This window comes from Streptomyces sp. NPDC057287, from assembly GCF_042667905.1.
GTDB lineage: Bacteria > Actinomycetota > Actinomycetes > Streptomycetales > Streptomycetaceae > Streptomyces.
This window is the reverse complement of record NZ_JBHUYV010000012.1, coordinates 176,784-233,725: the sequence shown is the minus strand read 5'-3', so window position 1 is coordinate 233,725 and position 56,942 is coordinate 176,784. Positions and strand designations below refer to the sequence as shown.

Here is a 56,942-nt window from a genome sequence, read left to right as displayed (position 1 = left end):
CACCTTCGACCGTTCGAAGCTCCCCGAGATCATGCTCGGTTGTCAGATTGCCGACTGGTGCGAAGTTGGCCGGATCAGTCAGCATCATGTAGAGACTCTCTTCCGCCTCTTCGAGGCGCACCGTAGCTCACGCCGCGCGACGGCGGTTGAGCTGGCCACTCCGAGAGAGGCCGCCATCCCGAGGGGCTGGCAGGGGAAGCCGAGGGCACCCAGAGCGTGAACGGACACGCGATCAACCATCACCGCGCCGAGGCGTAGCTACGTGCTGCCTCGGCCTCTTGAAGGAGGTCGCACACCCGTGCCCAAGACCAACCCCGCCGCCCCTTCCTGGGTCGGCCATACGTCCCGCTACCTCACGCTCCCCGCGAGCGATCCGTTCCGGCTCTCCCCTCGGAAGCTGGCCCGGAAGTGCTCCATCCCCGCAGCCGAGTTCGAGTCCGGGCTTCGCTCCCTTCAGGAAGAGGGGTTCCTCCGGCGCCTCGGATACGACACCTGGCAGCTCGCCCGGCCGGTGCGGTGACCCGTGCTGGAAGACCTGTTCCCCAAGACCGAGGAGAACCGAGCCAGGCTGCGGAAGCGCGGGTACGCCCTGGCGGCCGAGCACTACCCGCCGACCGGGCAGGCGTCCCGGTGGTACGCCGACGTGATCCAGTGCGTACCTCGCAGCGGCCAACTGGTGGCGAAGCAGCTCGCCCGGCTCTGCGGCGAGGACTCCCGCGTAACCGTGCCGTGGCGCTCCCTGGCCGACGCAGTGGGCGTCCGGGACAGCGCCGCTCGAGAGCGCGCCTACACCGAGCGAGGCGTTCAGGCGCTCGTCGAGTCCGGGTGGCTGACGGTCGAGACGATCGGCGCCAAGCGTGGAGCGAAGACGACGTTCAGTCTGGAGCCCGGAGACCGGGCCACGGAGTGGCTGGGCTGGGTCGACGTTGGCGGCTGGCTCGACGAAGCGGCCTGAGAACTTTTGGCCAGAGTAGGAAGCCCCTGCTCGTCGAGAACTTTTGGCCAGAGTAGAGAGCCCGGCGCTCAGCCGATCCACTCCGAGTTTTGGCCAGAGTAGGAGTCCCTCGCCTGCTGAGAAGTTTTGGCCAGAGTAGGAAGTCACAGAGTCAGAGCACGGTCGTGCTCGGCTCCTGGCGGAGCCTCCGCGCGGACCGACACAGTCCGTCTTCGGCAACGGCGAGGCGAAGCCTCGAAGCGTCTCCACCTGAGCCCGGCCGGTAGGCCGGGACTTCCCGAAGCTGCCTTGCCCGCTTGTTCTCTGGGGCCGTAGGCCCCACTTCCCGAAGCCGCCTTGCGCTCTTCGAGGACTGCCTCCTGTCGGCTCCTGGCGGAGCCTCGGGCTCGCAGTGCATCACCTACATCCCTTCGCCGTCGCGTACATCCCGTACGCCGCTGGCTCTCTACTCAGTGCCGCAGACAGGCGGCCCTACCCAAGGAGGTAATCCACCCCATGAACGACTACTCCCCGATCGTCGCCGCCGATGGACGCAAGCTGTGCGGCATCGAGTCGTGCGGCCGTCCGCATCGCGTGCGCGGCCTCTGCTTGGCGCACGGTCAGCGTGTCCGCGTGCACGGCGATCCGCAGGCCGACAAGCCGTTGCGCTCCCATTCCTCGCGTCCCTGGAAGGGCGACGACGTCTCGTATGTCGGTGCCCACAACCGCGTGACTCGCGCTCACGGCAAGGCTGCCGAGTGGAAGTGCGCTTGCGGCTGCGGCCGACAGGCAACCGATTGGGCGTACCTCGGGACCGATCCGGCGGCGAAGGTCGACGAGACCGGCTGCCTGTACTCCGTCAGCCCTGACCACTACGCACCATTGGCGAAGTCGTGCCATCGCAGGTTCGATGCATGGCAGGCGCAGCGCCGTACCGGCGTGCCTCTGGGCGCAGCCATCATCGAGGCGATGGCCGCTTGAGTCGACCGGGCCCTGGCATTTTTCGGGGCGATGCGTCGATGCCTGGCTTCAGTCCGAGGTCAGGCACCCGGCCCCCCGCAGATCGGCCGGCTGGCGCAGGCCGGTAACCAAGCCGCACAAAACCAGTACGAGTTGGCCCGCCTTGTCGCCACACTGAAGGGATGGATGAACTGTATGTGGTCAGGCACCTGCCGACCTGGCATGAGGAGCCGGAGCCGGACGACGAGTACGACAACGGCACGGACCACAAGACTCTGTACGCCCTCTTCGGGCTGGCCATCTACAAGGCCAACGTTCTTGAACACTCGCTCGTGAACTTGCTCGCGCTCACCAAGATTGTCACGGCAAGGGAGCAGGGAGAGCAGCTCATGCGTGACCCCTGGGCTCAGGGCTTCAAGGACATGATGGGCAAGCTCATCAAGCGCGTCGAGGCGCACACCAGCGCCTACCCGGAAGTCGGCAACGACCTCACAAACAGCCTGAAGCGGCGAAACTTCCTGGTTCACAACTTCTGGCGCGAGCGCATCCAAGAGATGGTCGCCGAGGCGAGCCGGGCCAAGCTGTGCGCAGACCTGAAGGCGGACTGCCGACTGTTCACTCAGACGGATGAGCGCTTCAGCGAGAGGGTCCTTCACCCCGTGATGGAGAGCGTCGGGGTCACGGCCGAGGACATTCAAGCCGAGTACTTGAAGGAGCGCCGCGAGGCGATGGCGCGCTACGGGACCGGGGCGTTCACGGCCGAGGAAGAGTCGGCATGACCAACCTGCGATCTTTGGGGTGCTGGCGCCGGGCTGGCCGCTGAACCGTCGGCCCGGACGCTGCGTTCCCTGCATCCTGAACCACGCCGCCGAGTACGGGTACAACAACCTGGCAGGTGAGCGCTTCGGCTTGGCCAAGCTCGGTCTGCTGTAGTCTGCCCGCCGCCACCCACCGTTGATGTTGAATCAGTGACATGGAGATTCTTGCGGCGAGTTGGTGGGAAGAAGGAAGCGTCTTTCAGTTCCTCATCCCTCTCATTGTTGGCGTTCTTGTGGGCGTGCTCGGAGTCTGGGCGACGCTCAGAGCGTCCCACCCCAAGCGGGTGTTCAACTGGTGGACCCACTCGAACAAGCCGCTCGTCGGCCGCGAGCTGGGTGGTGGCCCGGACGACGGCCTGACCCTCCACTTCAGGCACATTCCGCTTGAAGCGCCGCGCATCATCGAGCTCGCGCTTGCGAACCAAGGTCGACGTGACATCACTGCGGCCATGTTTCACAACGACGACCCGATCGAGTTTGAACTGGGAGCGCGCGTAATCGGCATCGTGGAGCTTGCGAGCACGCCGGAGGGAACGTCCGTTCCGAGGGTCACCCACGAGGATGTGGCCATCGTGGGCCGGCAGGTCTACGCGGACACATGGTTGCGGGTGGCACCATCCCTCCTTCGGCGTGGGCAGACGGTACTGGTCACTCTGCTGGTTGACGGCCCGGCCGAGGATGTGAAGTGCGTCGCCTCTCCTCTGGTAGACGTCAAGACCGCTTCTCGGCCGCCCGGCGCCAACATTTCGTTTACAGGCATTGCGCTTCAAGTCGCTTCATCAGTCATTCGGGTGCCCTGAGCGACCTTGAAACCGTGGCAAGATCCTGGCCGGTAAGACTTGGCGGTGAAGAAGAACGCTCCCAGGGGGTCACTCCCCACCCCCCTTGGCCGTGCCCTACCACCCCGCGCCGCGCACATGACCGAGGGCGCGAGCAGACGGCGCCGAGCGACGACGAGAGCGCGAGCGGGCGGGAGAAGCCCGGCGGCTCGCTCAGCGGCTGGCAGGCAGGCGCTCAGCAGCTCGGGCAGTCGGACGTCAGACAGACCTGAGCCCCGGCTCTCTCGCACATCACGCGAGGGGCCGGGACTCTTTCTGTCGTTGTGGGCTGCGTCACATTCCACTCCCTGGGACTTGACAGGCGCTCAGCACCCATGGCGTAGTCATCTCGTCAGCACGTACCCCCAAGGCGAACCACTCGAAACAGTGGTAGAAGGGCACGGGCAGGCAGACCCGGTCCTGCTCGGTGTAGGCGACCATCTCCCCCACGAAGTAGCCGTTGTTGAGGATGTTGTGGTGCGAGAGCGTGGCCCCCTTGGGGAAGCCGGTGGTTCCTGAGGTGTACTGGATGTTGATCGCGTCGTCGCACGACAACTCGGCTTCGCGCGAGGCCAGTTGCTCCGGGGTCACGGCTTCCGCGGCGGTGGTCAGCTCGTCCCAGGACGGATCACCGATGTAGTGCACGGACCGCAGCCCGGGGCAGTCGGGGCGGACCTGCGCCACGAGGGCGCGGTAGTCGCTCGTGCGGTGGGCGAGCGAGGCGACCAGGACGGAGATCCCCGCCTGCTTGAGCACGTACTCCAGCTCGTGCGCGCGGTAGGCAGGATTGATGTTGACCATGACGGCGCCGATACGCGCCGTCGCGTACTGGACGAGGACCCATTCGGGGCAGTTGACCGCCCAGATGCCGACCCGGTCGCCCTTGGCCACCCCGGACGCCATCAGCCCGCGGGCCAGCTCGTCGACGGCGGCACCGAACTCCGCGTACGTCCACCGGCGCCCCGACACGACGTCGACCAGGGCCTCCCGCTCCCCGAACGCCTCGACCGCACGGTCCAGGTTGCGCCCGATGGTGTCGCCGAGCAGGGCCGTGGTGCTCGTGCCGTGCGCGTAGGAGAGGCCGCTCATCGCAGGTCCCCCTCGTCGAACTCGGTGCCGGTCCCCTGCGCCGTCCGTTCGCGCAGCTCGATCCTGCGGATCTTCCCCGAGACGGTCTTGGGCAGGTCGGCGAACTCCAGCCTGCGGATGCGCTTGTACGGGGCCAGCACCGACCTGGAGTGCTCGAAGAGCACCTTGGCCGTGCCGGGACCCGGCTCCCAGCCCTCGGCGAGCACGACGTACGCCTTCGGCACGGAGAGCCGCACGGGGTCCGGAGCGGGCACGACCGCCGCCTCCGCGACCGCCTCGTGCTCCAGCAGGGCGCTCTCCAGCTCGAACGGCGAGATCTTGTAGTCGGAGGCCTTGAACACGTCGTCGGCCCGTCCCACGTAGGTGATGTAGCCGTCCTCGTCCCGTGCGCCGATGTCACCCGTGCGGTAGTAACCGCCCGCCATCGCCTCCGCCGTGCGCTCGGGGTCGCCGTGGTAGCCCGTCATCAGGCCGACCGGGGCCGCGGACAGATCGAGGGAGATCTCTCCCTCCGCCGCGCCGGCCTCACCGGAGACCGGGTCCAGCAGCTCGACCCTGAATCCGGGGCTGGGCCGCCCCATGGAACCCGCCTTGAGCAGCTGCCCCGGTGTGTTGGCCACCTGTACGGCGGTCTCCGTCTGGCCGAAGCCGTCGCGGATGGTGACACCCCAGGCGCGCCGCACACTCTCGATGACCTCGGGGTTGAGCGGCTCGCCCGCCGCGACGGCCTCGCGCGGCGGCGTACTCAGCTGCGTGAGGTCGGCCTGGATGAGCATCCGCCAGACCGTCGGCGGGGCGCAGAAGCTGGTGATCGCCGAGCGGTCCATCTCCGCCATCAGCCGGGCGGCGTCGAACCGGGTGTAGTTGAAGATGAAGACGGTGGCCTCGGCGCTCCACGGCGCGAAGAGGTTCGACCAGGCGTGCTTCGCCCAGCCGGGTGAGGAGATGTTGAGATGGACGTCTCCGGGCTTCAGGCCGATCCAGTACATCGTGGACAAGTGACCCACGGGGTAGGAGACATGGGTGTGTTCGACGAGCTTGGGACTGGCCGTGGTGCCCGAGGTGAAGTAGAGCATCAGGGGCTCACCGGAGTCCGTCTCGCGGTCCGCCGTGAAGCTCTCCGCAGCCTCGTCGGCCCCTCCGTAGGAGAGCCAGCCCCCGACCTCGGGGCCCACGGCGATCCGGGTGTAGTCGCCGGGCACCTCGTCGAACTTCGCCGCGTCCGCCGACCGTACGAGGACGTGGCGGACCCCGCCGCGCTCGACCCGGTCACGCAGGTCCACCGGTCCCAGCAACGGGGTGGCGGGGATGACGACGGCGCGCAGCTTCATCGCCGCCAGCGCCGTCTCCCACAGCTCCACCTGGTTGCCGAGCATGACGAGGATCCGGTCGCCCGCGGCCACGCCCTGTTCCCGCAGCCAGTTCGCCGCCCGGTCGGAGCGGGCCGCCATCCGGGCGAAGGAGACCTCGGTGCGCCCGCCGTCCTCCTCGACGATGTGCAGGGCGGTGCGGTCGTTGCCCTCGGCGATGACGTCGAACCAGTCGAGTGCCCAGTTGAAGTGGTCGGGCCGGGGCCAGCTGAAGCCCTCGTACGCCGTGGTGTAGTCCTCACGGTGCTCGATCAGAAAGTCCCGGGCCGCCCGGAACGCCTCCGTCGCACTCGTTGCCGGCATGTGCCCTCCTCGTCGCGAACCCGTCCTTTAACATCATGCGAACAGTGACCCAGATCTCACCACCCCCGAACAGGGGTGGGGCCGACGGAGCGGGGAGTCAGCGGCGTGCCGGAACCGGGCGAGGCGACCGAACTGCGGGCCGCTCTGCTGAGCCTGCGCCGGACCAGCGGGCTGCCGGTCGTCTTCGGCGGGCTGCTCTCCGACGCCCGCCACGCGCGGATCGCCGAGCTGAGCGGGGCGCAGACCCCCGCGCTGCGCGGGCTCGTCATCTCGGCGGGGAGCGGGCTCGGCGGGAAGGCGATCGCCCTGTCGCGGCCGTGCGCGGTCACGGACTACCCCTCGTCGCGCCACATCAGCCACGAGTACGACACGGCCGTCGCGGCGGAGGGCCTGCGCTCGGTCGTCGCGGTCCCCGTCGTCGTACGCCGGACCGTGCGCGGCGTGCTGTACGGAGCGCTGCGCGAGCCCCTCACGCTCGGGGACCGCACGTTCGACGCGGTGGCATCGGCGGCCAGGGACGTGGAGCAGGCCCTGGCCGTCCGCGACGAGGTGCAGCGGCTCCTGGCGTCCACCCGGGAACGGATCACCGATCCGGGCACCGGAGCCGGCACCTGGGAGGACGTCCGCGAGGCGCACCGCGAGCTGCGCGCCCTGGCCCCGAAGATCGTGGACCCCATGTTGCGCGACGAGCTGCTCGCGGTGTGCGGGCGGCTGGCCTCCGCCGCGGGACCGGATCGCGGACCGTCCGCCGGGCGGGTACGGCTGGCGCCGCGCGAGGTGGATGTGATCGCCTGCGTCGCGTCGGGAGCGACCAACGCCACGGCGGCGGAACGTCTGGGGCTGCGACCGGAGACCGTGAAGAGCTATCTGCGGTCCGCGATGCGGAAACTCGGGGCGCACACCCGGCTGGAGGCCGTGGTGGCGGCCCGCCGCGCCGGGCTGCTGCCGTAGCCGCCGAGGGGCGTGACGCCGTGACCCGGTCGGGCGGTCCGAGGTGACTCACTCCCCGTGACGCCCCCGAGTGGACCGAGGCGGCTCACTCCCCGAAGTCGACGAACGTGGCGAACCGCACGTCGTGGGCGGGGGGCCGGGTCATCACGCCCAGCATGTCCACTGCCTCCTGGGTGATCGCCTCACGCGTCGCCGGGCCGAGGTCTCCCAGGGCCTGGACCGTGACGATCGCGTCGTCCGCGGTCTCGTCGAGGCGCCAGAGCGCCGCCAGGAAGCCGTCGGCCAGGACGGTCCCGTAGGACTGGTTGCCCACGCCGTTGCGCCCCTTGTACGCGGTCGGGATCACCCGGGTGCGGTCGGCGTGGCCGAGCAGGACGTTGTCGAACTCCGGGAGGAAGCGCGGCGGGGCCGGGGTCTCCGGGTCGGGGCGGGGGGCGTCGGGCAGGTCGAAGAGCTCGACGCCGTGCTCGTCGCGGAAGGTGACGAGACCGGGCCGCAGGCGCTCGAAGACCTCCCGCATCCGGGTGAGCCCGGCCCACATCTGCAGATCCTTCACCGACGCCGGTCCGAAGGCACCCAGGTAGCGGAGCACGATCGCGTCGGGCGAGGCCGCCGGCCGCGGCGGGCTGCCCAGCCAGTGCTCGGCGGTCGTGAGCGCGACCTGCCCGCTGCGGCCCCACAGCCCCCGGGGCGTGACCTGGACCAGCGGCAGCCGGCACCGGGCGGCGACCCCGAGGGACTGCGGGTCGGCGTCCGGCCAGCGGAGGCGCAGCTCCTCCCGCAACTCCTTCATGGTGCGCGGACGTTCCTCGACGAGCTCCCTCGCGAGCGAGGCGAGCCGGTCCAGGTCCACCCCGGCGAGCCCGCTCCGGAACATGTTCAGCTCCCGATCGCGTGCCGGCTGGACCAGGGGGCGCAGGGTGAGGGCGTCCTCGGCGGTGTGGGTGTGGATGGTGGAGCGAAGGGTGACGATCCTGACCACCTCGCGGGACTCCATCAGCGCCGAGAGCGCGGCCGGGTCGAAGCCTTCCAGCCGGGAGAACAGCTGGAAGTAGGGCGGCCTGGTGTTCTGGGCCTGCAGGCCGACCAGTCGGCCGACGGCCTCCTTCACCGGCACGGCCGTGCGGCTGAGCAGCAACTGGCGCTCCATCGTCGCCCTGTTGAGCGCGCGGGTGGAGAGCACGGGAGCGTTCATGGCGGCCATGGTCCGCAGACTACGCGGAGCCCTCGCGGCACCGGCCCGGAACGGGCGACACCCCCACGGTCCGCTCCACCACGGACAGCGGGGCGTCCGCCCGCATGATGGGGCGGTGATCAGTGTCCTGTTCGCCGTCCTGACCGCTCTCAGCAACGGCACCGCCTCGGTTCTGCAGCGTCGCGCCGCCCTGGAGGTGCCCGACAGCGAGGCGATGCGCCTGTCGCTGATCGGGCATCTGCTGCGGCAGAAGGTGTGGCTCGGCGGGATCGGGCTCGTGATCGTCGCTGCCGTGTGCCAGGCGGTGGCGCTGGCCACGGGGCCGATCGCCGTGGTGCAGCCGATCTTCGTGATCGAGCTGCCCGCGACCCTGGTCGTCGCCGGGTTCGTCATGCGGGTGGGGGTGCCCCGCCCGGTCTGGGCCGGGGTGGCCGCCGTGACGGCCGGCCTGGCGCTCGGCATGGCGGCGGCGGCGCCGGTCGGCGGCAGCGACGACGTCCAGGGGGCGGCCTGGATCCCGGCACTGGTGGGGACCGGGCTCTTCGAGGCCGCGCTGATCGCCGCGGCGCTCGGCACCTCCGGCAACGCCCGGGCCGCGCTGCTGGGACTGGCCGCCGCCTGCGGGTACGCGCTGACCGCGGCCCTGATGAAGGACGCCATGTCGCGGCTGGACAGCGACGGCGCCGTCGGCCTGCTGACGGCGTGGCAGCTGTACGCCACGGCGGCGGCCGGCGTGGGCGCGCTGTTCCTCCTTCAGAACGCGCTCCAGGCGGGCTCGCTGGTGGCGGTCCAGCCGATGCTGACACTGGGGGACGCGCTGATCAGCATCACCTACGGGGTGACGCTGTTCGGTGAGGAGCTGCGGACGGGGTGGTGGCTGCTGCCCCAGCTGGCCGGGCTCGCCCTGATCGCCGTCGGCTGCGTCGTCCTCGCCCGCTCCCCCCTGGCGACCGCGAACGCCGCGCCGGCGCCGCGCGTGGAGTGAACCCGGTCAGGGGCGCCCGCGCGCCGGGACCTGCTCGCCCGGCGGCACCGGGCCGGGCGGGGTGCCGTCACCGAACGGGCGGCCGCCCAGCTGTTCCCGGTGGTGCGGGGTCAGCCAGCCGGACAGGTCGGGGCCGAGCGGCACGATGCCGGTCGGGTTGATGCCCGTGTGCACCTGGTAGTAGTGCCGCTTGATGTGGTCGAAGTCGACGGTGTCGCCGAAACCCGGGGTCTGGTAGAGGTCGCGGACGTACGCCCACAGGACGGGGTCCTCGGCGATCTTGGAGCGGTTGCACTTGAAGTGCCCGTGGTAGACGGCGTCGAAGCGCACCAGGGTGGTGAACAGCCGGATGTCCGCCTCGGTGATCGTGTCCCCGACCAGGTAGCGCTGCCCTGCGAGGCGTTCGGAGACGAGGTCCAGGCGGCGGAAGACATCCACGTACGCCGCCTCGTACTCGCCCTGTCCGGCGGCGAAGCCCGCCCGGTAGACGCCGTTGTTGACGTCCCGGTAGACGCCCTCCATCACCGTGTCGATCTCGTCGCGCAGCGGCTCCGGGTAGAGGTCGGGGGCGCCGGGGCGGTGCAGCGCGGTCCATTCCGTGGCCAGGTCGAGTGTGATCCGCTGGTAGTCGTTGGTGACCAGGGCCCGGGTCGGTACGTCGACGACCGCGGGCACGCTGACCCCTCCCGGGTAGCCGCGCTCACGTGCGTCGTACGCCTCGCTCAGGTACCCGATGCCCAGTACCGGGTCCTTGCCGCCCTCGTCGAGGGTGAAGCGCCAGCTGCGGTCGTCCTGGACGGGGTCGGTGACGGCCAGGGAGAGGGCGCTCTCCAGGCCCAGCAGGCGCCGCGAGACGAGGGCGCGGCTCGCCCAGGGGCAGGCCCGGCTGACGACCAGCCGGTAGCGGCCGGCCTCGACGGGCCAGCCGTCACGGCCGTCTGCCGTGATGCGGTCGGCGAAGTGGCTGCGGGAGCGCTTGAAGGGCTTGTGGCCGTAGGAGGTGTTCCCGTCCTGCTCCCGGTCCTCGGTGTCACTCATGGTGTTCCCTTCGGGCATCGGTGGCATCGGCCCCCGTGGCGTCGGACGTCTCGGAACGTCTCCTTCCCCGTCTGCCCGCCACGACGTCGGCGAGCGCCACGATCAGGCCCGCGAGGACGAACGCGACCGAGACGAGGAGCCCGTGGTCGTAGGCCGCGGCCCAGTCGCCGGGGCCGAGCTGCGCGAAGAAGACCGAGCCCACCGCGGCGATGCCGATGGACGAGCCCACGCGCTGGCTGGTCTGCAGGGTGCCGCCGGCGCTGCCCGCGTTGTTCACCGGCACCTCGGAGAGGGTGAGGGTCTGGTTGGGCGCGATGACGAGTCCGCTGCCCAGCCCGGCCAGCAGCAGCGGGGCCGCCATCGCGAGCCCGGCGCCCCTCCCCGGCACCAGGTGCGCGGCCAGGGCGGTGAGCCCGAGCCCGACGGCCACCATCGTCAGTCCTACGACGATGAGGGGCCGGCCGAAGCGGCCGACCAGCCGGCCGCCGATGCTCGCCGACGCGCCCGCGCCCAGGGCGAACGGGGTGATCGCGAGGCCGGCCTCCAGGGCGCTGTAGTGCAGCCCGGACTGGAGGTAGAGGGTGCTGATGAAGAAGATCGAGGTGAATCCGGCGAAGTACAGCAGGATCATCAGGCAGCCGAGCCAGAACGACCGGAGGCGGAAGAGCGAGAGGTTCAGCACCGGCTGGATGTTCCGTCGCGCGCAGCGGGCCTCCCAGGCGACGAACACCGCCAGCAGGACCGCGGCGACCGGGACGAGCAGCCACTTGCCGTCGCCGGGCCACTGCTGGGCCTGGACGAAGGGCAGCAGCAGGGCGAGGACCCCCGCCCCGAGCAGCAGGACGCCGACGGGGTCGAGGTCGCGTGGGCGCACCCGGCCCGCCGAGGGGGTGTCGGGGAGGAGCCGTCTGGCCAGCAGGAGGCAGACGATCCCGATCGGCAGGTTGACGTAGAACACCCAGCGCCATCCCTCCTGAGCCCCGGCCCCCTGGATCAGGAGCCCGCCCAGGAGCGGGCCGACGGCGGTGGAGATGCCGACCACGGTGCCGAACATGCCGAAGGCGCGGCCCCGCTCCCGTCCGGAGAACATCTGCTGGATGAGCGCGGAGATCTGGGGTGAGAGCAGCCCGCCGGCCGCCCCCTGGAGGAGCCGGGCGACGACGAGCCAGAGACTGGACTGGGCGGCCCCGCAGGCCGCGGAGGCCAGCGTGAAGAGGGCCAGACCCCACATGAACACCGCGCGGCGCCCCCGGGCGTCGCCGAGGCGTCCGCCCGGGACGAGGACCAGACCGAAGGCGAGTGCGTAGCCGGACAGCACCCACTGGAGGTCGGACTCCGGGGTGTCGAGCCCCTCCTTGATCGACGGCAGCGCCACATTGACGATGGAGACGTCCAGGAGCGTCATGAAGCCCGCCACCAGGCACACGGCGAGGGCACGCCAGCGACGGGGGTCGGAGGGACCCGGATCGGAAGAGCCTGTGTCCCGGTCCCCCGCGCTTGCTGCCATGATCCGCACCCTAGGCCGAGGTCGGCCGATCGTCGTCCCGGGCGCGCCGGGCGCCCGGATGTCGCGCGCCTGCGGGCCGCCCGGCCCGGGTGCCGGCCCCCGGGAAGCCGTGGCGGGCCCGTCCGCCATCAGCCTTCCCACGGAGACGTTGCCCTGCGGATCCCGGCGTGTGACGCCCCATCGGGGGTAGCGATGGAGCATGACTGTCGGGAAAACGAGCGTTCTGGTCCTGGACTGTGCCGAACCCATGGAGCTCGCGCACTTCTACGCGGCTCTCCTCGACGCGGAGACGCGGATCGGGAGCGATCCCGACTTCGTCGAGATCGTCGGCAACACCGGTGTGCACCTCGCCGTCCGGCGCGACCACGGCTACGCGCCGCCGAGCTGGCCGCGCCCGGAGGACTCCCAGCAGGCGCATCTGCGCATACTGGTGGACCCGGGAGACATGGACGAGGCCGAGCGCGAGGCGATAGGCCTCGGCGCCCGGCCCGTGGACACGGGCGACAGCAACAGCGGCCCGCGTGACGTCCGCGTCTACACGGATCCGGCCGGGCACTCGTTCTCCCTGTCCGTGTATCCGGCGCGGCAGCCGGAGAGCTAGGGTCGCCGCCGCAGCGCTGATTCGGTGAGCGACGGCGGGACGTAACCGGAGTCGCGTGCCGACAGGTTGGTGCCGGGCGGGACGATCTCGTCGATCCGGTCGAGGACGTCCTGGCTCAGCTTCACCTTGTCCGCGCCCAGCTGGCTGTCCAGCTGTTCGAACGTGCGCGGACCGATGATCGCCGACGTGACGGCCGGGTGTTCGAGCACGAAGGCCAGGGCGAGCTGCACGAGGGTGAGTCCCGCCTCGTCGGCGAGGTGCGCCAGGGCCTCCGCGGCGGCCAGCTTGGCCGCGTTCTCCGGTGCGGAGATGTCGAAACGGGCGGCCTGGCCCGCGGTGCGGCTCGACGTGGGCTGTTCGGCGCCGGTGCGGTAGCGGCCGGAGAGCCAGCCGCCGGCCAGCGGGCTCCAGGACAGCACCCCCAGACCGTAGCGCTGGACGACCGGCAGGACCTCCCGCTCGATGCCCCGCGCGAGCAGGGAGTACGGGGGCTGTTCGGCGACCACGCGTTCCCGTCCCCTGCGCTCGGCGAGCCACTGTCCCTCGACGATCGCGGACGGCTCGAAGGTCGAGGTGCCGATGTAGCGGATCTTGCCCTGGTGGACGAGGTCGGAGAGCGCGCCGAGGGTCTCGTCGAAGTCGGTGTCCGGCTCGGGGCGGTGCACCTGGTAGAGGTCGATCCAGTCGGTGCCCAGCCTGCGGAGGCTGTTCTCGACCTCCTGGATGATCCAGCGGCGGCTGTTGCCCCGTTCGTTGGGGCCGTCACCGAGACTGCCGTGGAATTTGGTGGCCAGCACCACGTCGTCGCGCCGGCCTCCTGCGAGGGCCTTGCCGACGATGGTCTCCGACTCGCCCGCGGAGTAGACGTCGGCGGTGTCGACGAAGTTGATGCCCGAGTCCAGCGCGTGGTGGATGATCCGGACGCTGTCGTCGTGGTCGGGGTTGCCGCGGGGGCCGAACATCATGGTGCCGAGGGCCAGCGGGCTGACCTTCACGCCGGTGCGCCCGAGGGTGCGGTACTCAGTCATCGTGCGTTCTCCTTGACGAGTTCGTCGGTGGTGGGGTGGCCGGTGGGTCCGTCCGCCGGTGAGGGGTTCCCGGTCTGCCGGAACGCTTCCCACAGGCGGTGGTAGGTCCCGCGCGCGGCCAGCAGCGCGGTGTGGGTGCCGCTCTCGACGACGGTTCCGGCGTCCAGGACGACGATCCGGTCGGCGCGGGCGGCGGTCGTCAGCCGGTGGGCGACGACCACGGTCGTACGGCGCCGGGACAGCAGCTCCGTGGCCGCGGCGACCCGGCGTTCGGTGGCGAGGTCGAGGGAGGACGTCGCCTCGTCGAGCAGCAGGACGTCGGGGTCGACGAGCTCGGCCCGGGCGAGGGCGAGGAGCTGACGCTGCCCGGCGGACAGCCCCCTGCCGCGCTCCCCCACCGGCTGGAGGTAGCCGAGCCGCAGACCGGCGATCATCTCGTGCGCGCCGACGGCGCGTGCCGCCGCCTCGACCTCGGCGTCGGCGGCGTCCGGTCGCCCGTAGGCGATGGCGTCCCGGACGGTGCCGCTGAAGAGGTGTGCCTCCTGCGGGACGAGACCGAGTCGCCGCCGGAAGGCGGCCAGGTCGAGGTCGCGCAGGTCCTGGCCGTCGACCCTGACGGTCCCCGCGGTCGGATCGTAGAAGCGCGCGAGGAGCTTGACGACGGTGGACTTGCCCGCTCCGGTGGCGCCGACCAGCGCGACGGTCTCGCCGGGGGCGATGCGCAGCGAGAGCCCGTGCAGGACCTCCTGGCCGCCGCCGCCCGCGTAGCCGAAGGACACCCGGTCGAACTCGACCTCCCCGCGCAGTCCGCGGACGGCCCGGGGGTGTGCGGCGGGCGGGGTGCCGGCCGGGGTCCGCATCAGCGTGCGGAGCCGGCCGAGGCCGATGACCGCCTGCTGGTAGCCGTCGAAGACCTGGGAGAGCTGCTGGATCGGCGAGAAGAACAGCTCGACGTAGAGGAGGAACGCGATGAGGGTGCCCGCGCTCAGCTCGCCCGTGCCGACCCGGCCCGCGCCGATGACGAGCACGGCGGCCGTGGACAGGGTGCCGAGGAACTCGACGAAGGGGAAGAAGGTGCCCATGTAGCGCTGGGCGCGCAGGCGTGAGGTGCGGAAGGACCAGGCGAGCCGGGCGAAGTCGCGGGCGTTGCGCTCCTCGCGGCGGAAGGCCTGGGTGACGCGGATGGCGTTGACATTCTCCTGAAGGCAGGCGTTGACGGCGCTGACGCGCTCGCGTGCCTCGCGGTAGGCGGGCACGGAGTGGTGGCGGAACACGGCGGTCGCGCCGAGCAGCACCGGTAGGGCGACGAGCAGGACGAGGGCCAGCCCCGCGTCGATGGTGAGGAGCGTGATCAGGACGCCGAGGATGGTCAGCAGGCTCACCACCGCGGTGATCAGGCCCGTCTGGAGGAAGTTCGACAGGGCGTCCACATCGGTGGTCATCCTGGTCATGATCCGGCCGGCGGGCTCCCGCTCGTAGTAGTCGAGCCCGAGACGCTGGAGCTGCGCGAAGGTCTTCACCCGCAGGGTGTAGAGGAGGCGTTCGCCGGTCCGTCCCGTCGTGCGGACCTGGGCGACGCCGATCAGCCAGTTCACGGTGACGACGACGGCGGCCGTCACGGCGGCCGCGAGGAGCACGCCGCCGGCGTGGAGGGCGACACCGTGGTCCACTCCGTGCCGCACGAGGACGGGCACGGCGATCTGGGCCGCGGCGTCCAGCGCGACCAGGAACAGGCCCAGCAGCAGGGGGACCCGCAACGGCCGCAGCAGGGTGCCGAGGTGGAAGTCGGGGTCGGCGGCCACCGCCTGTGCGGTGGGGACCTCCGGGTCGGCGGCGGGAAGCGGCATCCGGGCGAGGCCCGCCATCAGTTCGGCGCTCGGCGGAGCGGAGCCGAGCACTCCGCCGCCGGGCCCGCCCCGCCCCGGCCCCGATGTGGCGGCGGCTTCGGCGAGGGCGTGGGCGGCGCGTACGGCGGTGCCCTCCTCGGCCTCGGCGTCCGCGCCCTCGGCGCGCTGCCACAGGTGCGCGGTGACCCCGTCGGCCGGGGGCGCGGCTTGCGGCTCGGCTTCTTCCTGCGCCGTGTCGGCGGTCGAGAGCAGGGTGCGGAAGAGCGCGGAGCGCGAGCGGAGTTCGTCCAGGGTCCCGGTGTCCGCGATGCGTCCGCCGTCGAGTACGGCGATGCGGTCGGCGAGCTCCAGCGTCGATCTGCGGTGCGCGACGAGCAGGGTCGTCCGGCGGCGGGTTCCCTCGTGCAGGCCGGCGTGGATCTCGGCCTCGACCCGCGCGTCGATGGCCGAGGTGGCGTCGTCCAGGACCAGGACGGCCGGATCCCCCACGAGGGCACGGGCCAGGGCGAGACGCTGACGCTGGCCTCCGGAGAGCGTCAGCCCCTGCTCGCCCACCACGGTGTCGTAGCCGAGCGGCAGCCGCTCGATGAACTCGTCGGCGCGGGCGGTGCGGGCCGCCCGGCGGATCTGCTCGTCCGTGGCGTCCGGCAGGCCGTACGCGATGTTGGCGCGCACGGTGTCGGAGAGCAGCAGGCTCTCCTCGAAGACGAACCCGATGCGGGAGCGCAGCGAGGCCGCCCTGAGCGCGCGTACGTCGACACCGCCCAACCGCACGGAGCCTGACGGGACGTCGTAGAAGCGGGGCAGCAGGGAGGCCGCGGTGGACTTCCCGCATCCGGCCGGGCCGATGAGGGCCACGGTCTCGCCGGGGCCCACGTCGAGGCTGAAGCCGTCCAGCAGCGGTTCGGAGTCCCCGTAGGCGAAGGTGACGTCCTGCCAGGAGAGGGACGGCGGCTCGTCGGGCAGGTCGAGGGCGTGGGGTGCGTCGGTGATCACCGGTGCCTCGTCGACGACTTCGAGGACGCGCTCGGCGCCGGCACGCGCCTGCTGCCAGACGGTGAGGAGGGTCGCCACCTGGCGTACGGGGGTGACGAAGGAGCCCAGATACGTGGTGAACGCGAGGAAGGTGCCCAGCGAGATCCGGCCGTGCAGGGCCATCCAGCCGCCGAGGGCGAGGACGGCGACCTGGCCGAGGGCGGGCACGGCCTGGAGCGCCGGGTTGTAGCGGCTCGTGAAGCGGACCACGCGCAGCCGGGAGGCGAACAGTCCGCGGGCCCGGTCCTCCAGCCCGGCGAGCTCCCGGGCCTCCTGGCCGAAGCCCTTGACCACCCGGACCCCGGTGACGGTCGCCTCGACGGCGGAGGCGACCTCGGCGGCCTCCTGCTGGGCGTGCCAGTTGGCGGGGAACAGGTCGCGGCGGCTGCGCAGCGCGATGAGGTACAGCAGCGGGCCGACGACCACGGCGACCACGGTCAGCAGCGGTGAGAGCACCGCCATGAAGACCAGGGAGACGAGGAACATCAGGACGTTGCCGGTGAGGTTGGGCAGGAACTGCAGCAGGGTCTGGATCAGTGTGATGTCGGAGATCGACCGGCTGACCACCTGTCCGGTGCGCAGATCGTCCTGCTGGGCACCGCCGAGCCTCAGCAGCGCTGCGAAGGCGTCCGTGCGGAGGTCGTACTGCACACCGAGGGAGAGCCGGCCGGAGCGGTAGCGGCGGGTGAAGCTCGCCCCGAAGCGGGCTGCTCCGAGGCCGGCGAGGAGGGCGATCCACGGCAGGAGGGGTCCCGCGCCGCTCCCCGCCACTCCGTCGACGACATGACGGAGGACGAGGGGCAGGGTGGCGGTCGCGACGGCGGCCACCAGGGCCGCTCCGAACGCGAGGAGCAGGTCGGTGCGGTGGCGCAGGCAGTACGCCAGCATCCGCCTGGCCCATCCGGGCGGCGGGGGCGGCAGCTCGCCGGACCGCGCCGTCCGCACCCGTCGGTCGGGGTCGGGACAGTCGGTCACCGGGCCCCCGCCGTGGCCAGACCGATGCCGGTGTGGCCCTCGGCGGTGTCGACGGTGTCGAACAGCCGGTTGGCGGGCCTGGGCAGTCCGTAGTGCTCGCGCAGGGTGGTCCCGGTGTACCCGGTGCGGAACAGGCCCCGCTCCTGGAGGATCGGGACGACACGGTCCACGAAGACCTCGAGACCGGAGGGGAGCACGGCGGGCATGATGTTGAAGCCGTCGGCCGCGCCGCTGTCGTACCAGTGCTCGATGGTGTCGGCGACCTGCTCGGCGGTCCCGGCGAAGGTGCGGTGGCCGCGCCCGCCCCCGAGCCGCCCGATGAGCTGACGCACCGTCAGCCGCTCGCGCCGGGCCAGCTCCACGACCAGGGTGTAACGGCTCTTGGCCCCCTCGATCTCGTCCTCGTCGGGGAGGTTCGCGGGGAGCTCCCTGTCGAGGTGGAGCTCGGACGGGTCGAGCTTCAGTGTCCGGGCCAGCTGGCGCTTGGCGTACTCCGGGACGATGAGCCGGTCGAGCTCGGCGTCCAGCTCCAGCGCCTCGGCCTCGGTGTCACCGATGACCGGGACGATGCCGGGCAGGATCTTGATGCCGTCGGGGTTGCGGCCCAGCGCCTCGGCGCGCCGCTTGACGTCCTTGTAGAAGGCGACCCCCTCCTCCAGCGTCTGCTGCGCGGTGAACACCGCCTCCGCGTAGCGGGCGGCGAAGTCCTTGCCGCTCTCGCTGGATCCGGCCTGCACGAGCAACGGGTAGCCCTGGGGCGTGCGTTGCACGTTGAGCGGGCCGTCGACCCGGAAGAACTCGCCGGTGTGGCCGATGCTGCGGACCCGGTCGGCCAGCGCGTGGACCCCGGCCTCCTTGTCGGCGACGACCGCGTCGTCCGCCCAGCTGTCCCAGAGTTTCGTGGACACCTCGACGAACTCGGCGGCGCGCCTGTAGCGGTCGCGGTGCAGGGGCGTGTCGTCGAGGCCGAAGTTTCGGGCCGCGTCGGCGCCGGCGGTGGTGACGATGTTCCAGCCGGCCCGTCCGCCGGATATGTGGTCCAGCGAGGCGAAGCGGCGGGCCAGGTTGTACGGCTCGTTGTAGCTGGTGGAGGCGGTGGCGATCAGGCCGATGCGCTCGGTGACCCCGGCGAGCGCGGTGAGCAGCACGGTGGGTTCCAGCTTGGCGGCGGGACGCCGCCCGGGGTCGCCCATGAGGACGGGGCCGTCGGCGAGGAACAGGGAGTCCAGGAGGCCGCGTTCGGCGATGCGGGCCAGGTTCTTGTAGTGCTCAAGGTCGGAGTTGGCCTCGGCGTGGCTCCCGGGGAGCCGCCAGGACGCCTCGTGGTGACCGGTGGACATCAGGAAGGCGTTGAGATGGAGCTGCTTGCGCGGCATGGGTGTCTTCTCCTCGGAGGATCTCGGAAGATCAGTGCGTGAGCTGCGGCTGTGCCACGCCGAGGGCGGCGAGCAGGGTGTCGCGGTACTCCTGGAAACGGGGTTCGCGTCGGGAGCGCGGGGACGGCAGGTCGATCCTGAGGTCGACGGAGATGAGGCCGTCGTCCAGGACGAGCACCCGGTCGGCGAGCTCCACGGCCTCGTCGACGTCATGGGTGACCAGCAGCACGGCGGGCCTGTGGCGCTCGTACAGCTCCCTGAGCAGATCGTGCATCTTGATACGGGTCAGCGCGTCCAGGGCGCCGAACGGTTCGTCCGCCAGCAGGAGTTCGGGGTCGCGTACGAGGGCGCGTGCCAGGGCGGCGCGCTGCTGCTCGCCGCCGGAGAGCTCATGGGGCCATGAGCGGTCGCGGCCCTCCAGACCGACCTCGGCGAGCGCGGTCAGACCCCGCTCACGGGCGCCGGGGCCGCGCAGCCCGAGGGTCACGTTGTCGAGCACCCTCAGCCAGGGCAGCAGCCGGGAGTCCTGGAACGAGAGCGAGACCCGGTCCGGTACGGAGAGTTCGCCGGATCCCTCGACGGTGTGGTCGAGGCGGGCGACCGCACGCAGCAGCGTGGACTTGCCGGAGCCGCTGCGGCCCAGGAGCGCGGTGAACTCCCCCTGCGCCACCGTCAGGTCGAGCTCCTTGAGGACCTTCCGGTCACCGAACCGCCGCACCAGCCCGGAGGTGCGGATCGCGGGCCGGGCTTCCGTCAGCCCGCCAGTGTGCGTCGCCATGACAGGACCTTCCTCTCGACTGCGCGTACCGCCGCGTCCGAGGCGAAGCCGAAGATCCCGTAGGCCACCAGCCCCACGATGATCACGTCGGACTGGGCGTACTGCTGGGCCTGGAACATCATGTAGCCGATGCCGCTGGTGGCGTTGATCTGCTCGACCACGATGAGGCCGAGCCAGGAAGAGGTGACTCCGAGCCGCAGGCCGACGAAGAAGCCGGGCAGCGAGCCGGGTACGACGACCTTGCGGACGAACGTCGCACGGCTCAGGTCGAGCCCTTCGGCGAGTTCGACGTACCTGCTGTCGATGCCGGTCAGCGACGCGTACGTGTTGATGTACATGTTCACCGCGACACCGAGCGCGATCACGGTGACCTTCATCTGCTCGCCGATGCCGAGCCAGAGGATCAGCAGCGGGAGCATCGCCAGGGAGGGGATGGCCCGCTTGATCTGGAGGGGACCGTCCAGCAGGTACTCACCGCTGCGGCTCAGCCCCGCCGCGACGGCCAGGACCACCCCGGCCGACACCCCGAAGAACAGGCCGAGCCCGGCGCGCTGGAGCGAGATCAGGACGTTGTCCTGGAGACGGCCGGTGGCGACCAGGTCGACCGCGGTGGAGAACACCGTGCCGGGCGAGGAGAGGATCCGCGGGTCGAGGTAGCCGGACGCGGAGGCCGCCCACCACACGGTCACGAGGATCGCCGGGCCGATCAGCCGCCCGAAAGGCAGTGCCCGGCCGGGTCCGAGCCGCCGGCGTGTGCCCTTGGAGACGTGCGCCGTCCCCCCGGCGGCGCGCGGCCCCGCGGGCTGCGCCGCTGCCTCCGTACGGTCCGTCCGCGCCTTGGCCAACAGGTCGGTCATGACCCCTCCCGGTACTCGGCGGCCACGGCCTTCGCCGCCAGCCCTTCGAATCGGCGGTCGAACAGTTCGGCGACCTTCTGCTCGGGCACGAACCCGCCCTCGGCCAGCAGGTCGGCGGTCTCCTGCTCCCAGTCGAGGGCCTCGTCCCAGCTGACGGGGAACTGCGGCTTCTGCTGGGAGTCGACGATGCGCCTGCCGTCCTCCTTCGACACGCCCTGATCCTTCACGTAGTACGTGTCGATCCACTCGTCCTGGTTCTCCCAGGCCCACACCTGGCCGCGCGCCCACAGCGGGATGAAGCTGCGGACCGCCTTGGCCTTCTCGGGGTCGTTGAGGACCTCGTTGGGGGCCCAGAGCACGGTCAGCAGGTCGACGACCTTCGTGCTGACGCCGCGCGCGCCGTCCTTGCCGTACTGGTCGAGGTACTTGGTGAGGGTCGGCTCCCCCAGCGGTGCCACGTCGACCTGGGCGGACTGCAGCGCGGTGAGGAACTGCGTGCTGGGCAGGGCGACCAGCTCGACGTCGGAGTTCTTCAGTCCCGCTTCCTTGAGCGCGCGCAGGACGACGACGCCCTGTGCCTGCCCCTGGGAGAACCCGATCTTCTTCCCCCGGAAGTCCTCGGCTTTCCTGATCGACGAACCGGGCGCCGTCGCGAAGGTGTAGAGCGGGTGCCGCCGTGTCTGGACCGCGACTATTTTCGCCTGGACGCCGATGGCGTGTGCCTGGATCGGAGGAATTCCGGCGTTGGTCGCCAGGTCGATGGATTTCGCACGGAAACCCTGAATGACATCGGGGCCCGCGGACAGGTTCGGCCACTCGGAAACGGTGAAAGGGAGTTCCTTCGCCAGCCCGGCCGGCTTCAGCTGGAGCTGCGCCGAACGGGCGGCGATCTTCAGCTTGGTCCCGGATGCGGGATTCCCGGAGGGAAGCGCGCCCCCGGGTTCCGCGGTGGCCACGGATTCGGTCTGGGGAGAGCATGCGGCGAGGCTGAGCACGGCGCCTCCCGCGAGGGCGAGGAAGGACCTCCGGGCCAGGGCCCGCCTGTTGTCATGGCGTGTCATGGTGAATTCCTGATCACTGGTCGGGCGCGGGGCGGATGGAGTGGTAGGAGCCGTCGTGGAAGAGCAGCGGGTCGCGCCCCTCGTCCAGCCAGGACTCCTCGACCCTGGCGACGACGATGCGGTGGTCACCGGCCGGGACGATGCTCTGGACGGTGAGCCTCAGCCAGCCGGTCACCCCGTCGAGCACGGGCTCGCCGCCGGGCAGCCGGCTCCACCGGGTCGGCGTGGCGAACCGGTCGATGCCGCTGGTGGCGAACGTGGTCGCCAGCTGCGTCTGTTCGGCGCCGAGGAAGTTCACGACGGCCGTCGTGGCCCGCTCGATGTGCGGCCAGGACGAGGTGGACGTCCCGATGCCGAAGGAGACCAGCGGCGGGGCGAGGGACAGGGAGCTGAGCGAGGTGGCGGTGAATCCCACCGGTCCGTGACCGGCGTCGGCGGTGACGACGACGACACCCGCCGGATACCTGCGGAAGGCCTGCTTGAAGCGCTCGGGTGCGATACCGGGGACGGCTGCGGCGGCGGTTTCGGACGATGGGACGGCGGCGTACGAGGACACGGTGACGGTCAATGTCTCTCCCCGGTCGAAAGGCGGAAATCGGGCGTGCGGAATCGCGCGACGGCCCGCAGGGGCGCGCGAGGGTGCACAGGAATGAGGGCGGATGGGGAATCACGCACGCATGCGGACCGCCCGCTCATCAAGCTGACGGGTTATCGGTTACCCGGACAGGGGCGACAACAGGAACGCCGGGCGAATTCGCTCGTCGGCGCGGCCGCGCGGCAGGAGTGTGCCGGCGTGGGCACGTTTCCTGAATTCCGCTGTCGGCTGGTCATGAATCCATCTTCCCGTTCTGGCTGCGGCCGGTCAACAATGCAACGATCTGAATTAATGCGGGAATCGGCGGAGGTCAGGAGACCGCGGGCAGCGCGGGCCACGGCCCCAGCGGGTCGGTGTACAGGGCGCCCAGCGCGACGGCGCCGCCGGCGGTGGCCAGCACCGATCCGGTGAAGCTGCTGGGCACCACGGCCCGCTCCGGGTCGTCGCAGACCCAGGAGCGCATCCCCACCTCCTCCCGGAGGTCGGCGAGGCACTCCGGGAGCCGGCCGGCTCCCGGCTCGACCACCACCAGGCACTCCGGATCGAACATGTCCAGAAGCAGCGCCGCGGCCCTGCCCACCAGCCGGGCACGGCGCCGGAACAGCGCCACGGCCCTGGGCTCACCCGCCATGGCGTGGTCCAGCAGCTCCTGGAACGTCGCGACGTACAGGCTCTGTTCAGCGGCTCGGCGGATCATGGCCCGCTCGGACACCTCGGACTGCAGGCATCCGGTGCGTCCGCACGTACAGGGCTCCGCATCGCCCGATCCGCCTGATCCCAGGGGGAGATGGGCCACGCTGCCCGCGCCGGAGCGCGGCCCCCTGTGCAGTTCACCGGAGGTCGCGAAGGCTCCGTCGACGACCGCGCCGATGAAGAGCAGGACCGTGCTGGCCCGGGTCGACACCTCGCCGAACATCTGCTCCGCACGGGCCAGCGCCCGGGAGTGGCTGTCCACATGGACGGGCAGCCCGGTGGCGGCGGCCAGGATCTCGCGGACGGGAACGGCTCGCCAGCCGAGGTGCGGGTGCTCGACGACGACCCCTGCGGCCGGGTCCACCCGGTGTCCGGTGGCGACACCCAGCGCCAGCACCTGCCGGCCGTCCGCGTGGGCGGCTGTCAGCAGGGGCAGCCGGGCGGCCAGGTCGTCGAGGATCCTGCGCGGGTGCGTACTGGTGTGAGGCCTTCGGTCCTCGGCGACGACCCGTCCGCGCAGATCCATCAGGGCCACCGTCGAGTGCGCCACCGCGATGTGGGCGCCGGCCACCAGGAAGCGGGCGGTGTCGATCTCGACGGGCACGTGAGGGCGTCCGAGCCCGCGCGGTCCGGCCGTCTCCGGGCTCTCCCGGACCAGCCCGCGGGACAGGAGCTGCCCCACGTGCCCGGTCACCGAGGCGGGCGAGAGGCCGGTGAGCCTCGCGACGGTGGAGCGGGCCACCGGGCCGTGATCGAGGATCGCGCCCAGCACGGACCCCGTACCGGAGACACGGCGTGCCTGTCCGGCGGAGGGGATCTCGGATCGGCGCGGGGGCCGGGAGCGGCGGATGGGCGCAGGCAGACTCGTCACAGGTGTCTTCCAGGTCCTCGATGGCAGCGTGCGTGGAGGTGAGTACCCCTGTGCGGGGGCCTCCTGACGGATCCCGGCGGCGTCGTGCCGGCCTGGGTCCCGCTGGGCCATGACGGGGCGTCCTGCGCGGGGCCGGGGAGGAGGAGACCTCCGGGGAGGGGGCGCGCGGACTCCGGGTGTTCAGTCCCGGTGACACGCCGCGGAGCACACGCGCTTCAGGTCGACATGACCTCGCGTCGTCAGGTGTGCGGATCGCTGCATGTCACGCAACGTATCCGGAACGCCGTAAGCCGGTCAAACGTCTGACCGCATGGTGGACTCGGTGCCACCGGCCGTCCTCCGGGCACCCGGACCGATCCCGCGGGACGCCGCAGGTCACCGCCCCGCGCGGCCGCACGGCGGAGCCGCCGGGACGGCGCGGGTGCACGCGCCGGACCGCGGACCCCGCCCTGCGGCGGCGAACTCCCGTTCGGGAGTGAGGTAATGACGCCCGGAATTAACCTCCGGTCTCTTGCCACGACCGTTCTACGCGCATAGCTTTTGGCCCTCACCACACATTTGGGGGCAGTTCCCGTGTACATAGCCAGACCCGGCTCCGCACTGCTGGCCGCCGCCGTCGCCGTGACCCTGTCGGTGACCGCCCTGCCCGCCGCCTTCGCGGCACCGTCGTCGTCGGCCGTCATCTCCGAGGTGTACGGCGGCGGCGGCAACTCCGGTGCGACGCTGACCCGCGACTACATCGAGCTGGCCAACGCAGGCCAGAGCTCCTTCGGCCTGTCCGGCTTCAGCGTCCAGTACCTGCCGGGCACCCCCTCCGCCGGATCACTGTGGCAGGTCTCGGAGCTGTCCGGCGCCGTCGCGCCGGGTGGCCGGTACCTCGTCGCCCAGGCCGCGGGCACCGGCGGCACGGTGGCCCTGCCGGCCGCCGACGCCACCGGCACGGTCGCGATGTCCGCGGCGAGCGGCACCGTCGCACTCGTCTCCGGCACCACCCCGCTGACCTGCAGGACCGCCGCGGACTGCGCCGCCGACACCCGGATCGTGGATCTCGTCGGATACGGCTCCGCCGTCGTACGGGAGGGCAGCGGTCCCGCCGCGGGCGCCTCCGCCACCGCCTCCGTGGCACGGGCCGCAGCCCTGACGGACACCGACGACAACGCCGCCGACCTGACCGCGGGCCTCCCGACACCCGTCAACTCCGCCGGTGAGACCTCCGGCGGAAGCGGCCCCGGCGAGCCCGGCGGGCCGACGGAGCCCGGCACGGTGCGGGTGCACGACATCCAGGGCACGACCCGTCTCTCCCCGCTCGCCGGGCAGCCGGTCACCGGGGTCCCGGGCGTCGTCACCGGCGTGCGGACCTCGGGCTCGCGCGGATTCTGGATCCAGGACACGGCGCCGGACGGCGACGCCCGCACGAGCGAGGGCCTGTTCGTCTACACCGGCTCCTCCGCCCCCGCCGTCGCCGTCGGCGACTCGGTGCTGGTCAGCGGCAAGGTCGCCGAGTACTACCCGGCCACCGGAACCCAGTCGCTCACCCAGATCACCGCCCCGCTGACCACGGTCCTCTCCTCGGGCAACGCCCTGCCCGAGGCGGTCGTCCTCGACGCCTCCTCGGTGCCGGACGCGTATGTGCCCTCCGCCGGGGGCGGTTCGGTCGAGGCCCTGGCCCTCGACCCGGCGGCGTACGCCCTGGATCTGTACGAGTCGCTGGAGGGCACGCGCGTCACCATGGCCGACACCCGGGTGACGGGTGCGACCACCGCGTACGACGAGGTCTGGGTGACGGTCAAGCCCCGGGAGAACCCCACCCGGCGCGGCGGCACGCTGTACGCCTCCTACGAGGACCAGAACACCGGCCGCCTCAAGGTGATGTCCCTGGACGCGGCGCACCCCGTGCCGGTCGCGGACGTGGGCGACGTGCTGTCCGGCACCACCACGGGCGTCGTCGACTACGCGTCGTTCGGCGGCTACAACGTCCAGGCCACCCAGCTGGGTTCGCTGAAGGACAACGGCCTGAAGCGCGAGGTGACGCGGAAGCAGAAGCGCAAGGAGCTCGCCGTCGCCACCTACAACGTGGAGAACCTCGACGCGGCGGACGAGCAGACCAAGTTCGACACGCTCGCCCAGGGGGTGGCGGTCAGCCTCTCGTCCCCGGACATCGTGTCGCTGGAGGAGATCCAGGACGACAACGGTGCGGTCAACGACGGCACCGTCGGCTCCGAGGCGACGCTGAAGCGCTTCACCGACGCGATCGTCGCAGCGGGCGGCCCCCGCTACTCCTGGCGCTACGTGGCCCCCGAGGACGGCAAGGACGGCGGCGAGCCCGGCGGCAACATCCGTAACGTCTTCCTCTTCAACCCCGGCCGTGTCGACTTCGTCGACCGCCCGGGCGGCGACGCGACCACCGCCGTGAAGGCGGTGAAGACGAAGAAGGGCGCCGCCCTCTCCGTCTCGCCGGGCCGGATCAACCCCACGAGCACGGCCTGGGACAGCAGCCGCAAGCCGCTGGTGGGCGAGTTCCGCTTCCGTGGCGAGCCGGTCTTCGTCGTCGCCAACCACTTCGCGTCCAAGGGCGGCGACCAGCCGCTGCACGGCCGCTACCAGGAGCCGGTGCGCAGCTCGGAGACGCAGCGGGTGCGGCAGGCGACAGAGGTCAACACCTTCGTCACCTCGCTGCTGAAGGCGGACAGGTCGGCCCGGGTCGTCACGCTCGGCGACCTGAACGACTTCGCCTTCTCCCCCACGATGAAGGCCCTGACCAGTGGCAAGGTGCTCAAGCCGCTGATCACGACGCTGCCCGCCGGCGAGCAGTACAGCTATGTGTACGACGGCAACTCCCAGACGCTGGACCACATCCTGACCAGCCCCGCCGTCCGCCGCTTCGACTACGACGTGGTGCACATCAACGCGGAGTTCGCCGACCAGGCGAGCGACCACGACCCGCAGATCGTGCGGATCGACGTGAAGGGGCAGGGCCACCGGCACTGACCCTTCCCGGGTGGCGGCCCCTGCCGGGGCCGCCACCCGGACCACCCTCTGTTCGACGGGCCGTATCGCTACCGTGCCCCGCATGAACGCCGAGGCCGCACCGCTCGCCGAGACCCTTGTGCCCGCCGGACCGGTACGCCTGTCCGCCACCGCCCCGGACCGCCGGGTGGGATCACGGTGGTGACGGCCGCACAGCTCACCGCGGTGCCGTACGCGGTGCGGGCGAACCGGGGGCCGGGGGCGATGCGGGTGTGGATTCCGCTGGAGTGACCTCCCCGGCCCTCGCCTGCTGCGGCAGCAGGGCCGCGACCGGGTCGACCGGCTGGTCGGTGAAGAAGCGGGTCACGAGCGCCGCGACCTCGTCGGAGCGCTCCAGCACGACCCAGTGGTCGGACTCGGGAAGCGTGAGGAAGCGGCTTCCCTCGATGGTCCCGGCGAACTCCCGCTGCAGTTCGGGCGAGGTCACGGTGTCGTGCTCACCGGCGAAGACCAGGGCGGGCACGCCCGACAGCCCTCCGGAGAAGTCGGGCATGTCCCCCAGTGCCCGGCGCAGCGAGTCGGCGGCGTGCTCCGAGTGGGCGAGCGCGTGCAGGAAGGAGCGCCGGACGTAGCGCCGGGCGAGCTCCCTGCGGTGCACCGGCCGGGCCGGGTCCAGGCACATGAGCCCGTCTGCGGCCAGTGTCGCGAAGCCCTCGGTGTCCCCCTCGGCCAGCGCCTGCGTCGCCCGCCGCCAGTAGGTGCGCCGGTCCGCACCGATGTGGGTGGGGACGCCTCCGAGGACGAGCCTCGCGGCGCGCCCCGGGTGGTGCTGCGCCCAGCCGAACGCGATGGCGGCCCCGTAGGAGAAGCCGAACAGATTGACCCTGGGGGCGCCCAGGTCGTCGAGGATGCCGGTGACCGCCGCGCGCAGGACCGGCGCGCTGGGGCCGGGCGGCAGGGGGTCCGCCGTGCCCATGCCGGGCAGGTCGGCGGTCACCACGTCGGCCACGGGGCCCAGGTGGTCGTCCATCTGCGGCCAGCCGAACATGCCCTGCAGCGCGCCGCCGATGACGAGGACCGGCTCGGTCGCGGGTGCGCCGCCGGCGGCCGGGTCGCGGGGCAGGACGCGGTAGCCGTAGCGCAGTCCGTCCACGGTCAGGGAACGGATGATCTCTTCGGGCACGGTGCTCCTCGCTTCCCGTCAGGCTCTGGTGAGCACGAGCGCGGCATTGTGGCCGCCGAACCCGAGCGATGTCTTGACGGCGCAGTCGAACGCGGCGTGCCGGGCCTCCTTGCTCACCACCTCGACGGGGATCGCGGGGTCGGGGGCGTCGAGGTTGGCGGTCGGCGGGACGAGCTGGTGCTGGAGCGCGAGGACGGTCAGGGCCGTCTCGATGCCGCCCGCGGCACCCAGGGTGTGCCCGGTCATGGCCTTCGTCGAGGTGACGAGGGGGTGTTCGCCCAGGACGCGGCGGAGCATGGCCGACTCGATGAGGTCGTTGGCGACGGTCGAGGTCCCGTGGGCGTTGACGTGGCCGATGTCGGTGGCGCCGACGCCCGCGTCGGCCAGAGCGGTGCGCAGCGCCCGCTCGATGCCGAGGCCGTCGGGGTCGGGGGCGACGGCGGAGTGGGCATCGCTGGAGGCCCCGTAACCGGCGACGTGGGCGCGGACGGTGGCGCCGCGGGCGCGGGCGTGCTCGGGGCGTTCCATGACGAGGAGGCCCGCGCCCTCACCCACGACGAAGCCGTCCCGGTGCGTGTCGAAGGGGCGGCAGGCCGCCGTCGGGTCGTCACGGCGGGTGGAGACGGCCCGCATCTGGCAGGCGCTGGCGATCAGCAGCCGGGAGCGGACCGATTCGGCGCCGCCCGCGACGACGATGTCGCAGGCCCCGGTGCGGAGCATCTGGTGGGCCGTGCCGATGGCCACGGTCCCCGACGAGCATGCCGTGGACACGGCCTGGCTCGGGCCGTGCACCCCCAGGTCCATGGCGACGCTGCTGGCGGCGCCGTTGACGACGCTCAGCGGTGCGAGCTTCGGGGAGACACGGCGCGCGCCGCGCTCGGTCAGGATGGTGTGCTGCTCGTCGTAGAACGGCAGCCCGCCGTGGGCGGAGCCGATCACCACGGCGACCCGGCCGCTGTCCCAGACCGAGGGGTCGAGCCCGGCGTCCGCGACCGCCTCGCGGGCCGCGATCACGGCGAGCTGCGAGAAGCGGTCCATCAGCCGCTGCGCCGCGACACCCAGGAGCGCCTTCGTGTCCAGGCCGTCGACGGTGTACATGAAGTCGCAGGGCAGCCCCTCCAGTTCCGGCAGGTGCGGGACCGAGGGGACGGCCGCGGTGTCGCACACCCCGTGCCAGGCGGCGCCCGTCCCCACACCGGCGGCGGTGACCAGGCCGATGCCGGTGACCGCCGCGCTGAACGGTTCGACGCCCGGCCGCGAGACCCGGCGCGCGGACGGCTCCCGGCCGGTCACGCGCCGGCCTTGCTGCGCACGGCCGCGACCAGGTGGCCGACGGTGTCGCGCGACGACAGGACGACGTCCTCCAGATCGATGTCGAGCCGGTCCTCGATGAGGAGCCGGAGCTCCTCCAGGGCGAGCGAGTCCAGCCGCAGCTGACGGAGCGGCACCTCGGGACGGATGGATCCCGGATCGGTTCCGAACCTGGTGACGAGCAAGGCGCTGATCTCTTCCGAGGTGCTCATGGGGACGCTCCTGCGCTCTCGGTACGCGGTGACGCCGGCCGCGTGGGGGTTGAGGTGGCCATCGGGGGACGCCGGCTGCTCGGGAGGGACCCTTTATACGCCTTCGAGGCCGGTTCCCCGGACCCCGTTCCCCCGTGAGGAGGGGGGACGGCCAGGTGTGCGAATCCGCCACGCCGCGCCGGGGGGAACTATGGGCACGGACGTGCGGACGCGGGACCTGACGCGGGGGCGGGACACCGCGCCGGCGGAGCGGCACGACGGAGCCGGCCGGGGCGGCGGACAGGACAACTTCGGTGCGTCACAAGCCGAGTTGCACAAGCCGCCGGGTGGGTGGAAGTGGATCACGGGGACCGGTGCGAACCGCTCGGCGGAGAACGGTGCCGTCCGGCGCACCGGCACGGCACGGCGGCGGCACCCACCTGTACCGCGCCGGGCGGGAACGAGGCCTCCAACGGGACTCCCCGCGCCGGGTCTTGAGCCGTAAACTCCGCGATCATGACCTTCGAAACGGTGTACTCCGACGCGCCCGCCCCCGACGGGCCCGCTCTCTTCCCGACCATGTCGACCATGCGCGCCATGCGCCGCCTCAAGCCGGACGCCGTACCGGACGAGACGCTCGAAAAGCTCATACAGGCCGCCGTCTGGGGGCCCAGCGGCGGCAACATGCAGTGCTACGAGTACGTGGTCGTCACCGACCGCGCCGTCATGGCCGACCTGGCCCCGCTGTGGAAGCGGTGCGTGGACGCCTACCTCGCGACGACCGGCAAGCACGCACCCGCGGGCATGCCCGACGCCGCGTACGGTCGGATGGTCGCGGCGATCGAGCACCAGCGCGACCACTTCGCGGAGACCCCGGCGCTGATCATCCCCTGTTACAAGTTCCCGGAGCCCCGGTTCGACGAGGAGGGGCTGGGCGTCTACGCCGAGTCGCTCGGCCCGGCGGGTCTCGAGCACATGACGAACACGCAGACGCGCTTCCAGGCACTCGCCGAGGGTTCCTGCGTCTATCCGGGCGTCCAGAACATCCTGCTGGCGGCGCGGGCCCTGGGGCTCGCGGCCAACGTCACCATCTGGCACCTGATGCTGGAGCAGGAGTGGAAGAAGGCCCTCGGGATCCCCTCGGACACGCACACCTTCGCCGCCATTCCGGTGGGGTGGCCGCAGGGCAACTTCGGACCGGTCCGGCGCCGCCCGGTCGCCGACGTCATCCACCGGGACCGCTGGTAGCACCACCGACGGGCCGCCGCCTCCGGTCGGGGCGGGCGGCCCGGCCGGAGGCGACTCAACTCCATCGGAGTGACGGGAGTTCGGCCACGCCCCGGAGTTCGCCGTCATGTGTTAATCACATGCATAGCCTGTGCGGGCTCGACGGCCCTCGGCCCACCCCACCGGGTTCCGGCGGCCTTCCTCTCCCCCACAGAACCTGGAGCAGGCATGCCCCGACGCCCCGCCGGCCACATCCGAGGCCGCGCAGCCGTTCTGGCCTCACTCACCGCCACCGCCCTGGTCACCGCGGGCCAGCCCGCCGGCGCCGCCCCGGCCGACCCCATGAACCGCGCCTTCCTGAAGGCCGCCGAGACGTACGGCGTACCGCGCGACCTGCTCGCCGCAGTCGGCTACGGCGAGACGCACCTGGACGGTCACGCCGGGCTCCCCAGCCAGGACAACGGCTACGGCGTGATGCACCTCGTCAGCAACCCCGTCAACCACTCCCTGGAGAAGGCGGCCGCGCTGACGGGCAAGTCCGCGGCCGATCTGCGCACGGACACCGCGGCCAACATCCTGGGCGGTGCGGCCGTACTGCGGAACCACGCCGACGCGCTGGGCCTGGACGGGGCCGAGCGGGCCGACATCGATGCCTGGTACCCGGCCGTGGCCCGCTACAGCGAGGCCGAGGGCGCCGTCGCCGCCCTCTACGCCGACACCGTCTACACCTTCCTCGCGCAGGGCCTGCGGGCCACCGTCGCCGGGGGTGAACGGGTCTCGGTCACCTCCCGCCCGGTCTCTCCCGAGAAGGGCCCCCTCGCGAAGGCCGACGTCACCGCCCAGAGCCCGGACTACCCGCCGGCCCTCTGGGTGGCCGCCGACTCCGCCAACTTCGCCACGGGACGCACCGCGACGGTGGACAAGGTGGTCATCCACGTCACGCAGGGTTCGTACGCCGGGACCATCAGCTGGTTCCAGGACGCCGTCTCCAAGGTCAGCTCCCATTACGTGGTCCGCTCCTCGGACGGCCAGATCACCCAGATGGTCCGCGACAAGGACACCGCCTACCACGCCAAGAGCGCCAACGCCTCGTCGCTCGGCATCGAGCACGAGGGCTTCATCGACAACCCGTCGTGGTTCACCGATCCGATGTACCGGTCCTCGGCGGCACTGACGAAGTACCTCTGCGACCGGTACGGCATCGCCAAGGACCGGTCGCACATCATCGGGCACAGCGAGGCCCCCGGGAACGACCACACCGACCCGGGCGTCCACTGGAACTGGTCGTACTACATGCAGCTGGTCGGCGGCTCGGGCAGCAGCGGGGCGGACGGGCTGAGCTTCGCGGCGTACACGACCCAGAAGCCGGGCTCGACGGGCACGCAGGTGAAGGCGGTCCAGACACTGCTCAACCAGCAGGGCTACGAGGCGGGTGCCGAGGACAGCGTCTTCGGCACGGCCACCAAGGGGGCCGTGCAGGCCTTCCAGACGGCGCGCGGCCTCACGGCGGACGGCACGGTCGGCCGCAGGACCTGGACCGCGCTGCTCTCCGCCGGAACCGCACCTGCCCTCACCCAGGGCTCCTCGGGCGAGGCGGTGAAGCGGCTCCAGCGGGCGCTGACCGCGGCACTGGGCCGGACGGTGACCGCCGACGGGGCCTTCGGGACGCTCACGGACAAGGCGGTCCGTGACTACAGGAGCATCCGGGCCCTGGGGGCCGACGGGAGCGTCGGCCCCGAGACCTGGGAGGCCCTGCAGTCCGGACGCTGACCTCCGGAACACCGCATTCCCGCGCCCCGCGCCCGCCCGCCCGTCGAGCACCACGCGCCCCGCCCCACCGGGACGCCGACGGACCGGCGGGCGCGGGGGCGTGGTGCGCGGGGGCGTGGTGCCGATGCCGACGGGCGGGGCGGGGCGACGGCCTGACCACCCGTGCGCTCCGGAGCGCGTCCGCGGGGCCCGGTTGCGCCTTCCCCCGCGCCGCGCCCACGGGCGAACCTGGGCTCTGCCGGCACAAGGCCGGCAGGACGGCGGAGCTCAGGGGGCGGTCGGACATGGCTCGTACGCAGTCGGCATGCGGAGCACTCACGCAGAAGGGCACACGCTGCCAACGGCTCGCGATGAAGGGTGCGTCACGGTGCGACCGGCACCGGGGCGACTGGTCGAAGTACACCGTGGCGAGGCGCGAGGCGCGCGAGAGAGCGGCCCGGCGCCGCTGAATTCGCGTGCCCCGCGGTCGGCGCTCCGGCAGACTGGACCGATGAGCGCCGACATCCCGCGGGCCCGGACGCGCGCCCTGGCGCACGTGACCTCGCTGTCCGCGGGGCCGCCGCTGGACCCGTCCCTGCGCGTGACGATGAACTTCCACCCGGACCGTGTCAGCGGGGGGCGTACGGTCCTGGAGCGGCTGGCCGAGGACGGCGTGTACGTCTCCCAGTTCGTCACCGGCACCAGCAACGGCGGTCTCACCGCCCACCCGGGCGGTGACCGGTGGCGCTGGGAGAGCCGGATCTTCGGCGGCGCCTACGACGGCGCGAGCGCGCACGAACGTCCGGTGTACGGCGCGCTGGACTTCCGCCGCTCCCCTTACGGCGCGGCGCCCAGATTCGGGTCCGCGCACCTCAGGCTGGGATCCGGGGCCCTGCCCCACGCCACGTTCTGCTACCCCGACAGCTTCCTGGAGCCGTCCGACTTCGGTGTGGCCGCGTCCGGGGGCCGGCTCGTCGCACTCGCCGAGGCGGACGGGCAGGATGCCCTGGACGACTACGTCGAGGCGCAGGTGCACGGCCCCGTCCGGCTCGACCGCGATGTGGAGGCCCTGGTCCTCGACCCGTGCTTCCGGGGTACGGATGTGGAGACGGCGGCCCGCGCGCTGCCGTGTCCCGTCGAGTGGCACGCCGGCTTCCGGCTCTCCGTCCGGGAGTTGAGGCTCCGTCCCGGCTACCGGGGCCCCGAGTACGTCGAGCTGGGCGCCGCGCTCGCGGTCGACGGGTTCCTCGACGCGCGGATCATCGGGGAGGCGGCCCGCGACGGGCGGCACGATCCGCAGGACCTCAAGCGGGTGTGGCACTGCCTGGCGCGCTTCGGGCGGTGAGCGGGCCGGCACGGGACGCACAGCGAGGTGGTCCCGCGCCCCCAGCCGGGGACGCGGGACCACCTCGACCGGTCCGTTCAGCGGGTCACTTCAGGCCGAAGGCCCTGATGATCTCCTGGTCGACGGCCAGCCCGCCGGGCCCCTCGGCGTGCGCCTTGAGGGAGACCGAGTCCGCGCCCCGGGCGGGCGTCCGCAGCTTCGCGGTCCACTGCCCCGACGAGCCCTTGCGCAGCTCCGCCGCGCTCCAGGTCCTGCCCTCGTCGTAGCTGACCGACAGCGAGGCCCTGGTGGCCTTCACGGCGCCGTCCAGCCAGGCCTGCGTGCCCGACTCGATGCCGACCTCGACCTGCTTTCCGGCCTTGGCGTCGCCCGCCAGGTCGGTGTCCACGTCGTAGTCGAGCTGGAGCAGCGGGATGTCGGCCTGCTCCGTGCCCTCAGGCAGGGCGCCCGAGACGAAGCCCCACTCGGAGTGCGTCCGCGTCGAGGTCTTCCAGGTGGCCTCGTCGCGCACCGAGTCGATGACCAGGCGGTAGGGCACCTTCTCGGCGGACAGGTCCCAGGCGTAACCGGCCCGGCCCGCACCCTTCTTGATCAGGGTGTCCCCCTGGTAGAAGGCGTAGGACGTGGTGTCGTACTCGTTCTCCGGCATCGAGCCGGAGTGGCCCTCACCCGAGTCGGTCCACGGCGTGATGTTGAACTGGACGTCGTTGTACGCGGTGCGGAACGGTCCCCAGTAGCCGGTGCCGAGCCGGGGTCCGACCACCGGGGCGAACCACTCGTCGCGGTAGGTCCGGCCCGCCGTGTAGTCGAGCTCGGGGCTGCGCACCTCGTGCGCCGTGCCGGAGTCGGCGTTCAGCACCGAGTGGTTCTCGTACCAGAAGGAGGCACCGGGCAGCGGGTTGACCCACTCCGTGCGGGTGCCGGGGAACTTCTCGTACTCCTCGAAGCCGAGGCCCGGTCCGTAGTCCGGGATGTCGTAGCGGTAGCCGCCTCCGAGCGTCTCCTTGTGACCGTAGAAGGTGTTCTCCACCTTCGCGAGCTGCCGGACCGACGGGGCGAAGGCCAGCGAACGGTCCGGGACGGTGCCGTCATGACGGTCCACCAGGTCGTAGACGTACGAGGCGAACCTCTTCTGGTCCACGGAGAGTGTCCTGCCGCGCTGCGCCGCCTTGACCAGCGTCTCGCCCGCGATCTTCTGCACCGAGGCGACCGGGATGGTGGTCTGCTCGCCGTACGGCACGTAGCTCTCCATCGCGACCCCACGGCCGTCGTTGACGACGAAGAGTGCCTTCGCGCCCGCCGCGACCGCGTTGGCCAGCCGCTCGGCTGGCGGGACGGTGTCACTGCGGGTGACGACGACGGCCTTGCCTTTGACGCTGCGGCCCTTGTAGTCGGCCGCGGCGCCGTTGCCCGCGAAGACACCGGTGAGCCTCTGCTCGCTGTCCTCGGCGACGACCGAGCCGTTCTGCACCGTGACCGGGACGTCGTGGCCGTCGGCCGTCAGGTCGATCAGCTCCTCACCCTGGCGCCAGCGGGTGAGGAAGCTGAAGTCGCCCTGGGTGACCTTCTTCGTCGGGCTCGCCCACAGCTGGTCGTAGGTCAGCGGGATCTGGTAGGCGTCACGCTGGACGACGCCCTCGGGGGACGTGCGGGCCATGTCGTAGCGCAGCTGCCGCGTCTCGGTCTCCTTCGGGGTGCGCACGCTGACCTTGCGGGCCTTCGAGGCGTCGAGGGTGACCGTGGTGGCCTTGTCGAGGATCGTCTCGGGGGCTGCGAGGAACGCCACGGCCTGCGAGTCGGCACGGTCGCCGTCGACGTCCGCGGAGGTCCAGGCGGTGTAGTTGCCCGGGGGCAGCCGCAGCGTGGTCTCGCCGGAGACCTGGACGAGGCCGAGCTGCGTGTCGCCGAGCGCGGCGAGGACCACGACGCCGTCCATCGGCGCGCCCGCGCGGTCGCGCAGCCGGAACGTCAGGTCGTAGAGCTCCTGCTCCTTGTTCACGGCGAAGCCGGTGTGGGCCACCGTCGTGCCGGTCGGGTCGGTGGCGACGACCTGGCCGGAGAACTCGGTGTTCACCGCGACCTTCGACGGGTCGATGGAGAGGACGGCCTCGGCGGTCGAGCCCGCCGGGACGGTCAGCTCCGACGTGGAGAGGGTGTAGGCGGCGGAGTCGCTGTCGGTCGCCAGGCCGAGCGTGACGTCCTCCGTGCCGGTGTTGCGGTAGGTGATGGTCCGCTCGGCGACCTGGTCCGCCGCACTGTGCGGCCAGTCGTACGACGCGACCTCGACGGAACCGGTGGCCTCGATCGTCGTGTCGACGGCGGCCTTCACGTCGAGGCGGCCGGTGCCCTGCTCGTACGGCGTGTAGTCGGGCAGCCGCTTCGACGAGCTCATCAGCGCGTCCTTGATGCGCCCGCCGGACCACTCGGGGTGCCGCTGCTTCAGGATGGCCGCCGCGCCCGCGACGTGCGGGGTCGCCATCGACGTACCGGACAGCTGCTGGTACATGCCCTCGATGCCGGGGACCGACTGCGAGGCAGCGGCGTTGATGTCGACGCCGGGGGCGGACAGGTCGGGCTTCAGGCCGTGGGAGCGCACCAGCGGGCCCATGGAGGAGAAGCCGGCCCGGGCGTCCTGCTTGTCGACGGCTGCGATGGTCAGCGCGCTCGCGGCGGAGCCGGGCGAGCCGATGGTGCCCGCGCCGTAGGCGTTGCCCGCGGCGATCACGAAGAGCGGGCCGCCGTCGGCGGACAGGGCGTCGACGGCCTGCGCCATCGGGTCGGTGCCGTCGTCCGGGATGCTGGATCCGAGGCTCATGGAGACGACGTCGGCGCCTTCGTCCTTCGCCCACTCCATGGCTTCGATGATGCCTGAGTCGGCGCCGGACCCCTCGTTGCTGAGGACCTTGCCGACGATCAGGTCGGCGGCGGGGGCGACGCCCTTGTTGGCACCGTCCGACGCCGCGCCCGAGCCCGCGATGGTGGAGGCGACGTGCGTGCCGTGGCCGTTGGCGTCGTCGACCTCCTCACCGGGGACGAAGCTCCGGGACTGCGTGATGCGGTCCTTGACGTCCGGGTGCGTCGCGTCGATACCGGTGTCCAGGACGGCGACCGTGGTTCCCTTGCCGTCGAAGCCCTCCGCCCAGGCCTGCGGTGCGTTGACCTGCGGCACCGAGTCCTTGAGTGCCGCCTCGACCTTCCCGTCGAGCCACAGCTTGCTGATGCCGTTGTCCAGCGAACGGCTCTTCTCCGTACGGGAGATGTCGTTCCAGAAGGCGCGGGCGTCGTCCTTGTCCGCCTTCAGGGCCGCGCCGTGGACCGACTCCAGCCGGCGGACGGTCCTGCTGCCGCTCGGGGCGGCGGGCAGCGAACGCGCCGTGCTCGCCGGGTAGGTGGCGATCAGCGGGATGCCACCGGAGCGCCGGTCGTCGTAGCCCATCTCGACCAGCGTCGTGATGTCGAACAGCCGCCGGTCCAGCTTCTCGGCCGCGATGAGGGCGCTCGCCTCGTCGGGGATGACGTAGATGTCCTCCCCCGCCTGCTGCACGTGCACGCCGCCCTTCGCCCCGTCGGGGCGGTCGACGGTGACGGTGTCCTGGTTGCCCGCGCCGTCCGAGTAGTGGACGACGTCTCCGGTGACCAGGGTGATGTCGTAGTCGCGGGCTTCGGATCCGTGGCGGTCCTCTGCGGTCGGCGGCTTCGGGGCGGCGGTGGCGGAACCCGCCGCGGGAAGCATGACGCCGCTCACGAGGGCGACGGAGGTCGCTATGAGCAGAGCCCTGCGTCCCGCACGAGCGGGTCTCGCCCGGCCGGAAACGGAGGAGAGGGAAAGTGTCATGCAGCTGATCTACCGGTAAATCCGGGGCTGCGGACGGCTTCACCCCTGGCGTGAAACCGCCGTGGCGGCAACCCGCCCGCGCTGAACGGCTGTTCGTGGTCGGGTTCAGGCCACCGAGGCGAGCGGCGTCCCGGACTCGTGGTGGATCGGGGTGTGGGCGCCCTTCAGGGGCAGGCCGGTGCCGCCACGGCGGTCCGCGACGATCTCCGCCGCGATCGAGAGGGCGGTCTCCTCGGGCGTACGGGCTCCGAGGTCCAGGCCGATGGGAGAGTGCAGGGCGGCCAGTTGGCGCTCGGTGACACCGGCCTCGCGCAGCCGCTCGTTGCGCTCCAGGTGGGTGCGGCGGGAGCCCATCGCGCCGACGTAGGCGACGGGGAGCCGCAGGGCGAGTTCGAGCAGCGGGATGTCGAACTTGGCGTCGTGCGTGAGGACGCAGAGCACCGTCCGCGCGTCCACGCCGGTGCTGGCCAGATAGCGGTGCGGCCAGTCGACGACGATCTCGTCGGCGTCCGGGAAGCGCGCCGCCGTGGCGAAGACGGGACGGGCGTCGCAGACGGTGACGCGGTAGCCGAGGAAGCGGCCGGCCCGTACCAGGGCGGCGGCGAAGTCGATGGCCCCGAAGACGATCATCCGGGGCGGCGGGACGCTCGACTCGACGAGCAGGGTGAGGGGGCTGCCGCAGCGGGAGCCCTCGGCTCCGATGACGATCTCGCCGGTGCGACCCGTGTCGAGCATCGCCCGGGCCTCGGCGGCGGCCGTACGGTCCAGCTGCGCGTGGCCGCCGAGCCCGCCCTCGTGCGTCCCGTCGGGGTGCACGAGCAGAGGCAGGCCGAGCATCCCGGCCGGTCCTTCGGTGACCCTGGCGACCGCCGCCGCCCGGCCTTCCGCGGCGGCGGCGAACGCGGCGGCGAACACCGGGCGCGCGGGGTCGTCCGCGCGCACCGGTGTGACCAGGATATCGATGACTCCGCCGCAGGTCAGACCTACCGCGAAGGCGTCGTCGTCGCTGTAGCCGAAGCGCTCGCGCACGGTGGTGCCGTCCTCGATCGCCTGCCGGCACAGCTCGTACACCGCCCCCTCCACACACCCGCCGGAGACCGAACCGATGGCCGTGCCGTCGCTGTCGACGGCGAGCGCCGCGCCCGGCTGCCGGGGCGCGCTGCCCCCGACCGCCACGACGGTGGCCACGGCGAACGCGCGTCCCTGCCCGACCCACCGGTGAAGCTCTTCGGCGATGTCCAGCATGGCGTGTCTCCTTCTGACAGAGGTGCGGAGGGACGGCGGGAGCGTCAGCTGACGCCCAGCCAGCTCTCGATGGGATGCAGGGCGAAGTAGACGAAGAAGACCAGCGTCAGGACCCACATGAAGACGCCGACCTCGCGCGCCCTGCCCTGGGCGAGCTTGATCGCCGAGTACGAGATGACGCCCGCGGCGACACCGGTGGTGATGGTGTACGTGAACGGCATCAGGACGACGGTGAGGAAGACCGGTACCGCGACGGAGCGGTCGGCCCAGTCCACGTGCCGGGCGTTCTGCATCATCATGGCGCCGATGACGACCAGGGCGGCGGCGGCCACCTCGGCCGGCACGATCGCCGTGAGCGGGGTGAAGAAGAGGCAGGCCGCGAAGAAGAGTCCGGTGACGACGGAGGCGAGCCCGGTACGGGCACCCTCCCCGACCCCGGTGGCGGACTCGACGAAGACGGTCTGGCCCGATCCTCCGGCGACGCCGCCGATCGCACCGCCCGCGCCGTCGATGAACAGCGCCTTCGACAGGCCCGGCATGCGGCCCTTGTCGTCGGCGAGGTTCGCCTCGGTGCCGACACCGATGATGGTGGCCATGGCGTCGAAGAAGCCCGCCAGGACGAGGGTGAAGACGATCATGCCGACCGTCAGCACCCCGACGTCGCCCCAGCCGCCGAACTCGACGTCCCCGAAGAGCGAGAAGTCGGGCGAGGAGACGGCGCTTCCGCTCAGCTCCGGCGGACCGCTGCTCCAGGCCTTGGGGTCGATGTCGCCCACGGCGTTGACGACGATCGCGATGACGGTTCCGACGACGATGCCGATGAGGATCGCGCCGGGGATGTTCCGCGCCTGAAGCATGAAGATGAGCAGCAGGGTCGCGGCGAAGATGAGCACCGGCCACCCGGTCAGCGCACCGGTGGGGCCGAGCGACAGCGGGGTCGCCACGCCCTGGTGGACGAACCCGGCCTTGACGAGGCCGATGAGGGCGATGAAGAGCCCGATTCCGATGGTGATGCCGTGCTTCAGGGCGAGCGGGATCGCATTCATGATCATCTCGCGGAGCCCGGTGACCACCAGGAGGCAGATGATCACACCGTAGATCACGCACATGCCCATGGCCTGCTGCCAGGTCATGGCCGGCGCGACCTGCGAGGCGAGGACACCGGAGACGCTCAGCCCCGCCGCGAGCGCGAGGGGCACCTTGCCGACGAAGCCCATCAGCAGGGTGGTGGCCGCCGCCGCGAGGGCGGTGGCCGTGATCAGCCCCGACTGGCCGAGGAGCTGGCCGTCGACGTCCTTGCCGCCGAGGATGAGCGGGTTGAGCAGGAGGATGTACGCCATGGCCATGAAGGTCGTGACGCCACCGCGCACCTCGCGCGCGACGGTCGATCCCCGCTCGGATATGTGGAAGTAACGGTCGAGCCAGGAGCGTCCGGCGGGGACACGCGAGCCGGGGCCCGCGTCCTCCGCGCTCGTCCTGGGTTCTACGGACTGCTGGGTCATGTTGCCTGACTCCCAAGGTTCACAGGGGCACCCGCGTGGAGCTCTCGTGATTGCGGGATTTGGGATGCTGCGAGGCGCACGACCCGGGGGACGGCCCGAGGCGGACTCTTCGTGCAGATGGTGCGGTGGTGCGGTGGCTCCGGACGGTGCGCGGCGCGGGGAAGTGTGACGTTCACGGCAGGCACGCACCGTCCGGAGGGTCTTGGGGGCTCGTCAGCTCCCGGTGATGTGCTCGGGGCGCACCGGGGTCCTGTTGAGCTCCAGGCCCGTCGCGTTCCGGATCGCCGCGAGGACGGCCGGGGTGGACGACAGGGTCGGGGCCTCGCCGATGCCGCGCAGCCCGTACGGGGCGTGGTCGTCGGCGAGTTCGAGCACGTCGACCGGGATGGTCGGGGTGTCGAGGATGGTGGGGATCAGGTAGTCCGTGAAGGACGGGTTGCGCACCTTCGCGGTCTTCGGGTCGACGATGATCTCCTCCATGACGGCGACACCCAGCCCCTGGGTGGTGCCGCCCTGGATCTGGCCCACGACCGACAGCGGGTTGAGCGCCTTGCCGACGTCCTGGGCACAGGCGAGCTCGATGACCTTGACCAGGCCGAGCTCGGTGTCGACCTCCACCACCGCGCGGTGCGCGGCGAAGGAGTACTGGACGTGGCCGTTGCCCTGGCCGGTGCGCAGGTCGAAGGCTTCGGTGGGCCGGTGGCGCCACTCCAGCTCCACGTCGACGGCCTCGCCCTCCAGCACGTCGGCCAGCGAGGCGAGCACCTCGCCGCCGTCGGTGACGACCTTGCCGCCCTCCAGGAGGAGTTCGGCCGTGGCCCAGGCCGGGTGGTACGTACCGAGCTTGCGGCGCCCCATCTCCAGGACCTGTTCGCGGACGGCCTCGCAGGAGTTCTTCACGGCGCCACCGGTGACGTACGTCTGCCGGGAGGCGGAGGTCGAACCGGCCGAGCCGACCTGGGTGTTCGCCGGGTGGATGGTCACCTGGCTGACACCGAGCTCGGTGCGCGCGATCTGGGCGTGGACGGTCACGCCGCCCTGGCCGACCTCGGCCATCGCGGTGTGCACGGTCGCGACCGGCTCGCCGTTGATGACCTCCATCCGCACACGTGCGGTGGAGTAGTCGTCGAAGCCCTCCGAGAATCCGACGTTCTTCAGGCCGACCGCGTAGCCGACGCCTCGCACGACGCCTTCGCCGTGCGTGGTGTTGGAGAGTCCGCCGGGCAGCGCCCGGACGTCCACGGACGTGCCGTCGGCGCCGGCGGCCAGCCACTGCTGCTCGGGCGGCAGCGGCCGGGACTTGACCCGGCGCAGCAGCTCGGCGACCGGGGCCGGCGAGTCGCAGGGCTGCCCGGTGGGGAGCAGGGTGCCCTGCTCCATCGCGTTCAGCTGCCGGAGCTCGACCGGGTCCATGTCCAGGGCGGCGGCGAGCTTGTCCATCTGCGCCTCGTAGGCGAAGCAGGCCTGGACCGCGCCGAAGCCGCGCATGGCGCCGCAGGGCGGGTTGTTGGAGTAGAGGGCGATCGCCTCGATGTCCACGTCCTCGACGGCGTACGGTCCGACCGCGAGCGAGGAGGCGTTGCCGACGACGGCCGGGGACGCCGAGGCGTAGGCGCCGCCGTCCAGGACGATCCGGCACTTCATGTGGGTGAGCTTGCCGTCCTTGGTGGCCCCGTGCTCGTAGTGCAGCTTCGCGGGGTGCCGGTGGACGTGTCCGAAGAAGGACTCGAAGCGGTTGTAGACCATCTTGACGGGCTTGCCGGTGCGCAGCGCCAGCAGGCACGCGTGGATCTGCATCGACAGGTCCTCGCGGCCGCCGAAGGCGCCGCCGACCCCGGAGAGCGTCATGCGGACCTTGTCCTCGGGGAGGCCGAGGACGGGGGCGATCTGACGGAGGTCGGAGTGCAGCCACTGGGTGGCGACGTAGAGCTCCACACCACCGTCCTCGGACGGCACGGCGAGGCCGGACTCGGGGCCGAGGAAGGCCTGGTCCTGCATCCCGAAGACGTAGTCGCCGGTGACGATCACGTCCGCCCGCGCGGCGGCCGCGTCCGCGTCGCCGCGGACGATGGGCTGGCGGTGGACGATGTTGGGGTGCGGGACATGGCCGATGTGGTGGTCGTCGCGGCCCTCGTGGACCAGGATCGCGTCGGGCGCGGTCGCGGACGCCTCGTCCGTGATGAGCGGCAGTTCGGCGTAGTCGATCTTGATCTTGGCGGCGGCGCGGCGCGCGGTCTCGGGGTGGTCGGCGGCGACGACGGCGACCGGTTCACCGTGATGGCGGACCTTGCCGTGGGCGAGTACGGGGGTGTCCTGGATCTCCAGCCCGTAGTTCTTCATCGCGGCCGGCAGGTCGTCGTAGGTCAGTACGGCGTAGACGCCCGGCATGGCGACGGCCTCGCCGATGTCGATCGACCGGATCTCGGCGTGCGCGACGGTGGAGCGGAGGGTGTGGCCCCACAGCATGTCCTCGTGCCACATGTCCGAGGAGTAGGCGAACTCGCCGGTGACCTTGAGGGTGCCGTCGGGGCGCAGGGTGGACTCACCGATGCCGCCCGGGGTCTGGGAACCCTGAGTGATCTTGGTGGGGGTGCCGGCCGGTACGGACGCGGCTCGCGGGTGCAGCGTCATGACTGTCGGACCGTCTCTTCCTGGCGGGCGGCCGCGAGGCGGACCGCGTCGAGGATCTTCTCGTAACCGGTGCAGCGGCAGAGGTTGCCGGAGAGCGCCTCACGGATGTCCTGGTCGGACGGGGAGGGCTGCGTCTCGAGCAGCTCGTCGGCCGCGACCAGCAGGCCCGGGGTGCAGAAACCGCACTGGACGGCGCCCGCGTCGATGAACGCCTGCTGGACCGGGGAGAGTTCACCCGCGTCGGCGCTCCGTCCGTCGGCCGGACCGGCCTGCCAGCGCCGGGCGGCGTCGAGCGAGGTGCCGCAGGAGCTCGCGGCGCAGCCGGTGCCGGGGTGGGCACCCTCGCGGTGCTTGGCGTAGTCGGCGAGGCCCTCGACAGTGACGACCTCGCGGCCCTCCGCCTGACCCGCGGCGACGAGACAGGAACAGACCGGCACGCCGTCGAGGCGCACCGTACAGGAACCACATTCGCCCTGTTCACAGGCGTTCTTGGAGCCGGGAAGGCCCATGCGCTCCCGCAGCACGTACAGGAGGGACTCGCCCTCCCAGACGTCGTCGGCTTCCTGCTTCCGGCCGTTGACCGTGAAATTCACTCGCATGGTTAAGCAGCTCCTTCGAGGGTGCGTCCCGCTCCGCGGTACTGCTCCCAGGTCCAGCCCAGCGTGCGGCGGGCCATGATGCCGACGGCGTGCCTGCGGTAGGCGGCGGTGCCCCGCACGTCGTCGATGGGGTTGCAGGCGCCGGCGGCGAGCTGGGCGAACTGCTTGGCGACGGAAGGGGTGATGATCTTCCCGCTCTCCCAGAACCCGCCCTCCTCCAGTGCGGCGTTCAGGAACGCCTCGGCCTCCTTCGCCCGTACCGGGGTCGGGGCCGCGGAGCCGATGCCTGTGCGCACGGTGCGGGTCTCGGGGTGGAGCGCGAGGCCGAAGGCGCAGACGGCGATGACCATCGCGTTGCGGGTGCCGACCTTGGAGTACTGCTGCGGACCGTCGGCCTTCTTGACGTGCACGGCCCGGATCAGCTCGTCCGGGGCGAGGGCGTTGCGCTTGACGCCCGTGTAGAACTCGTCGATCGGGATCATCCGCGTCCCCCGTACGGACGCGGCTTCGACCTCGGCGCCCGCGGCGAGCAGCGCGGGGTGGGCGTCCCCGGCGGGCGAGGCGGTGCCCAGGTTGCCGCCGACGCCGCCGCGGTTGCGGATCTGCGGGGAGGCGACGGTGTGCGAGGCGAGTGCGAGACCGGGCAGCTCGGCCCGCAGATGGTCCATGACGGCGCTGTAGGGCACGGAGGCGCCGAGGCGTACGGCGTCCTGGCCCACCTGCCACTCGGACAGCTCACCGATACGGTTCAGGTCCATGAGGTATTCGGGCCGCCGGTGGTCGAAGTTGATCTCGACCATCACATCGGTCCCACCTGCGATGGGCACAGCCGTCGGGTGCTCGGCCTTGGCGGCGAGCGCCTCCTCCCAGCTGGCGGGGCGAAGGAAGTCCATGAGTGGCTCTCTTCTTCTCAATCGGGTCGTTCGGCTGGGGCTGGGGACGGCCGGCCCTCGGGGGTCGTTCCTGTCTTGTTGACGCGGTGTGTGGCCCAGTACACAAGGGTTGCTCCACTCGGTGCAGTCACCGAAACCATGAAGGAATTGGCTGGTCCCCGTCCCCGTCTTGTAGATTCGAACGAATGGCGGGTATCGGTAACCTCACCGCAATTCACAGGTCACCTCCGTCGTCCCCCGCACCAACGAAGAGATCGGCGGCAATCGACGATGCGGCTGCGCGCACTGCTGGACACCGAGGCGCTGGGGCTGCGGCTGCTCGGCGGCGAGGACGAGCTGGACCGGTCGGTCCGGGGCGTCATGACGACCGACCTGCGCGACCCCAGCCGGTATCTGTCCGGCGGGGAGCTCGTCCTGACGGGGCTGGCGTGGCGCCGCGACGCCTCGGACTCGGAGCCGTTCGTCCGCATCCTGGCGAACGCCGGGGTCGCCGGCCTGGGCGCGGGTGAGGCGGAGCTCGGAGCCGTCCCCGACGACATGATCGAGGCGTGCCTGCGCCACCGGCTCCCGCTCTTCGCGGTCGACGAGACCGTCGCATTCGCAACGATTACCGAGCACGTGGTGCGCCAGGTGTCCGGCGAGCGGGCCGGCGACCTCGCCGCGGTCGTGGACCGCCATCGCAGGCTGATGACCTCGGGCCCGGCGGGCGGCGGCCCCGAAGTGGTGCTCGACCTGCTCACCTCCGATCTGGACCTGCACGCCTGGGTCCTGTCCCCCACGGGCCGGCAGATCGCGGGAGCGGGCGAGCCCCTGACCCCTCGGACCGGGGCGGAGCTGGCGGGACGGCATCTCGCCGCGACCCGCACGGGCCGCCCGGGCCCGCACCGGGCGGAGCTCGACGGCACGGCCTATTCGCTGTTCCCGATCCGGAACACCGGGCGGGGTGCCGTGCCCTCCCCGTCGCGCGACGTGCGCGAGTCCGTGCTCTCGGACTGGCTGCTGGCCGTCGCGGCCGACGCCGGCGACTGGCCGGCGGCGCGACTGGACCTGCTCCAGGGGGTGACCCAGCTGATCGCCGTCGAGCGGGACCGCCGCGACGCGGCCCGTTCGGTACGCCGCAGACTCGCCCAGGAGGTCCTGGAGCTGGTCCAGACGGGCGCGGCCCCGGCCGAGATCGCCGCGAGGCTGCGGGTGGCCGCTCCCGTCCTGCTGCCGGGCCTCGGCACGGCACCGCACTGGCAGGTCGTGGTGGCCCGCGTCGAGTGGGCCGCGGACGACTCGGGCCTCTCGGGCGGCCGGGCGGCACAGGCCCTCCTGGAGGAGATCCTGGTCGACCCGGCGGTGACGGGCCCCGACTCGGCGGACCGGATCGCCGTGGCGTACACGGGCGAGGAGGCCGTCGCCCTCGTGCCGCTGACCGTCGTGTCCTCGCCGGACCCCGGCGAGGACGGCGCCCCCGAGGGGGAGAGCGCCCCGGAGCGGCAGGACGCGGCGCTGCACGCCGACGCGCTGCTCGACGCGGTCCGTGCGCCCCTCGCCGCCGGCCTCGCGGACGACGGTCGCCTGACACTGGGTGTCAGTGCCGCCGTCCATTCCGCCGAGGGGCTGCGCGGCGCGCTGGAGGAGGCCCGGCACGCCCGCCGGGTCGCCGCGGCCCGGCCGGGCCCGGTCTGCGCGGCCGGCCACCACGAGCTCGCCTCGCACGTCCTGCTGCTGCCCTTCGTCCCGGACGACGTCCGCCGCGCCTTCACCGCCCGGCTCCTGGACCCGCTGCGCGACTACGACCGGCGACACCGGGCGGAGCTGATGGAGACGCTGGAGGCCTTCCTGGACTGCGACGGTTCCTGGACCCGCTGCGCGGCCCGGCTGCACCTGCACGTCAACACACTGCGCTACCGCGTCGGACGTATCGAGCAGTTGACGGGCCGTGACCTGTCGCGCCTCGAGGACAAGCTCGACTTCTTCCTGGCCCTGCGTATGAGCTGATCTTCCGGGGCCGTCACGGGTCCCCGGGCTCCGAGCGATTGTGAAAACTTTCACCTGACATTGATCCCACCCCTTGGCCCGGCGTGCCATTCCGTGCTGAGATGCGCGCAGACCCTGGCCGACGGGCGTTCGCCCGTCGGCCTCCACAGCTCGATGGCGCGCTCGGGGAGGGCAACGTGGCGCATACCGCCATGTCTGGTTCCGGAACGACAGCAGATGACGATCCGCCGCTCCAGACCGCGGTATGGAGGCTGCGCTCACGCGCCTGTTGGACGGATGCCGCCGCGCTGCTCGAACCCCACGCGGCCACCGACCCCGCGGCGGCGCTCCAGCGGACCTCGCTCCTGACCGAGCGGTGCCTCTACACGGGGATCGGCTGGACGGACGCCGAGGACGCCCTGCGCACCGCGGAGGCGCTCGCCCACGACGACTCGGAGCGCGGTGCCGCCGCCTGCGAGCGGGGCTACCTCGCCTACGCCTCGACCCTGCTCGGGGCACGCGACCGCGCCGACGAGGCGAGCGTGGCGCTCAGCAGGGCCGCCGCCCTGCTCTCCCCCGGGGCCGCCGGCCGCCCCCTGCTGGACTTCCGCCGGGGCCTGATCGCCCAGAACATCGCCGACTCCCCCCAGTCCGCCCGGGCCGCGTACCGCAGGGCGCACGCCGGAGCCACGGCCCGGGGTGACGAGCTCCTGCTCTCCTTCACCTGGCGGCACCTCGCCTCGCTCGCCCTGCGCGAGGGCGAGCTCGCGGAGGCGCGGCACGGCTTCGCCGAGTCGCTGCGGATAAGGGAGGAGCTGGGCTACCTCGTCGGCACGGCTCCGGCGCTCATCTCGCTCGCGGACGCCGAGCCGGAACCCGAGGCGGCCGCCCGGCTGCGGGCCGAGGCCGGCCGGCTGTTCCGGCTGCTGGGAGGCGTACCCACCTGGCTCGCGCCCCGCCTGGAGCCGCCGGCCCCGGAGACCGTCGAGGCGAACTGACGGCCCGGACGGCCCGCCGGGCTCAGGCGTCCGCGCCGTTGAAGTGTTCGCGTACGAGGGACTGGACCACCGTGAGGTCGCGGGCGATGAGCGCGTCCAGCAGTGCGGTGTGTTCCGAGGCGTCGGCGAGCAGATCGGCCCGGCGGCCGGCGGGGCTGTTGACGAGGGGCCACTGGGACCGGCGGTGCAGGTCGTCGGCGACCGATACGAGCTGCTGGTTGCCGGAGAGCGCGAGCACCGCGCCGTGGAAGGCGCGGTCGGTCTCCGCGTAGGCCGCCCGGTCCCCGACCGCGGCCGCCGCGACCGTGGCGTCGGCCAGCGGGCGCAGCGCGCACCAGCCCGCCGCCGGGACGGTGCGGGCGAGCCGCAGCATGACCGGGACCTCGATCAGGGCGCGCACCTCGGCGAGCTCCGCCAGCTCGCGGGGACCCCGCTCGCTGACCCGGAAGCCGCGGTTCGGCACGACCTCCACGGCGCCCTCGACGGCCAGCTGCTGCATCGCCTCGCGCACCGGGGTCGCGGACACACCGAAGCGGGCGCCGAGGGCGGGGGCGGAGTAGACGTGTCCGGGGGCCAGCTCGCCGCCGACCAGTGCGGCGCGCAGGGCGTCCAGGATCTGGCCGCGGACGGAGTGCCGCTGGACCACGCGGGGAGCGGGCGTCTCGCAGTGGGTGTGTTCGCCGCGCGCCTGTTCGGGCACGCGGACGTCCTGCGGGGGGTCCGCGGGCGCGTACGGCCGCGCGTTCTCCCGCGCTCTGCCCTGCTCCATCGGAACCTCCTCGCACGGAAGGGCCGACTCGCGCGCGCCGGACCCCTTGTGCACGATAGGCGGAGCGGGCCGCAGTTCAAACATCGATCAGTTCGGGTAAGGTAAGGCTTACCTGTAATGATCGCGATTCGGTGGTCCCCGTATGACCGTGCCCGCCCTGCTCACCGCCACCGCCCCGTCCCCCCTGACGGCGGCGTACGCACGACTGGCCGAGGTCTTCCCCGGCCTTCGCGCGGAGGTGCTCACCGACGACGTAGCGGCGCCCACGGGCGGCGGATGGGTCGGCGCCGCCGAGCTCGCCGCGGGAGGCTCCGCGCTGGACGACTTCCTGGCCTGGGACGAGGCACAGGTGCTGCGGGACTACGGCACCCGCGCCCGTCCCGACGTGGTGGCGAGCTTCGGACTGCACCGGTACGCCTGGCCGGCATGTCTCCTGGTGACCCTTCCGTGGTTCACTCACCGCCGGGTCCCGCGGATTCCCGTCGAGGACGTCTCCTTCCACCGGGGCCTGGGCCATCTGGCCCTGCGCGTCGGCGAGTTCGCCTGCCTGCCCGACGACCCGGCGGCCGGGCTGCCCGGCGCCCGGGTCGTCCCCGACGAGGCGGCGCTCCGGGCCGAGGTGCTCGACGCAGTGGCTGAGCACATCGGCCCGGTGCTGGACGGCTTCCGGCCGCGCATGCGGCGCGGGAAGCGGGCCCTGTGGGGCATGGCGACCGACGAGATCGTCGAGGGGCTCTGGTACGTCGCCCACCTGCTCGGGGAGGAGGGCCGCGCGATGCGGGAGCTGGAGCTCCTGCTGCCGGGCACCACCGAGCCGTACGTGGGCACGGCCGGCTTCCGCGAACTGACCGGCCCCGACGGCGAATCGCTCCCGACGCGCGACCGCGCGAGCTGCTGCCTCTTCTACACCCTGCGGCCCGAGGACACGTGCGTCACCTGCCCGCGCACCTGCGACGCCGACCGCGTCCGGAAGCTGACGCCCGCCCCCTGAGCCCTGCGGCGGCTCACACCACCCGGGCGGGCGACCACAATTCGAACGCAACTCGGCCTCTCCGTACGGGTATCCGGAAAGATTCCGTCCAACGATGAAGCCGGTCGACCCAATCGCGTTCACTTGCCCCGAAACTCGCTGAGCGCGGCTGGATTTCCGTCACGATGGCGTCCGAAACGCCCTACGTGACGCAAGGGACCGCGCATGAGACTGACCGACATATCGCTTGACTGGCTGCTTCCGGGCGCCGTACTGCTCGTGGGGGTCATGGCGGCGGTGACGGTGGTCGCGCGCGGCAAGCGCGCCGCTGAGAAAGCCGCGGCCGACGACAGCTGGGAACGGAGCGAGGAGCGCCGCAGGCGCAAGGAGGCGCTCTACGCCACCGCCTCGTACGTCCTGCTGTTCTGCTGCGCCGCTGTCGCCGCCGCCCTCTCCTTCCACGGGCTCGTCGGCTTCGGCCGGCAAAACCTCAGCCTCTCCGGGGGCTGGGAGTACCTCGTACCCTTCGGCCTCGACGGGGCCGCCATGTTCTGTTCCGTGCTCGCGGTGCGGGAGGCCAGCCACGGCGACGCGGCACTGGGCTCCCGGCTGCTGGTGTGGACGTTCGCCGGTGCCGCCGCCTGGTTCAACTGGGTCCACGCACCGCGCGGCATGGAGCATGCGGGAGCCCCGCACTTCTTCGCGGGGATGTCCCTCTCGGCCGCCGTGCTGTTCGACCGCGCGCTGAAGCAGACCCGCCGAGCGGCGCTGCGCGAGCAGGGCCTGGTGCCCCGCCCGCTGCCGCAGATCCGGATCGTACGGTGGCTGCGCGCCCCCAGGGAGACCTTCGGCGCCTGGTCGCTGATGCTCCTGGAGGGCGTACGCACCCTGGACGAGGCGGTGGACGAGGTACGCGAGGACCGCCGGGAGAGGGAACAGGACCGGCACCGCCGCCGGGACCAGGCGAAGCTGGACCGGGCCCAGATCAAGGCCCTGAACCGGCAGAACCGGCTCTGGGGGCGCGGCGGCCGGGCCGGCCGCCAGGTGGACGTCCAGGCCATCGCCCCGGCACCGGGGGGCGGCCCACCGGCCGCCGCGGAGCCCGCCATAACAGAGCAGGGACAACTGCCTCTGCGCCCCCGGCCATCCCTGCAAGCCGTGAACGGCTCGAACTCCAGGAGTACTTCGGCACAGACCACGAGCGGTGAACCCGCGACCGTCGACCTCACCGCCGAGGACGACACCCAGGCCCTGCCCCGGCTCGATTCGCTGGAGCAGAAACTGAAGGACCTGGAGCAGCAGTTCGGCTGAGCGTCAGGGCTTCCCGGCGTCCAGCTCGAACCACACCACCTTGCCCAGAGCCTGCATGGTGACTCCCCATGAGTCCGCCAGGCTCTGGACGAGGAGCAGGCCCCTGCCGTGCGTACCGTCGTCGGCGTTCGGTACGTACGGCGCGGGTTCCTGCCCGGTCACGAAGTCGCGCACCTCCACCCGTAGGCGCGTGGGTGCCGACGTCACCGTGACCACGGCACCGTTCCGCGTGTGGATGAGCGCGTTCGTGACCAACTCGCTGAGCAGGAGCTGCGCCACCTCGGTCTCCTCCGGCCGACGGCGACGGCGCAGGAACTCCCGGAGCTCGGCCCGTATCTCCCCCACGGCCGACAGATCGGTGTGCCCCAGTCTGCGATGCATCCGCGTCGGCGGACTCTCCTGCCGTTTCGTCATGTCCCCCGCACGCACTGTGGATCGGCCTCCCCGGCTTCCGCTTCATCACTCCATGTGTCGAACGCCTTCACGGGATGCATGCCCCACAGCGGAGCGGTCACCCCTCTCCAGGCGTCAGCATATGAACGAGCCGCGGCGCAACCCCGCGCAGAGGACCGGCGCGTTACGTTTTCGTACCCACGGTTAACTTCCCAAAAATTCACATGAGTTGGCGTTGACGGATGGGGATCTACGCGCGTCATCATGGTGGACATGCGAATCCCCCCACGGATCACCACGCTCGGCGGCATCGCCGCCCTCCTGTCCGTCCTCTTCGTCGGCGGGCCCGTCACCGCCTCCGCGGCGACGGCTCCCTCGACCGCCGCGGTCGGCGGCATCTGCTACTCCGCGCTGCCGTCCCAGGCACACGACACGCTCGGCCTCATCGAGGCGGGCGGCCCGTTCCCGTACGACCAGGACGGCACCGTCTTCCAGAACCGTGAAGCGCTGCTGCCCGGCCAGGGCTCGGGCTACTACCACGAGTACACGGTCATCACGCCCGGCTCCTCGGACCGCGGGGCCCGCCGGATCGTGACGGGCGAAGCGGCCGAGGAGGACTACTACACCGCGGACCACTACGAGTCCTTCGACCTGGTCGACCACGACTGCTGACCCGCACCTCCCGTGACCGGTCCGCGCCGCAGTCCCCCACCTGCGGCGCGGGCCATCGGACCGCCTCGGGAGAGGACACGCTTGTACGCTCCACGCATGACCGTGACCTATGTGCTCGACGGCTCGGAGATCAGCGGCCTGGACAGCTTCTGGGATGTGATCGGCGAGGCGGTGAACGGCCCCGGCGGCTATTTCGGCCGCGGCCTCGACGCCTTCGCGGACTGCCTGGGCGGTGGCTTCGGCACCCCGGGGGACGGGGGCTTCGTCATCGAGTGGCGCGACCACGCCCGCTCCGCCCGCACGCTGGGCCACGAGGAGACCGCCCGCCGGCTGGAACACCTGCTCACCCGGGTGCACCCCACCAACCGGGCGCGCGTGGCAGGGGAGCTGGCCGAGGCACGGGCCGGCCGCGGTCCGACGCTCTTCGACCAGCTGGTCGAGATCATCACGGACCGGACCGCGCCCGGGACGCTCCGGCTGATGTGAGCTCAAGCCTCTCGGACGGTGTGAGCTCCAGGCCCTCGGCGGCCGGGTGCGGCGGTCCCGCGCTTCAGGGCCGGGGCACGTTACGGATGTTGGAGCGGGCCATCTGGAGCATCCTGCCGACCCCGCCGTCCAGGACGATCTTGCTGGCGGAGAGCGCGAAACCGGTGACCATGTCCGCGCTGATCTTCGGCGGGATGGACAGGGCGTTCGGGTCGGTGACCACGTCGACGAGCGCGGGCCCCTTGTGCTTGAAGGCGTCCTTGAGCGCGCCCTCCAGCTGCTTGGGCTTCTCCACCCGGACCCCGTAGGCCCCTGCCGCCCGTGCGATCGCCGCGAAGTCCGGGTTCTTGTTGGTCGTACCGAACGATGGGAGTCCCGCCACCAGCATCTCCAGCTCGACCATGCCGAGCGAGGAGTTGTTGAAGAGGACGACCTTCACCGGCAGGTTGTACTGGACGAGCGTGAGGAAGTCACCCATCAGCATGGTGAATCCGCCGTCGCCGGACATCGACACGACCTGCCGGTTCCGGTCGGTGAACTGGGCTCCGATCGCCTGCGGCAACGCGTTGGCCATCGAACCATGGCTGAACGACCCAATCACCCTGCGCCTGCCATTGGGCGTGAGGTAGCGGGCCGCCCATACGTTGCACATGCCGGTGTCGACGGTGAACACCGCGTCGTCGTCGGCGATTTCGTCGAGGACCGAGGCGACGTACTCCGGGTGGATGGGGACGTGCTTCTCGACCTTGCGGGTGTACGCCTTGACCACGCCCTCGAGCGCGTCGGCATGCTTCTTCAGCATCCGGTCGAGGAACTTGCGGTCGGTCTTGGCCTTCACGCGCGGAGTCAGGGCGCGCAGCGTCTCGCGCACGTCACCCCAGACCGCGAGGTCGAGCTTGGAGCGCCTGCCCAGGTGCTCGGGGCGGACATCGACCTGGACGATCTTCACATCGGTCGGCAGGAACGCGTTGTACGGGAAGTCGGTGCCCAGCAGGATCAGGAGATCGCACTCGTTGGTGGCCTCGTAGGCGGCGCCGTACCCGAGCAGCCCGCTCATGCCCACGTCGTACGGGTTGTCGTACTGGATCCACTCCTTGCCCCGCAGCGCGTGGCCGACCGGGGCCTTGACCCGCTCGGCGAACTCCATGACCTCGGCGTGCGCGCCCGCCGTCCCGCTCCCGCAGAAGAGCGTCACCCGTTTGGCCTCGTCGACCATCCGGCAGAGTTTCTCGATCTCCTCGTCCCCGGGCTTCACGGAGGGCCGCGAGGTGACCAGGGCGTGCTCGATCGACTTCTCCGGAGCGGGCTGCGAGGCGATGTCACCGGGCATCGAGACGACGCTGACGCCGCCGCGGCCGATGGCGTGCTGGATCGCGGTCTGCAGCAGGCGGGGCATCTGCTGCGGGTTGGAGATCATCTCGTTGTAGTGGCTGCACTCCTGGAAGAGCAGCTCCGGGTGGGTCTCCTGGAAGTAGCCGAGGCCGATCTCGCTGGACGGGATGTGCGAGGCGAGGGCGAGCACGGGGGCCATGGAACGGTGCGCGTCGTAGAGGCCGTTGATCAGGTGGAGATTGCCCGGGCCGCACGACCCCGCGCAGGCGGCGAGGGTCCCGGTGATCTGGGCCTCGGCACCGGCGGCGAAGGCGGCGGTCTCCTCGTGCCTGACCTGGACCCACTCCACGGCGGCGTTGCGCCGGATGGCGTCGACGACGGGGTTGAGGCTGTCGCCGACGACGCCGTACAGCCGCTTGACCCCCGCCCGCACCAGGATGTCGACGAACTGTTCCGACACGTTCTGCTTGGCCATGGGTGCGCACCCTCTCTGCCTCGGGCTGTCCGAGACTCCATCAACCCACGCCGCGCCCCGTTACGCCTCCCAGACCGCCGCGCACGTACGGTCGTCCGCGTACCCCTTGATCCTGAGCTGTATGTCGGCCAGATAGGCCGGAAGCCCCGGCGGACCGTCCGCGCCCCAGCGCCGAGCCAGCTCCTCGGCCAGCGCCGGCACACCGCGCAGGGGTTCGGCGAGGCCGTTCCCGCAGACCAGCAGCGTGTCACCGGGCCGGGCGACGGACGCGCGGAAGCGGAAGGGCTCGGCAGGCGGCGGAGTGTCCCCCGCGTACGGGGACGGAGGCGTGGTGATCTGCAGGTCCATCGTCAGCCGGTCCCCGCCGGGACCTTCCTCGCGCGCCGCGCCGCCGGTCACCGGGAGCACGGGCTCCAGGTCCTGCCAGGCTCCGTCACGGAGGCGGAACAGACCGCCCGGCCCGATGCCGAAGAAGACCCGGGTGCGGCATCGCGGGTCGGCCGACAGCAGCAGACAGCGCAGGCCGGTGCTGTAGGCGGAGGGTTCGAGGCCGAGTTCGGCGGCCCGGGCGCGCAGCTTGCCGTAGGTGCGGTCGGTGAGGCGGTGCAGACCCGCCTTGAGGTCGCCCCTGCGCCCCGCCCTTATGTCGTCGGAGAGCCGGGCATGGCTGCGGGCGACGGCTCGGCCGATCCAGCGACAGGCGTCGGCGGCGGCGAGGTGGGCCTGCTCCTCCCCTCGCGCACCGCCCGCCACCGCGACCAGGACCAGGGCCTCGTCCCCGGCACCGAAGCGCGCCGTGAGCAGGGCGTCGCGCCGCGGCTCGCCGCGGAAGCGCGCCGAGTCGCCGCGCACGGACGCGGCCCGCAGGGTGTACGTCCCGTACCGGGCCCCGTCCAGGACGGTGTCGGGGACGAGGCCGTCCAGGTCGTCGGGGCCGGAGCCGGGCAGCGCACCGGGCTCGGCGTCGTAGGTCGGCGGCCGGTCCCCGATGTGGCCGACCGCCGGGCGCACCGGCGGCACGGGCACGGCCGGAGGCTCCGGCGGGGCCGGTGCGGGCGGTACGGGAGGCGGGGCCGGCGGCCGTACGGCGAAGGTCTGCGGCCGGGAGGGCACGGCAGGGGCCTCCCAGGGCGCGCGCTCGACCGGGACGGTCGGGGGCCTCGGCGGCTCGTCCGGCACGGGCGGCGGCTCCGGCGCGTGGACCGGCGGCTCCGGCACGGGTAGCGGCTCGGGCGCGTGGACCGGCGGCTCCGGCACGAGCGGCGGCTCCGGCGCATTGACCGGCGGCCGAAGGGCTCGCGCCGTCGCCGGCGGCTGCGGGTCCGCTTCGGGCAGGCGCGGGTCGGGCAGCGGCACCACCGTGACCGGGTGGTCCGCATGGGCCGCCTCCGGGCCGCCCACGGCATCGGACGCGGAGTCGAACCGGTCGTCGAGACTGTCGGCAGCGCTGCTCGGCCCGGTGTCCGGCGCGGTCTCGTCGTACAGCCTGCGCCACCAGTCGTCCTCGTGCGCGGCGGGCTTCTCCCCCTGCTGACTCATGCCCATAGTGTCGACCGCTCGGGCCGCACGAAAACGGGTCATCCGGAAAAGAGGCCCGGAAGTGGCAGTCGTGGAGGGACCCGCCGGACGTCCCCACCCCCCACGGGAAGGTCGCCCGGCGGGCCGGTATACGTGCTCGGCCCTGCCCGCGGGGCGGTGGTTGCCGAGGTGGCGCCAGGTTGTCAGAGAGACGGGGGCGACGGGGCATGATGGCCCCGGCGGGTTTACGCCGTGGCCGTTTCCCGCCACGGCACGCCCCGCCCACGGGCGCGGGAACGCGCGTGCACCGATCCTGGGAGGGCCGAGGATGCTGTCAGCGATAGGTCTCGACGAGAGACAGGAAGCGGCCTACCGCGCACTGGTCGCGGCGGGCGCCGCGGAGCTCTCCGATCTCGCACGCCGGCTCGCCCTGCCGGAGGCGGACGCCGAGCGTGCCCTGCGCCGGCTGGAACAGCAGGGGCTCGTGGCCCAGTCGTCGTCACGGGTGGACCGCTGGGTCGCCGCGCCGCCCGGGGTGGCACTGGGCGCCCTGCTGACCCAGCAGCGCCATGAGCTGGAGCAGGCGGAGCTGGCGTCCGCCCTGCTCGCCGAGGAGTACCGGGCCGAAGCGGCCGAACCGGCGGTGCACGACCTGGTGGAGGTGGTGACGGGCGCGAGCGCGGTGGCCCACCGCTTCCATCAACTGCAGCTGGGCGCCGTGTCGGAGGTCTGCGCCCTGGTCACGGGGAAGCCGATCGCGGTCACCGGCATGGAGAACGAGTCCGAGGAACGGGCGGCGATGCGGGGCGTGTCCTACCGCGTGGTCGTCGAGCGTGACGTGCTCTCGCTGCCGTCCGGGATCACGGAGCTGTCGGCGGCGCTGAGTCGTGACGAGCAGTGCCGGGTGGTCGACCGGGTGCCGACGAAGCTGGTGGTCGCCGACGCCGCGCTGGCCATGGTGCCGCTGACCGGCCGGGGGGCCGAGCCGGCCGCCCTCGTGATCCACGCCAGCGGGCTGCTGGAGTCCTTGATGGGCCTCTTCGAGGCGGTGTGGCGGGACGCCATGCCGCTGCGGCTGGGCGGGGGCGGGATCAGCGAGGAGAACGGACCGGGCGCCGATCCGACGGATCTGGAGATCCTGTCGCTGTTGCTGGCCGGTCTGACGGACGCCAGCGTGGCGAAACAGCTGGACCTCGGTCTGCGGACGGTGCAGCGGCGGGTGAAGGGCCTGATGGAGCTCACCGGGGTCACCACCCGGCTGCAGCTCGGCTGGCACGCCTACGAACGCGGCTGGGTGGCCCGCGCGCCCCGCTGACCGCCCCGGCCCGCGTCTCCGGCCGCTCACGAGGCCCCGCTGACGGGCGGGACCCGGCGGACTCCGGCACGCTGGTCGAATGAGTGTGTGGCAGCTCGTTGCCGTCGGAGCGGTGATGCTGCTCGGCCTGGTCGGCGTCCTGGTGCCCGGCGTGCCGGGGCAGGCGATCGTCTGGGCGGCGGTGCTGTGGTGGGCGCTGACGGACCCGACACCGGTCGCCTGGGGCGTGCTGATCGGCTCCACGTGCCTGCTGCTGCTGAACCAGGCGCTGAAGGCGCTGCTGCCGTCGCGGGGGCCCCCCCCGGGGGGGGGGGCCCGCGCGGCCGGGGGTGGGGGGGGGGGGGCGGGGGGGGCGGGGGTGATTGGGGTATCACG

At 71.9% G+C, this 56,942-nt stretch carries 45 protein-coding genes and 2 pseudogenes; 21 read left to right on the top strand and 26 right to left on the bottom strand.

What is annotated here, in order from left to right:
• Positions 1-298: 298 nt before the first annotated feature.
• From ACFUNE_RS23950 to ACFUNE_RS23930, 5 genes are all read left to right on the top strand, one after another.
• Complete coding sequence (locus ACFUNE_RS23950) at positions 299-520, top strand: hypothetical protein (protein WP_329234704.1); 222 nt, start codon at positions 299-301, stop codon at positions 518-520.
• Positions 521-523: 3 nt separating this feature from the next.
• Complete coding sequence (locus ACFUNE_RS23945; protein WP_383571576.1) at positions 524-955, top strand: hypothetical protein; 432 nt, start codon at positions 524-526, stop codon at positions 953-955.
• Positions 956-1,450: 495 nt separating this feature from the next.
• Positions 1,451-1,915, top strand: a complete 465-nt coding sequence (locus ACFUNE_RS23940; RefSeq protein WP_383571573.1) for a hypothetical protein — start codon at positions 1,451-1,453, stop codon at positions 1,913-1,915.
• 161 nt (positions 1,916-2,076) lie between these two features.
• Entirely contained in the window at positions 2,077-2,673 is a 597-nt protein-coding gene (locus ACFUNE_RS23935) for a hypothetical protein (RefSeq protein WP_383571570.1), read from the top strand.
• Between the two features lie 194 nt (positions 2,674-2,867).
• On the top strand, positions 2,868-3,512 hold the full coding sequence (locus tag ACFUNE_RS23930; RefSeq protein WP_383571567.1) for a hypothetical protein: 645 nt from the start codon (positions 2,868-2,870) through the stop codon (positions 3,510-3,512).
• Between the two features lie 399 nt (positions 3,513-3,911).
• Here ACFUNE_RS23930 and ACFUNE_RS23925 read toward each other — a convergent pair.
• A pseudogene (locus ACFUNE_RS23925) lies at positions 3,912-4,619 on the bottom strand (AMP-binding protein); the annotation flags it as partial.
• The gene (locus ACFUNE_RS23920) at positions 4,616-6,292 is read right to left on the bottom strand and encodes an AMP-binding protein (protein WP_383571564.1); all 1,677 of its coding nucleotides are present in this window, start codon (positions 6,290-6,292) and stop codon (positions 4,616-4,618) included. The pseudogene ACFUNE_RS23925 and the gene ACFUNE_RS23920, both read right to left, overlap by 4 nt.
• A 105-nt stretch (positions 6,293-6,397) precedes the next feature.
• Between ACFUNE_RS23920 and ACFUNE_RS23915 the strand changes: the two genes are divergently transcribed.
• Positions 6,398-7,243 carry a response regulator transcription factor gene (locus ACFUNE_RS23915; protein WP_383571561.1) on the top strand — a complete coding sequence of 282 codons (846 nt, stop codon included), beginning with the start codon at positions 6,398-6,400 and terminating at the stop codon, positions 7,241-7,243.
• Between the two features lie 85 nt (positions 7,244-7,328).
• Here ACFUNE_RS23915 and ACFUNE_RS23910 read toward each other — a convergent pair whose 3' ends face one another.
• Positions 7,329-8,447 (bottom strand): winged helix DNA-binding domain-containing protein, encoded by a 1,119-nt coding sequence (locus ACFUNE_RS23910; RefSeq protein ID WP_383571558.1) that lies wholly within the window; start codon positions 8,445-8,447, stop codon positions 7,329-7,331.
• Positions 8,448-8,553: 106 nt separating this feature from the next.
• On the opposite strand from ACFUNE_RS23910, the gene ACFUNE_RS23905 reads away from it, so the two are divergent.
• Positions 8,554-9,423: a DMT family transporter gene (locus ACFUNE_RS23905; RefSeq protein ID WP_383571555.1), complete on the top strand. Its 870-nt coding sequence runs from the start codon at positions 8,554-8,556 to the stop codon at positions 9,421-9,423.
• 6 nt (positions 9,424-9,429) lie between these two features.
• Here the strand turns inward: ACFUNE_RS23905 and ACFUNE_RS23900 are convergent, their stop codons facing one another.
• On the bottom strand, positions 9,430-10,461 hold the full coding sequence (locus ACFUNE_RS23900; protein ID WP_383571552.1) for a glutathione S-transferase family protein: 1,032 nt from the start codon (positions 10,459-10,461) through the stop codon (positions 9,430-9,432).
• On the bottom strand, positions 10,454-11,968 hold the full coding sequence (locus ACFUNE_RS23895; RefSeq protein ID WP_383571549.1) for an MFS transporter: 1,515 nt from the start codon (positions 11,966-11,968) through the stop codon (positions 10,454-10,456). The genes ACFUNE_RS23900 and ACFUNE_RS23895 overlap by 8 nt, the downstream gene beginning before the upstream one ends.
• Positions 11,969-12,167: 199 nt before the next feature.
• Between ACFUNE_RS23895 and ACFUNE_RS23890 the strand changes: the two genes are divergently transcribed.
• Complete coding sequence (locus tag ACFUNE_RS23890; RefSeq protein ID WP_383571546.1) at positions 12,168-12,569, top strand: VOC family protein; 402 nt, start codon at positions 12,168-12,170, stop codon at positions 12,567-12,569.
• On the opposite strand, the gene ACFUNE_RS23885 is transcribed toward ACFUNE_RS23890, so the two are convergent.
• The 8 genes from ACFUNE_RS23885 to ACFUNE_RS23850 form a co-directional block, all read right to left on the bottom strand.
• Positions 12,566-13,597, bottom strand: coding sequence for an aldo/keto reductase (locus ACFUNE_RS23885; protein WP_383571543.1), 1,032 nt, complete (start codon positions 13,595-13,597; stop codon positions 12,566-12,568). The genes ACFUNE_RS23890 and ACFUNE_RS23885 overlap by 4 nt on opposite strands.
• Positions 13,594-17,454: an ABC transporter ATP-binding protein gene (locus ACFUNE_RS23880; protein ID WP_383571540.1), complete on the bottom strand. Its 3,861-nt coding sequence runs from the start codon at positions 17,452-17,454 to the stop codon at positions 13,594-13,596. The genes ACFUNE_RS23885 and ACFUNE_RS23880 overlap by 4 nt, the downstream gene beginning before the upstream one ends.
• On the bottom strand, positions 17,451-18,830 hold the full coding sequence (locus tag ACFUNE_RS23875; RefSeq protein WP_383571535.1) for an LLM class flavin-dependent oxidoreductase: 1,380 nt from the start codon (positions 18,828-18,830) through the stop codon (positions 17,451-17,453). The genes ACFUNE_RS23880 and ACFUNE_RS23875 overlap by 4 nt, the downstream gene beginning before the upstream one ends.
• A gap of 31 nt (positions 18,831-18,861) precedes the next feature.
• A complete protein-coding gene (locus tag ACFUNE_RS23870; RefSeq protein WP_383571532.1) occupies positions 18,862-19,608 on the bottom strand; it encodes an ABC transporter ATP-binding protein in 747 nt (248 codons plus the stop codon).
• On the bottom strand, positions 19,584-20,465 hold the full coding sequence (locus ACFUNE_RS23865; protein WP_383571529.1) for an ABC transporter permease: 882 nt from the start codon (positions 20,463-20,465) through the stop codon (positions 19,584-19,586). Before ACFUNE_RS23865 ends, ACFUNE_RS23870 begins: the two co-directional genes overlap by 25 nt.
• Complete coding sequence (locus tag ACFUNE_RS23860; protein ID WP_383571526.1) at positions 20,462-21,526, bottom strand: ABC transporter substrate-binding protein; 1,065 nt, start codon at positions 21,524-21,526, stop codon at positions 20,462-20,464. Before ACFUNE_RS23860 ends, ACFUNE_RS23865 begins: the two co-directional genes overlap by 4 nt.
• Before the next feature lie 13 nt (positions 21,527-21,539).
• The gene (locus tag ACFUNE_RS23855; RefSeq protein WP_383571523.1) at positions 21,540-22,094 is read right to left on the bottom strand and encodes a flavin reductase family protein; all 555 of its coding nucleotides are present in this window, start codon (positions 22,092-22,094) and stop codon (positions 21,540-21,542) included.
• Between the two features lie 337 nt (positions 22,095-22,431).
• Positions 22,432-23,685: an ROK family protein gene (locus ACFUNE_RS23850; protein ID WP_383571520.1), complete on the bottom strand. Its 1,254-nt coding sequence runs from the start codon at positions 23,683-23,685 to the stop codon at positions 22,432-22,434.
• A gap of 573 nt (positions 23,686-24,258) precedes the next feature.
• Here ACFUNE_RS23850 and ACFUNE_RS23845 point away from each other — a divergent pair.
• Together ACFUNE_RS23845 and ACFUNE_RS23840 are read left to right on the top strand one after the other, a co-directional pair.
• Entirely contained in the window at positions 24,259-26,673 is a 2,415-nt protein-coding gene (locus tag ACFUNE_RS23845; RefSeq protein WP_383571517.1) for an endonuclease/exonuclease/phosphatase family protein, read from the top strand.
• 177 nt (positions 26,674-26,850) lie between these two features.
• Positions 26,851-26,943, top strand: coding sequence for a hypothetical protein (locus ACFUNE_RS23840; protein WP_383571515.1), 93 nt, complete (start codon positions 26,851-26,853; stop codon positions 26,941-26,943).
• Between the two features lie 7 nt (positions 26,944-26,950).
• On the opposite strand, the pseudogene ACFUNE_RS23835 reads toward ACFUNE_RS23840, so the two are convergent.
• From ACFUNE_RS23835 to ACFUNE_RS23825, 3 genes and pseudogenes are all read right to left on the bottom strand, one after another.
• Positions 26,951-27,835: pseudogene (locus tag ACFUNE_RS23835) on the bottom strand (alpha/beta fold hydrolase); the annotation flags it as partial.
• Between the two features lie 18 nt (positions 27,836-27,853).
• Complete coding sequence (locus ACFUNE_RS23830) at positions 27,854-29,128, bottom strand: beta-ketoacyl-[acyl-carrier-protein] synthase family protein (RefSeq protein WP_383571512.1); 1,275 nt, start codon at positions 29,126-29,128, stop codon at positions 27,854-27,856.
• Positions 29,125-29,358 (bottom strand): acyl carrier protein, encoded by a 234-nt coding sequence (locus ACFUNE_RS23825; RefSeq protein ID WP_376369824.1) that lies wholly within the window; start codon positions 29,356-29,358, stop codon positions 29,125-29,127. The genes ACFUNE_RS23830 and ACFUNE_RS23825 overlap by 4 nt, the downstream gene beginning before the upstream one ends.
• 495 nt (positions 29,359-29,853) lie before the next feature.
• Between ACFUNE_RS23825 and ACFUNE_RS23820 the strand changes: the two genes are divergently transcribed.
• The 3 genes from ACFUNE_RS23820 (at position 29,854) to ACFUNE_RS23810 (ending at position 33,658) form a co-directional block, all read left to right on the top strand.
• Complete coding sequence (locus tag ACFUNE_RS23820) at positions 29,854-30,585, top strand: nitroreductase family protein (protein WP_383571509.1); 732 nt, start codon at positions 29,854-29,856, stop codon at positions 30,583-30,585.
• Between the two features lie 207 nt (positions 30,586-30,792).
• The gene (locus ACFUNE_RS23815; RefSeq protein ID WP_383571506.1) at positions 30,793-32,334 is read left to right on the top strand and encodes an N-acetylmuramoyl-L-alanine amidase; all 1,542 of its coding nucleotides are present in this window, start codon (positions 30,793-30,795) and stop codon (positions 32,332-32,334) included.
• Between the two features lie 490 nt (positions 32,335-32,824).
• Complete coding sequence (locus tag ACFUNE_RS23810; RefSeq protein WP_383571503.1) at positions 32,825-33,658, top strand: DUF3626 domain-containing protein; 834 nt, start codon at positions 32,825-32,827, stop codon at positions 33,656-33,658.
• 85 nt (positions 33,659-33,743) lie between these two features.
• Here the strand turns inward: ACFUNE_RS23810 and ACFUNE_RS23805 are convergent, their stop codons facing one another.
• The 6 genes from ACFUNE_RS23805 to ACFUNE_RS23780 all read right to left on the bottom strand — a co-directional run bounded on the left by ACFUNE_RS23805 (position 33,744) and on the right by ACFUNE_RS23780 (position 44,363).
• Entirely contained in the window at positions 33,744-37,391 is a 3,648-nt protein-coding gene (locus ACFUNE_RS23805) for a S8 family serine peptidase (protein WP_383571739.1), read from the bottom strand.
• 207 nt (positions 37,392-37,598) lie between these two features.
• Positions 37,599-38,738, bottom strand: coding sequence for an XdhC family protein (locus tag ACFUNE_RS23800; RefSeq protein ID WP_383571500.1), 1,140 nt, complete (start codon positions 38,736-38,738; stop codon positions 37,599-37,601).
• Positions 38,739-38,782: 44 nt separating this feature from the next.
• Positions 38,783-40,240, bottom strand: a complete 1,458-nt coding sequence (locus tag ACFUNE_RS23795) for an NCS2 family permease (RefSeq protein WP_383571497.1) — start codon at positions 40,238-40,240, stop codon at positions 38,783-38,785.
• 213 nt (positions 40,241-40,453) lie between these two features.
• Positions 40,454-42,871, bottom strand: coding sequence for a xanthine dehydrogenase family protein molybdopterin-binding subunit (locus ACFUNE_RS23790; RefSeq protein WP_383571494.1), 2,418 nt, complete (start codon positions 42,869-42,871; stop codon positions 40,454-40,456).
• Positions 42,868-43,470, bottom strand: a complete 603-nt coding sequence (locus tag ACFUNE_RS23785; RefSeq protein WP_383571491.1) for a (2Fe-2S)-binding protein — start codon at positions 43,468-43,470, stop codon at positions 42,868-42,870. Before ACFUNE_RS23785 ends, ACFUNE_RS23790 begins: the two co-directional genes overlap by 4 nt.
• A gap of 2 nt (positions 43,471-43,472) precedes the next feature.
• Positions 43,473-44,363, bottom strand: coding sequence for an FAD binding domain-containing protein (locus tag ACFUNE_RS23780; RefSeq protein ID WP_383571488.1), 891 nt, complete (start codon positions 44,361-44,363; stop codon positions 43,473-43,475).
• 270 nt (positions 44,364-44,633) lie between these two features.
• Between ACFUNE_RS23780 and ACFUNE_RS23775 the strand changes: the two genes are divergently transcribed.
• Both ACFUNE_RS23775 and ACFUNE_RS23770 read left to right on the top strand, forming a co-directional pair.
• Positions 44,634-46,349: a PucR family transcriptional regulator gene (locus ACFUNE_RS23775; RefSeq protein WP_383571485.1), complete on the top strand. Its 1,716-nt coding sequence runs from the start codon at positions 44,634-44,636 to the stop codon at positions 46,347-46,349.
• 191 nt (positions 46,350-46,540) lie between these two features.
• Positions 46,541-47,326 carry a hypothetical protein gene (locus ACFUNE_RS23770; protein ID WP_383571482.1) on the top strand — a complete coding sequence of 262 codons (786 nt, stop codon included), beginning with the start codon at positions 46,541-46,543 and terminating at the stop codon, positions 47,324-47,326.
• Positions 47,327-47,348: 22 nt separating this feature from the next.
• Here ACFUNE_RS23770 and ACFUNE_RS23765 read toward each other — a convergent pair whose 3' ends face one another.
• Complete coding sequence (locus ACFUNE_RS23765) at positions 47,349-48,095, bottom strand: GntR family transcriptional regulator (RefSeq protein ID WP_383571479.1); 747 nt, start codon at positions 48,093-48,095, stop codon at positions 47,349-47,351.
• A gap of 142 nt (positions 48,096-48,237) precedes the next feature.
• Here ACFUNE_RS23765 and ACFUNE_RS23760 point away from each other — a divergent pair, with 142 nt between their 5' ends.
• Positions 48,238-49,086: a (2Fe-2S)-binding protein gene (locus ACFUNE_RS23760; RefSeq protein WP_383571476.1), complete on the top strand. Its 849-nt coding sequence runs from the start codon at positions 48,238-48,240 to the stop codon at positions 49,084-49,086.
• A 204-nt stretch (positions 49,087-49,290) separates the two neighbouring features.
• A complete protein-coding gene (locus ACFUNE_RS23755) occupies positions 49,291-50,376 on the top strand; it encodes a DUF2637 domain-containing protein (RefSeq protein ID WP_383571473.1) in 1,086 nt (361 codons plus the stop codon).
• A gap of 3 nt (positions 50,377-50,379) precedes the next feature.
• On the opposite strand, the gene ACFUNE_RS23750 is transcribed toward ACFUNE_RS23755, so the two are convergent.
• Entirely contained in the window at positions 50,380-50,790 is a 411-nt protein-coding gene (locus ACFUNE_RS23750) for an ATP-binding protein (RefSeq protein WP_383571470.1), read from the bottom strand.
• Between the two features lie 252 nt (positions 50,791-51,042).
• On the opposite strand from ACFUNE_RS23750, the gene ACFUNE_RS23745 reads away from it, so the two are divergent.
• Complete coding sequence (locus ACFUNE_RS23745) at positions 51,043-51,441, top strand: ribonuclease domain-containing protein (RefSeq protein ID WP_383571468.1); 399 nt, start codon at positions 51,043-51,045, stop codon at positions 51,439-51,441.
• A 96-nt stretch (positions 51,442-51,537) separates the two neighbouring features.
• On the top strand, positions 51,538-51,927 hold the full coding sequence (locus tag ACFUNE_RS23740; protein ID WP_383571465.1) for a barstar family protein: 390 nt from the start codon (positions 51,538-51,540) through the stop codon (positions 51,925-51,927).
• A gap of 64 nt (positions 51,928-51,991) precedes the next feature.
• Here the strand turns inward: ACFUNE_RS23740 and ACFUNE_RS23735 are convergent, their stop codons facing one another.
• Positions 51,992-53,734 carry a pyruvate dehydrogenase gene (locus ACFUNE_RS23735; protein WP_383571462.1) on the bottom strand — a complete coding sequence of 581 codons (1,743 nt, stop codon included), beginning with the start codon at positions 53,732-53,734 and terminating at the stop codon, positions 51,992-51,994.
• A 60-nt stretch (positions 53,735-53,794) separates the two neighbouring features.
• Entirely contained in the window at positions 53,795-55,273 is a 1,479-nt protein-coding gene (locus tag ACFUNE_RS23730) for a protein phosphatase 2C domain-containing protein (protein ID WP_383571459.1), read from the bottom strand.
• A 307-nt stretch (positions 55,274-55,580) separates the two neighbouring features.
• Here ACFUNE_RS23730 and ACFUNE_RS23725 point away from each other — a divergent pair, with 307 nt between their 5' ends.
• Together ACFUNE_RS23725 and ACFUNE_RS23720 are read left to right on the top strand one after the other, a co-directional pair.
• Positions 55,581-56,567: a helix-turn-helix domain-containing protein gene (locus ACFUNE_RS23725; protein WP_383571456.1), complete on the top strand. Its 987-nt coding sequence runs from the start codon at positions 55,581-55,583 to the stop codon at positions 56,565-56,567.
• A 79-nt stretch (positions 56,568-56,646) separates the two neighbouring features.
• On the top strand, positions 56,647-56,942 hold a 296-nt coding region (locus ACFUNE_RS23720), incomplete at its 3' end, for a DUF456 family protein (RefSeq protein WP_383571454.1).

Bases quoted from the DNA above. Each gene is read 5' to 3' on its own strand.
- ACFUNE_RS23815 (WP_383571506.1), top strand. From the start codon at position 30,793: ATGCCCCGACGCCCCGCCGGCCACATCCGAGGCCGCGCAGCCGTTCTG.
- ACFUNE_RS23775 (WP_383571485.1), top strand. From the start codon at position 44,634: ATGCGGCTGCGCGCACTGCTGGACACCGAGGCGCTGGGGCTGCGGCTG.
- ACFUNE_RS23735 (WP_383571462.1), bottom strand. From the start codon at position 53,734: ATGGCCAAGCAGAACGTGTCGGAACAGTTCGTCGACATCCTGGTGCGG.
- ACFUNE_RS23780 (WP_383571488.1), bottom strand. From the start codon at position 44,363: ATGGACTTCCTTCGCCCCGCCAGCTGGGAGGAGGCGCTCGCCGCCAAG.
- ACFUNE_RS23745 (WP_383571468.1), top strand. From the start codon at position 51,043: ATGCGAATCCCCCCACGGATCACCACGCTCGGCGGCATCGCCGCCCTC.
- ACFUNE_RS23795 (WP_383571497.1), bottom strand. From the start codon at position 40,240: ATGACCCAGCAGTCCGTAGAACCCAGGACGAGCGCGGAGGACGCGGGC.
- ACFUNE_RS23810 (WP_383571503.1), top strand. From the start codon at position 32,825: ATGAGCGCCGACATCCCGCGGGCCCGGACGCGCGCCCTGGCGCACGTG.
- ACFUNE_RS23805 (WP_383571739.1), bottom strand. From the start codon at position 37,391: ATGCTTCCCGCGGCGGGTTCCGCCACCGCCGCCCCGAAGCCGCCGACC.
- ACFUNE_RS23770 (WP_383571482.1), top strand. From the start codon at position 46,541: ATGTCTGGTTCCGGAACGACAGCAGATGACGATCCGCCGCTCCAGACC.
- ACFUNE_RS23875 (WP_383571535.1), bottom strand. From the start codon at position 18,830: ATGCCGCGCAAGCAGCTCCATCTCAACGCCTTCCTGATGTCCACCGGT.
- ACFUNE_RS23760 (WP_383571476.1), top strand. From the start codon at position 48,238: ATGACCGTGCCCGCCCTGCTCACCGCCACCGCCCCGTCCCCCCTGACG.
- ACFUNE_RS23865 (WP_383571529.1), bottom strand. From the start codon at position 20,465: ATGACCGACCTGTTGGCCAAGGCGCGGACGGACCGTACGGAGGCAGCG.
- ACFUNE_RS23725 (WP_383571456.1), top strand. From the start codon at position 55,581: ATGCTGTCAGCGATAGGTCTCGACGAGAGACAGGAAGCGGCCTACCGC.
- ACFUNE_RS23895 (WP_383571549.1), bottom strand. From the start codon at position 11,968: ATGGCAGCAAGCGCGGGGGACCGGGACACAGGCTCTTCCGATCCGGGT.
- ACFUNE_RS23940 (WP_383571573.1), top strand. From the start codon at position 1,451: ATGAACGACTACTCCCCGATCGTCGCCGCCGATGGACGCAAGCTGTGC.
- ACFUNE_RS23860 (WP_383571526.1), bottom strand. From the start codon at position 21,526: ATGACACGCCATGACAACAGGCGGGCCCTGGCCCGGAGGTCCTTCCTC.
- ACFUNE_RS23790 (WP_383571494.1), bottom strand. From the start codon at position 42,871: ATGACGCTGCACCCGCGAGCCGCGTCCGTACCGGCCGGCACCCCCACC.
- ACFUNE_RS23750 (WP_383571470.1), bottom strand. From the start codon at position 50,790: ATGACGAAACGGCAGGAGAGTCCGCCGACGCGGATGCATCGCAGACTG.
- ACFUNE_RS23935 (WP_383571570.1), top strand. From the start codon at position 2,077: ATGGATGAACTGTATGTGGTCAGGCACCTGCCGACCTGGCATGAGGAG.
- ACFUNE_RS23870 (WP_383571532.1), bottom strand. From the start codon at position 19,608: ATGGCGACGCACACTGGCGGGCTGACGGAAGCCCGGCCCGCGATCCGC.
- ACFUNE_RS23825 (WP_376369824.1), bottom strand. From the start codon at position 29,358: ATGAGCACCTCGGAAGAGATCAGCGCCTTGCTCGTCACCAGGTTCGGA.
- ACFUNE_RS23800 (WP_383571500.1), bottom strand. From the start codon at position 38,738: ATGCTGGACATCGCCGAAGAGCTTCACCGGTGGGTCGGGCAGGGACGC.
- ACFUNE_RS23920 (WP_383571564.1), bottom strand. From the start codon at position 6,292: ATGCCGGCAACGAGTGCGACGGAGGCGTTCCGGGCGGCCCGGGACTTT.
- ACFUNE_RS23785 (WP_383571491.1), bottom strand. From the start codon at position 43,470: ATGCGAGTGAATTTCACGGTCAACGGCCGGAAGCAGGAAGCCGACGAC.
- ACFUNE_RS23755 (WP_383571473.1), top strand. From the start codon at position 49,291: ATGAGACTGACCGACATATCGCTTGACTGGCTGCTTCCGGGCGCCGTA.
- ACFUNE_RS23885 (WP_383571543.1), bottom strand. From the start codon at position 13,597: ATGACTGAGTACCGCACCCTCGGGCGCACCGGCGTGAAGGTCAGCCCG.
- ACFUNE_RS23765 (WP_383571479.1), bottom strand. From the start codon at position 48,095: ATGGAGCAGGGCAGAGCGCGGGAGAACGCGCGGCCGTACGCGCCCGCG.
- ACFUNE_RS23730 (WP_383571459.1), bottom strand. From the start codon at position 55,273: ATGAGTCAGCAGGGGGAGAAGCCCGCCGCGCACGAGGACGACTGGTGG.
- ACFUNE_RS23930 (WP_383571567.1), top strand. From the start codon at position 2,868: ATGGAGATTCTTGCGGCGAGTTGGTGGGAAGAAGGAAGCGTCTTTCAG.
- ACFUNE_RS23900 (WP_383571552.1), bottom strand. From the start codon at position 10,461: ATGAGTGACACCGAGGACCGGGAGCAGGACGGGAACACCTCCTACGGC.
- ACFUNE_RS23910 (WP_383571558.1), bottom strand. From the start codon at position 8,447: ATGGCCGCCATGAACGCTCCCGTGCTCTCCACCCGCGCGCTCAACAGG.
- ACFUNE_RS23890 (WP_383571546.1), top strand. From the start codon at position 12,168: ATGACTGTCGGGAAAACGAGCGTTCTGGTCCTGGACTGTGCCGAACCC.
- ACFUNE_RS23740 (WP_383571465.1), top strand. From the start codon at position 51,538: ATGACCGTGACCTATGTGCTCGACGGCTCGGAGATCAGCGGCCTGGAC.
- ACFUNE_RS23820 (WP_383571509.1), top strand. From the start codon at position 29,854: ATGACCTTCGAAACGGTGTACTCCGACGCGCCCGCCCCCGACGGGCCC.